Raw genomic sequence first — 56,931 nt, 5'->3', positions numbered from 1 at the left:
GATCAAATGCCACGCCGAATCTACCCTGGGCCACCCATGCGACATGTCCGGTGACCTGGCCGATATTGCGCAGGTCCAACTGTACCTTGTCGCCGCGCTTGGCGAGTACCGGTGCTTCGGCCATCAGGCCGCCTGCCGAAAGATTGCGAATCCGCACCTCGCCGCAGTCATCACCATCCACGAAGCTCAATGCCGCCTTCAGAAACAGGCTGTCACGATCGAGCTCCCGCTTCGAATGGCCAAGGGCCTGGCTGTTCATTTTCAGGCTATCGTCAAATGGTTCGTTCATGAGCTTCCTGTGGCCGGTAAATGTAAAAGCATGTGTCGCATAGGAAGTAGTACGGTAAAATTGGTGCAAATTTCGTTAATAGTTGGGATTGTTTCTCGTAGAAAGCTGGCTTGATTCAGCTGTCAGGTCACGTCGTTACCGACGGCGTGACGCCCGGATTGTCCCGTTTGCCGCTGTTGCAGAAAATTACATCACTGATCGCGCGAGATTTTCTCGTTCCGTTCGTGCGCTTCCTGCGCTTCGACGGTCATCGTTGCTATCGGCCTGGCCTTCAGCCGGTCGAGCGAAATCGGCTCGCCGGTCACCTGGCAATAACCATATTCACCTTCTTCAATCCGCCGCAGTGCCGAATCGATTTTGGATGTCAGTTTGCGCTGACGATCACGGGTCCGCAACTCCAGACCCCAGTCGGTTTCGCTCGATGCCCGGTCATTGAGATCGGCTTCCTGAATCGGACCATCCTGCAAATGCGCCAGAGTTTCCTTGGATTCGTCGATGATTTCCTGCTTCCATTTTTTCAGGGCCTGCCTGAAAAAAGCGAGCTGGCGCTCGTTCATGAACTCTTCGTCTTCGCTCGGTTCATAACCGTTGGGGAGGACTAGATCTTCTCCATTTGCGCCATTTTTTGCGGATGCTTTTTTTACCGAGGATGCCAACATACTCTCCAAACATCATGCCCTACCCGAATTTCGGAAGGCCGGACCATATATAGCGCGGGCCTATACCCAGCGTAGTTATTGGAAACAAGGCGCAAAATCGCTGTTCACCCAATAATCCGGAAATTGGGAAATTTTGGACATGAACAAGATTGCCGGGAGCATATTTTCATGCGGCTGAATGGGATCGAGTTCTCCGACGCTCCCTCCAAAAAAGGCCGTATTTTTCATAATATTGCAAGAAAGCCTCCCGCAAGAGTTCCATTTCGGGACATTAACCGTGGATGGATACAAACTGTTAACTTATTTTGCCGTTTGGCACTCGGAAACAGCGTTAATGCGATTGTTATTTACCATTTATTCTGTCTTTCTGATGCATGTCGAGACTGCGGACAGGGGCATTGGCTTTGAGAAGCTGGCTTTCTGATCGAGTCTACAGCGGAAGAGAGATGATATTATGTCGGTACGTATGGCTTTGGCAAAATTATGCGCCTGCACCTGCGGGGGAGCCCTGATCGGTGGTGGTGCAGTCCATGTTTCAGAGGCGCCGGCAGCCCCTTACGTTAAAAAGATGTCAAAAAAGAAACCGGTTCGGGCCCGTACGATCAAGAAGGGCGAGCCTGCCCGCAAGATAAAGCGTACGCGCCGCACGGTGACCCAGACGACGACGGCCTGCCAGCCGTCAGTGGTCACGATTGCCCAGACCCCGGCACCACAGGCCATTCCTCTGCCTCCCTATATTCCACCCGCTCCACCAATCAGTAGTAGTGGTGGCTCGATCCCGGTTGTTATCGGTGGTAGCAGCGGTGGCGGAAGCGGCGGCTTCTTCGGCGGTTTCTTCGGCGGCGGCAGCTCCGGTGGCGGCACAGTCGTGATTTCCTCAACCAGCAGCGGTGGCTCGACCAGCACCTCCTCGGGCGGTAGCTCAACCAGCGGTGGCTCCACCAGCACGTCTACGGGTGGTGTTACCAGCACGGGTGGCTCCACCAGTACGTCTACGGGTGGCGTTACCAGCACGGGCGGGTCGACCAGCACGTCGACCGGTGGCAGCAGTTCTTCATCCTCGAGTTCATCCAGCAGTTCATCGAGCAGTTCATCCAGTTCCAGCGGGGGTGATGAACATGCATCTTCAGGCAGCTCAGGGTCTTCCGGCAGTTCAAGCTCAACTTCTTCAAGTTCGGGCGCTACAGGCGGCTCTTCAAGCTTCGGTGGCAACAGCACATCCTCCAGTTCCAGCTCCTCGAGCAGCAGTTCCAGCTCCTCTTCCGGCGGTAGCACCGGCGGATCGACCGGTGGGACGGATGTTCCGGCACCGCCAGTTGTGCTGCTTTTTGGCGCAGCGGCAGCGGCATTGTTTGCCCGCCGGCGCAAAGCGAAACATGCAGTTACCGCCTAAGCGGCTTACATCAGGATCAATAAAAAGCGGCTGGAGCAATCTGGCCGCTTTTTTCTTTGCAGTCTTGCAAGTGAAACAGACGCTCGGCATAGGCATTCACCATGCATGATATAAAATATATTCGCGAAAATCCGGAAGATTTTGACGCTGCACTGGCAAAACGTGGAGTCGAGGCCGTGGCGCAGAATATCCTCGCCCTGGACGAGCAAAGCCGCGCGCTGAAAACCCAGATGCAGGACGGGCAGGCGCGCCGTAACGAAGCGTCGAAAGCGATTGGCAAAGCCAAGGGGCAGGGCGACGAGGCCGCAGCGCAGGCGTTGATGGCGGAAGTTGCCGAACTGAAAAGCAAAATGCCCGAGATCGAGGAAAAAGAACGAGAAGCTTCCGTGCGCTTGCAGGAATTGTTGGCCGCGCTGCCAAACTTACCGGCGGACGGCGTCCCGCCCGGAGCGGATGAAGACGACAATGTCGAGGTCGAGCGCTGGGGCGAGCTACGCAAATTTGATTTTGATCCGAAAGAGCATAGCGATATCGGTCCGGCTTTGGGCCTCGATTTTGAAACGGCTGCAGCAATGTCCGGTTCGCGTTTTGCCTTCTTGCGCGGCCAGATGGCACGTCTGCAGCGCGCAATCGGACAATTCATGCTCGATCAGCAGACCATGGAAAACGGCTTTCAGGAATGCGCGCCACCGGTGCTGGTTCGCGACCAGGCCATGTACGGTACGGGGCAACTTCCCAAATTTTCCGAGGATTCGTTTCAGACTACCAATGGTCACTGGCTGATCCCGACCGCAGAGGTCAGCCTGACCAACAGCGTAAGCGGACAGATATTGGATGAAGCGCAACTGCCAATTCGGTTGACCGCGCTTACCCTCTGTTTCCGCAGCGAAGCCGGGTCGGCCGGCAAGGATACGAAAGGTCTGATTCGTCAACACCAGTTCGAGAAAGTCGAGATGGTTGCCATCGTCCATCCAGACACAAGCGACACAGAACATCAGCGGATGACCGAAGCGGCAGAATCGATCCTGAAGGCGCTCGAACTGCCCTATCGCAAAATGCTGCTCTGCGCCGGAGACATGGGCGCGACAGCCCGCAAGACATATGATCTCGAAGTCTGGCTGCCAGGGCAGGACACCTACCGCGAAATTTCGAGCGTATCGACTTGTGGTGACTATCAGGCACGGCGCATGAATGCCCGTTTCCGGCCCGATGGGGAAGAAAAGGGCACAAGATTTGTCCACACTCTCAACGGTTCAGGTCTTGCTGTCGGCCGGACATTGGTCGCAATTCTTGAAAATTATCAGCAGGCCGATGGTTCTGTGACAATCCCTTCGGCACTACTCCCATATATGGGTGGGATCGACAAACTGGAGCCAGCGTGATGCGTATATTGTTGACGAACGATGACGGTTTCGATGCACCGGGGATGAAGATCCTGCTCGATATCGCCTCGCATTTTTCCAACGATATCTGGATCGTCGCGCCTTCCGACGAAAATTCCGGCGCCGGTCACTCGCTCACGATTACTCGACCACTGCGCATACGGAAGCGCGGTGACCAGCAATATTCTGTCGACGGGACACCAACCGACAGCGTGATGATGGCTGTTGCCAAGATCATGAAAGACGGGCCGCCCGATCTCATTCTGTCCGGTGTCAATCGCGGCGCCAATTTGGGCGAGGATGTCACTTATTCGGGTACTGTGTCGGCCGCGATGGAGGGTGCTCTGGCGGGTATCCCGTCGATCGCGCTCAGTCAGGCTTATGCACGGGGAGATCTGGGCGCTGATGTGCCGTTTGATGCGGCCGTGCAATGGGGCGAGCGCGTGCTGCGTCCCCTGATCAAGCAACGTATGGATCACCGGACGCTGGTCAATATCAATTTCCCGGCCGTCCCGGCGAGCGATGTCAAGGGCGTGCAGGTCGTGTCGCAGGGAATCCGAGACTACGGCCGGTTGCAGATCGTCAGCAACCGCGACCCGCGCGGTTTCGAATATCACTGGTTCGGTCTCGGGCCGATGGTGGAGACGCCTGCCCACAGTACCGACCTGGAAGCGATCGCCGATGGCTATATCTCGATCACACCTCTACACTTGGATCTTACCCATTATGATTCAATGGATGGTTTGAAAAAACTATACCCCTGATAGGGTTCTAGTATCCTGAGAATTTACTAGGCTTTGGCCTGCGGGGCTGGCAAGCTGCGCTTTTGCTGCTAACAGCATTTCCGCAAGGGAGGAGTTAGTTAATGGGAGCCTATATGCGTCATATTGCGATCCTGATATTGCTCCTGGGGGTCACCGCCTGCATCCCTCCGGGCCATGACGATTATGCTCCACCGCCGCCCCAGCCGCAATTGGTTGCGGATCCTGCCGTTTTCGGCACGCCGCCGGAGCAGGCGCCGCTTTCCACCTGGCAAGCGAGTCCAGTAACAGCGAACGCGCAACGGGTGGAATCGGGGACTTATATAGTGCAGCCGGGCGACACGTTGCGCGGGATTGCCAACAAGACTGGAGCGGGATCGCAGATCCTTGCGTCTGCCAATGGATTGGCTGAGCCTTATGTCATCCATCCCGGTCAGCGACTGAAGATCACTGGCGGGCGATATCACGCGGTCAATTCGGGCGAGACCGGTATCGCTATTGCCCGAGCCTATGGCGCGCCATGGCGAGACGTGGTGGCCTTGAACGCGCTGGAAGAGCCCTACATTCTGCGTGTGGGGCAGAAGCTGCTGCTGCCTGCAACCGCACCGAGCGATCCCGCCAATTTGAGTATAGAACAGCGCGCGGCTGCTTTCGATCTGGAAATTGACGATATTGTTACGGGCAGCCAGCCAGCGCTGGCCAATGGCGCCGCAGCCGGAGAGGCTTCCGATTGGCGGAAAGCCATAACAGCCAATACCACCATTGCTACACCGGCCAACTTCTCCGGACGGTTCCAGTGGCCGGTCGATGGCAGGGTGATCTCCAGTTTCGGTAGCAAAGGCGGCGGTAAAGTAAATGATGGCCTCAACATCGGCGTCCCTCGCGGCACGCCAATCCGGGCCTCTGCCGACGGCGTGATCGCCTATAGCGGTGACGAAATCGGGGTATTCGGCGGGTTGATTCTGATCAATCACGGATCTGGCTGGGTTACCGCTTATGGCCATGCCGACCAGCTCAACGTAACGCGCGGCCAGAACGTCAAAGCGGGTGAGACTATCGGTCTCGCCGGCGAAAGTGGATATGTTCAGGAGCCGCAGCTGCATTTCGAAATCCGCAAGGATCGCAAGCCGGTAGATCCGAACATCCATCTGCCGAAACGCGGCTGAACCGGCCATGGCAAGCAGCAACCGCAAAATTTCCGACTATTTTACCCTGCGGCGGCGCTCGAGCCTGCCGGTCTGGGCCGATATTGCGTGGCGTGTCACCTTTGTTCTCGCCCTGATCGGTATGGCTGTGGCGGTGCATTATTTCGACCGTAATGGCCTGCAGGACAGCTATGACGGCGATGTTAGTTTTCTGGACGTTATCTATTTCACGATGATCTCGATCACCACTACCGGCTATGGAGATATCGCACCGGTAACCGAACGGGCGCGAATGTTTGATGCGCTGGTTGTGACTCCTATTCGCATCTTCGTCGTGCTAATCTTTGTCGGCACGGCCTATAATTTTGTTTTCAAACGAACCTGGGACAATTGGCGCATGAAACTGATTCAAAGCAATTTGCACGACCATATCGTGATCGCCGGCTTTGGCACAAGCGGCAGTGAAGCCGTGCAGGAACTGCTCGCGCGCGGCACCAATCCGGAAGAAATTGTCGTAATTGATTCCTCCGACGACGCCTTGTCGCAAGCCGAAAAGCTTGGCTGCGCCGTGATCAATGGTGATGCAACCCGGGATAATGCGCTGATGAATGTCAAAATCTCGCGGGCCCGTTCGATGATTGTCTCGGCTGGACGCGATGACACCAGTATTTTGATCGTCCTCACCGCCCGGCATCTCGCCTATCATTTGCCGATCAGCGTTTCGATCAAGGCGGCGGACAACGAGCTGTTGGCGCGTCAAGCCGGAGCGACGACTGTTATCAACCCAGTTAGTTTTGCAGGCCTGCTGCTCGCTGGCAGTTGCGAAGGCGCCAAGATTTCCGACTATCTCAGCGATCTTGCTTCCGCCACCGGCCGGGTCAAACTGGTCCAGCGGTCGGTTACCGAAAGTGAGGTCGGCATGGCGATGAGCGAGGTGGTCGGCACCGGTCTTGGCGTGCGTATCTATCGGGGTGACGCGGTGTTCGGTTTCTGGGAGCCGGAAGCGAGTCTGCTGGAGGCCGGCGATATCATCGTCGAGATCATTCCCGGCAATGGCGCTGAGGCGCGGGGCAAGGAAGACGCCTGAACAAGCCTGTTCGTTGGTTCATGTTGCACCTGCGAGATAAACGACTATCTTGGCTGCTCATTCATGGAGCTTGCTGATGGCCGACACGATATCAATGCCCACCGGACTTCGTCCGCCGCACCGACTGGCGCAGCTGGGTGAACTGGCGCTGCCGCTCGATCTGATGCGCTTCGGCCTGCAATGGCCGCGTCTCGTGACGGCACCGCGCGGCGATGGCCGGCCAGTCTATCTGATACCCGGATATGGGGGGAGCGAATTGTCGATGCGGCCGCTGGAAAGCTTTCTGGGGCGGATCAACTATGACGTTGCCGACTGGTCGCTTGGCCGCAACAAGGGTTCTGTGGACCGCGATGTTGCGCGATTTACTGCGGTCGCCGAGGAGCGGTTCGCTGCCAATGGCGAGCAGGCTTTCACCCTGATCGGCTGGTCGCTGGGTGGTATCATTGCCCGGGAAACCGCTCGCCTGTCGCCGCATCTGGTGCGCGAGATTATCACCATGGGCACGCCGATCATCGGCGGTCCCAAATATACCACGCCCGGGCAGCGCTACGCCAAGTCCGTCAATATCAAGCTCGACCAGTTCGAGCGCGAGGTCCACGAGCGCAACAGCATCGGCTTCAACCAGCCGCTGACCGTGCTCTATTCCAACCGCGACGGCATCGTCGGACCCGAAATCGCCAAGGACATCTACAATCCGCAGGCCCGCAATATCCGCGTCGATGGCGGGCATATGGGGCTCGGCTTCAACCCCAGGGTCTGGCGGATCATTGCTGATACGCTCGCCGGACGGGCCTGAGCTGCGTTCGACGTTCAATCCGCCGCTTTTTCCTTCGGCTTGCGCCACAGATAGCGGTAGACACCGAACAGGTTGATCCCGAGCAATACGATATTCTGCACCGCCAGCGGGTTATTGCCGTCGAGCAGCGAGCTGGTCACCCAGACCACGGATGATCCGCAGAACAGCACGAATCCCCATCCGCTGATTTTGACCCCGGCGTTGAGCGAGACCATGGCGGCGGCGATCATGCCGCTAATGCTCGCGGTCCATCGCAATATGTCGACCAGTTCCATCGTGTTGCTCCAGCTGTTGCATCGGGTTTTGATGCAAATGCTACGCATGGACATGGCATATCGTTCAATATTCCAACATTTTTTGGCCTGCGTGGAACGGTTTTCCAGCTCGATCATTGTTAAGATGAGCCGGGCGTTGCCTCTCCCTCCCATTTGTTGGTGACCCCGGCGACTTTCTCTCCAGCCTGACCTTCCGATATAGTCGTTAACTGCTTTTATTCATTGGCCAAACCACGCGTGCACCACGCCCATGGCGGTGTAGAAGAGCAGCCAGTATCCGGCATCGATGAAGAACAGGGTCTTGTTTTTTTGCGAGAAGAGATAGTTGGTGCCGATCGCCGGAACGATGAAGCCGAGCGCGATCCCGAAGGCGGTCAGCACTTTCACGCCAAAGTCCAGATTCATCGCATAGGTCGCGAAGGTGTGGGCTAGCGTCCACGACGCGACCAGGCTGAATGCGAAGGCGCCGCCATAGATCATGCCCATGCTGCCCTCTTTGATCTTTTCCTCGGTCAATCCGACCGCGCCCATCCATTTCTTGCCCATGACCGGGCCGTACCAGATACCGCCGACCAGAAAGCCCGCCAGCGCGGCTACAACCACCGCGATCCAGTTTACATCGAATATGTTCATGTGATCCTCCTCCTGTTTCCCGGCCCAGGCCGAGCGCTTGTCTTATAGCCGAATCCGGATGTTTCGACAATTGGTGCGCGCTTGGGTCGCGCTGGGCCCCGGCTTGCGCCGGGCCGCGGTCCCGCCGCATATTGATCGTGACTCGAGGGCAAAACAGGCCTAAAGGCCGCGCCCTATGGCAACCCAAATTCCTTCTCCGCCCAAAGTGGGCATGGTATCGCTCGGCTGTCCCAAGGCATTGGTCGACAGCGAGCGCATTCTCACCCAGTTGCGGTCCGACGGCTATGACCTGTCCGCCGACTATGCCGGCGCCGATGTTGTGCTGGTCAACACCTGCGGTTTTCTCGACAGCGCCAAGGAGGAGAGCCTCGAGGCGATTGGCGAGGCGATGGCCGAGAACGGTCGCGTCATCGTCACCGGCTGCATGGGCAATGAAGCCGACATGATCATGAAGCGCTTCCCCGATGTGCTCGCCGTTACCGGCGCGCATCAGTACGAGGATGTGGTCACTGCGGTCCATGCTGCGGCTCCGGCAGCCCGCGGCGCGTTCGTCGATCTCGTCCCCGAAGCCGGGCTCAAGCTGACCCCGCGCCATTACAGCTATCTCAAGATCTCCGAAGGCTGCAACCACCGCTGTTCCTTCTGCATCATCCCGAGCCTGCGCGGTGACCTTGTCAGCCGCCGTCCCGACGCGATCCTGCGCGAAGCGGAGAAGCTGGTTGAAGCCGGCACCAAGGAATTGCTGGTGATCAGCCAGGACACCTCGGCTTACGGCGTCGATATCCGGCACCAGTCCCGCCAGTGGAATGGACCGACCGGGCAGGGCCGCGAAGTGCGCGCCCATATGACCGATCTCGCCGCTGCACTCGGCGAGCTGCGGACGCCGGAAGGCAAGGGCGTGTGGACCCGGCTCCACTATGTCTATCCCTATCCGCATGTCGACAAGGTCATCCCGTTGATGGCCGAGCGCAAGATCACGCCCTATCTCGACATCCCGTTCCAGCACGCCGCGCCGAACGTTTTGAAACGCATGAAGCGCCCGGCCAACGAGGCCAAGGTGCTGCAGCGGGTCAAGAGCTGGCGCGACATCTGCCCCGATCTCACTATCCGCTCGACCTTTGTCGTCGGTTTTCCCGGCGAGACCGAAGACGACTTCAGATATCTGCTCGACTGGCTCGAGGAAGCCCAGCTCGACCGGGTCGGCGCGTTCCGCTTTGAACCGGTCGAAGGCGCTGCTGCTAACCTCCTCGACGGCGCATTGCCCGAGGAGGTCAAGGAAGAGCGCTACCAGCGGATCATGGAAGTCACCGCCCGGATCAGCGCCGCCAAGCTGCAGGCCAAGGTTGGCCGGACACTGCCGGTGATCATCGACGACATCGGCGAGCCTGACGAGGATGGCGATGTCGGCGCGACCGCGCGGAGTGAGGCGGATGCGCCGGAGATTGATGGCAATGTGTTTTTGCGCAATGTGAGCGCTGACCTTGCGGTTGGCGACATCATCGACGCGGTGATTGAAGATGCCGACGAGCATGATCTGTTCGGGGTTGCTGCTGGGAAATAGTTCGTCATCCTGAACTCGTTTCAGGACCTCGTACCGCTTGCCACCAACTTCCGATTTGGAATCCCGGGGTCCTGAAACGAGTTCAGGATGACGAGTTTGTTCTTCCTTCTTAAGCCCCTCCTTTTCAAAGGAGGGGTTGGGGTGGTTTCTTTCGGCCAAGCGCTGACCTTGCGTTTCCATTCCATCATCTCCACTCCACCGTAATTCGCTCGCGCGAGCGATGCAGGCGCATCGCCACCACCCCAACCCCTCCTCTGAAGATGAGGGGCTTATGATCGGGCTCAGGACGAACGGTGTTATAATCACCTTCACCCCCATATGAACTTTACAAACTTTACACTGTTATAGATTTTTTCCCTTCTCTCCCTCGTCCCGCCGGAACGCGTGCATTGCGTCCGCGTGGCAGGGCAGGGCGTTGATCACCGCTTCGTCGCGCGTGCCGGTGGGTGTTGTGGTCAGGCCGGGGACCTCGCGTTGCATTTCGGCGGCTTCCTCGGGGGTCATGCGGTAATAGTCGGGCGGGCCGTCCTGGTAGGGGAAGCTGACCGCGTAAAATTCCTCGCCCTCTTCTTCTTCCTCCGGCACCGGCCGCCCGCGCGCTTCGGCCTCGGCGGCCCGTATCGCCAGCTCCTCCTCGGTCGGGGTGGCGATCAGCGGGGCGGTGTCCTCGCCCTTGCCGATCGCGTCGAGCATGTCGCCAAAGCGCGCCGCGCCGCGTTGCGCCGGGATCTGCGCGGCGATCTTGTCGAGCCGCGCCAGATGCGCGAGCAGCAGCCGGCTGTCATAGCGCCGCCGCGTCGCCACCACCTCGCCATGATAGAAAACCTCCTCCTCGACGCCCTCGATCGCCCGCTCCTGCAACTTGTCCTGCGCCTCCTCCCGCGCCAGCACCAATGCCGCTAGCCACGCCCGCGCAAAATCCGGGTCGCGCCGTTTCAGGTCATAGGCCGACTGGCGGGTGCGCTGGACAAAATAGGCCGACGCCTGGACATTGCCGGTCTGGGCGAGGGCTTCGAGGAATTTCACGCGCAGCTCGCGGTGCCAGCCGTCGTGGCGGGTGGTGGGGGAGGGGGTGTTGGCATCATCACCGTCAGACCCATCCGTTCGTGTCGAGCGAAGTCGAGACACGTCTCCGCCATCACCAGTCTCTCGACTACGCTCGAGACGAACGGATTTGTCCGGAGTGTGTTCACCACCCGGCAACCGCACATCTTCGTCATCCTGAACTCGTTTATCTTCGATGGCCTGACGGCTCAGGACCCCGTCCCCCACACCCCAATCTTCCGGTTCAGCCTCCAGAGGTCCTGAAATAAATTCAGGATGACGAGTATCTTCTCCGCCATCACCTTCACTCTCAAGCCCCTCCTTTTCAAAGGAGGGGTTGGGGTGGTTTCTCTCGTCTGAGCGGCCTTCTTGAGGCTCCGATCCACTTACACCGTCGCCCGTTGCCTCACCCCGCACCACCCGCAGGCGGTGAATAAATTCGTCCTGAAATGTCATAAGTTATACTCCTTGCAAGAAACCATCCCGATTGCAGCACAGGGGTGCCGCGGGTTAGCTATGGTTTGTCAAATGAAGTGAATATAACCCATTTGGTGGGTTGTAGGAAAGGTATCTGTCTATAGTTGTTTGTGTAGATTTGCGAGAAATCCCGTCGAATTTACATATAAGAAAAATTGGAGTAGTCTTTGGAAGAAGATTGGAAACTATAGATATGTCGATAGAACTAATTCACCTAAGAAAAATTCTAAAAATTCTTTACAGTGAACCCAATCAACGAACATCCTTACTTAGGGCTGATATTCGTGAGGAAATCGCCCGTGAGTTAGGAGAAAACGGGGGAGGTGGCGACTTTTACGCACCTTTTTGGAGTGACGCGAAGAGTCATGCCTTTAACAGATTGGATCTGCACGCTGCGACGGAAGGTAGAATCGAAGGTAACCCTCGACGTGCCCGATTGTCCGTCGTCAGATAATTTGAGACATATGGCGGTTTAAAATAGGCGAGTATTTGGTTCCATCTGGTTGGTTGATATTAGGCGGCGATCTTGCGGTATTGCAATCGCCTTTGTTCGATGGTTTTTCGTTTGATCCTTTCTCGTTGTTTGATGATAGATTCTGCCCTGCCGAAGTAGGCATCGGCGGGTGTGACGTTTTTCAGGCTCTCGTGATAACGTTGGTGATTATAGTGCTCGACGAACGCCTCGACCTGCGCTTCGAGATCGCCGGGCAGATAATAATTTTCGAGCAGGATGCGGTTTTTGAGGGTCTGGTGCCAGCGTTCGATCTTGCCCTGGGTTTGCGGATGGAACGGTGCACCGCGAACGTGGCGCATCTTCTTGTCGGCCAGATAATCCGCAAGTTCACCCGCAACGTAGCTTGGCCCGTTGTCCGATAGCAGGCGCGGTTTGTGCAGCACATGCGCCTGCCCGCAGCCTGATGCCTCAAGAGCCAGCTCCAGCGTATCGGTGACATCTTCTGCGCGCATGGTCGTGCACAGTTTCCAGCTGATTATATAGCGGCTGTAGTCATCGAGGATCGTCGACAGGTAATACCAGCCCCAGCCAATGATCTTGAGGTAGGTAAAATCAGTCTGCCACAGCTGGTTGGGCGCCGTTGTCTTGTCCTTGAACTCGCTGGCGGCCTTCATCACGATGAAGTTCGGGCTGGTGATCAGGTCGTGGGCCTTGAGCAGGCGGTAAACGCTGGCCTCCGACACGAAGTAGCGCTGTTCATCGGTAAACGTCACCGCCAGCTCGCGGGGCGATAGCTCGCAGCGTTCCAGCGCCATATCCAGGATCTTGTCCTGCACCTCCTCCGGGATCCGGTTCCATGCCCGGCGCGGACCGGGACGCCGATCTTCTAGCGCCTCTTCGCCGAACCGCTGGTACAGATCATACCAGCGGTAGAAGGTAGGCCGGGCGATGCCCAGCCTGTCGAGCGTCTGCTTGGCAGGCAGATGGCTTTTCTCGACCAGCCTGATGATCTCGAGCTTTTCTGATGCAGGATATCTCATTCTTCGCCTTCCCCATCCCCGATCATGCTTTTTTTAAGCAGACGCATCTCAAGCATCTGTTCAGCGACAACCTCCTTCAGATCTCGGGCTTCCTTACGAAGGTCGCGCACCTCATCAGTATTGGCAGCGCGGGCAGTATCGCCAGCCAGCCTGCGCTTGCCAGCCTCCATGAAGTCCTTCGACCATTTGTAATACACGCCCTGCGCGATACCCTCACGGCGGCATAGCTCGGCAATGCTATCTTCGCCGCGCAGACCCTCCAGCACGATCCGGATCTTCTCTTCCGCGCTATACTGTTTGCGGGTCGCTCTGCGGATATCTTTGACCACCCGCTCCGCGGGGGCTTTCGAGTGTTTTGGTTTCATTTCCGTTCCTTACAGTCACTGCAATGAAACCAAAACACTCGCTTATTTTATGCAGCCAGTCTGTCTATTGAATGCTGACGGGGGACAATATTGATTTGACCACCGCTAATTTTCAAACTTTTTCCCACAGTATTTCTCCCTTAAGTACAACCAATTAGAGCCTATTGAATTGCCTTCAGCAAGATAAATTTTGAAAGAAAATGAGCATACCTGAATTCTAAGTTTAATTTGGAAATTTCCAATCGTCTGGAGGCGCAAGGAAAATAACCGAATGTCCCTAGCCTTCTCCCTCAAGGCCGAACAGAATCACTCACCCCAACCCCGTAACCCCCAACAAACAAACCACAAACCCATAGCCCAGCACCCCGTACACCCCCGCCCGGAACCACGGATAGGGGATGCGCGCTTTGCCGGGGTGGCCGGTCGGGTGGACGACGGTGAGCCGCTCGCCGATCACCGGGGTCGGGAAGGGCGTGGTCACCGGGTCGCGGACCTCGACAAAGCCGCCGCGCTCGTCGGGCACCAGCAGCACCGCGCTATACATCGTCGCGCCGCCGCGCTTCTTGAGCTGGTGGCGGACGATCTGCGCCGGCACGCGGCGGGTGCCGTTGCGGATGAACAGCAGATCGCTGCGTATCATCAGCACCAGTCCTGCTACCGCGAGGGCGAGGCCGATCAAGAGGAAGAGCGTTTCGATGGTGGGGCGCTATCATGGATTTGTTGGGGTGTTAAGTACCCTCTCCCGTGCTTCTCCCCTCTCCCGTGAGGGAGAGGGTTGAGGAGACTTGGCAGCTTGCTGCCTAGGCGTAGCTGGGTGAGGGTGTACCGGACCATGGTGGCAGAGCAGCCCACCTGCGGAACACCCTCATCCAACTCCATCTAGCCGCCTTCGCTGCGCTCCGGTGGCAAGATTGCGTATCCTTCTCCCTCACGGGAGAAGGTGTTTTTCCTGCCACTGTGCTCGCGAAATTTCCCAGACCAGGGAGGGTCTTGTGGTGCCGTCGGCGCGGTTGCTTGTTATTTCGCCCATGCGGTGGAAGCCTAGCCCGTCGAGCAGATGCGCGGTGCGGTGGTTGTCGGGGGCGGCGGTTTCGCAGATCAGGTCTAGGCCGAGCGTCTCGAACATCCAGGCGAAGCTCTGCCGCGCGCCGTCGACGCCGCGGCGCTGGCCCTGGCGGTCGGGGTGGATCGCTCCGCCGAGCTCGCCGGCCGCCCATTCCGGCCAGACGCAGATATCGCTAAAGCCGCCGATCCGGCCCTGCTCGTCGAAATTGAGGAATAATAGCCCGCGACCCTGTTCGCGCTGCGCTTCGTGGTCGGCGATGAAGGCGCGCACCGATGCCACGGTCAGCGGGCGGGGCAATGTGTAGATCGGCGCGTGGATCTGCGGGTCGCCGAGAAATTCGTGCAGGATCGCGGCGTCGTCGACCTGCGCAAGGCGGGACGAGGCGTTCTCGGTGGCGATCGATGTCGCGCTGGCGACCGCGGCTTTGATCGCGGCGGCCTGGTCCTGCGGGACGGGGGTGCGGGTGATCGGGATGCTGCTCATCGGGCGTGATTACAATGTTTTTGCCAAGGTTGCCATGGTCCGCGACCGGTCGCTGGCGGGGCAGGCGCGCAATCCGGTCGGACCGGGCCGGTGGCGATGTCCTGAGGGCGCGGCCCTTAAATATATTTGCCGGTAACCGTTAGTAGCCGGGTTCGCATCGTGAGAATATTGCGGTTGATGGACGGCAATCCGGCCGGAATTCTGGGGAAACAAGGTGAAGCTATGGTCGCAAATATGATGCTACAGCGTCTGTTCGACATTCACAAAGAATTCTGGACGTTCAAATCCGAGCGCGATCCCAGCACGCGAGAGCTGATCGCCCGGCAGCAGATCAAGCTTATTGTCGACGTGTCCCGGATCATCGCCATCGCCATGATCCCGATCGCAATCTACATGATGGCCAATCTCTTCATCCATGCCAGCGTCCCGTTCATAACGGCCGGCGTCATCGGAATGGCGGTTATCATATGGCTCTCCATGAGAAATTTCCGCCGTAAAAGTATGCGCGATTTCGATATCAAATCTTTCTATGTGCTGCGGCGCAAATTCTGCTTCGATAGCATCATCGTCGCTCTGTCCCTCAACCTGAGCCTCGCCTTTCCTCTGGGCTTCGGGCAGATTCCGCTGAACGAGAATAGCGTGATCCTGATCCTCGGCAGCATCGTGATCGGCGGCTTTACCTATGGCAGCATCCCGCGGGCGCAGACATTTGCGATTGCGATACCGACGACATTATTGGCGATCGCCTTCTTCTCCGTCAAAGGCATTGCGGCGGTGGAATCGGTGTTGCTGCTGCTCTTTTTCGCTATCTGTGTCGATTCGATCTATCGTCTGTTCTTCTTCAATTTCGCCAAACGCCATATTTATGCAGCCCAGCAGAAGGACGCGGCGGAAAACGTCAAGCTTCTGCTCAACGACTATGCCGAGCAAAGTTCGGACTGGCTGTGGGAAACCGATGAAGCCCTGCGGGTTGTCCGGGCGTCGGACCGTTTTGCAGCGGCCGCCGGCCTGACCGTGCAGAAATTGAACGGCATGCATATTGCCGACCTGTTCGCCGATGGCGATGAACGGCATGCGCTGCTGCAGCGGCTGGGGCAGGGACAGCCGATCCGGGGTCTGCTGCTGCCGATATCGGTCGATGGCGAAAACCACTGGTGGCGGATCTCCTGCCGGCCGATGGACGCGGCGGCGGGACGATCGAAAGCGCTGCGCGGTGCGGCGACCGATGTCACCAACGAAAAACAGACGAAGGATCAGGTCGCCCGTCTCGCCCATTATGACGGTCTGACCGACTTGCCCAACCGGGCCCTGTTCAAGCAATCGCTGGAGAATGCGCTGGCGCGACTGGAAGGCGACCAGCATATCGCCGTGCTCTATGTCGATATCGACCGGTTCAAGGCGATCAACGACACGATGGGCCACAATGCCGGAGACCGGGTCTTGCAGGTGGTCGGCAACCGGCTGGCCACGGCCACCGGCGAAGACGATATCGTCTCCCGGCTGAGCGGCGACGAATTTGCGATCTGCCTGAGCAACGCCGGTAATAGCGATGATGTCGCCGATATCGCATCGAACATCGTCGACAGGGTGTCCCAGCCATATATGATTGACGGCCACAAGATTACCACCGGAATAAGCCTCGGCATTGTCGTCTCCAATGACAAGTCGGAAACCGCCGAGGGCCTGCTGCACAATGCCGATATCGCGCTGTACAGGTCGAAGGAGAACGGACGGGGCCGGGTGACGCTGTTCGAACCGCAGATGCTGCAGGCGCAGCTGGACCGGCGCGAGATGGAACTGGACCTGCAGGCCGCATTGAAGCGGGACGAATTGGAACTCCACTATCAGCCGGTATATGATATCGAGACCGAAAAGCGGCTGGGCTATGAAGCGCTGATCCGCTGGAATCATCCGACCAAGGGCATGGTCATGCCGAACGAGTTCATCCCGATTGCCGAAGCGACCGGCCTGATAATCCAGCTGGGCGAATGGGTTCTCCGCACGGCCCTGCTCGAAATGAGGAACTGGCCGGAGCATCTCGGCGTCTCGGTCAACCTGTCCCCGGCGCAAATGCGCAGCCCCAATCTGTTGTCGACCATCATCAATGGTCTGGCATCGGCGGGCGTCGATTCCAACCGGTTGGAACTGGAAATCACCGAGACGGTGATCATGAGCCACAACCAGGCCAATTTCGACCTGTTGAACAAGATCCATTCGCTCGGGGTCAAGATCGCGCTGGATGATTTCGGTACCGGCTATAGCTCGCTCAACTATCTGCGCAGCTTTCCGTTCAACAAGATCAAGATCGATCGCTGCTTTGTCGAGGATGTCGATGGGCGGGAAGATTGTCAGGCGATTATCCGTGCGGTGACCGGTCTCGCGTCCAGCCTCGGCATGGTAACGACGGCCGAAGGCATCGAACGCGAGGGGCAGTTGCTGCAGGTCAAACTGGCGGGCTGCAAGCAGGTGCAAGGCTATCTGTTCAGCAAGGCAATCCCCGCAAGCCAGATCCCCGGACGGGTGCTGGAAGAGCAACCCGAATTCGTCGCTCTGGACAATATTCAAGAACCGGAAGCCAATTTCGAACTTGCAAAACGCAAGATCGGATAAGCGGAAGCCACCGAGGCGCCGCGTCGAATTTACCGGATAATCGGCCCGGAACAGCGTTTCCGGGATCAAGGCCGGTTCTCTGGCCGCGTTGCAGCCAGAGAAAATGCCGCAATTTCCGGCCGCCCTTAACCGGCCAATTAAATCTCCAATTGCAACTCTTCCCCGGCAATGGCATAACATGTCAAAAGCTGGGAGAGACGGCATGGCGACTCAGATCGTGAATGAAAAAAGTGCAGCAGTAGAATCGGTTGACGTGTTGATCGTCGGTGCGGGTATTTCCGGCATCGGAATGGCGGTGCATTTGCGCAACAAATGTCCGGGCAAGAGCTTTGCTATTGTCGAGCGCCGCGATGACATCGGCGGGACCTGGAACCTGTTCCAATATCCCGGCATCCGCAGCGACAGCGATATGCATACATTGGGTTTCAGCTTCGAACCCTGGACCGAGCAGAAGTCGATTGCCGACGGTCCCTCGATCATCAAATATCTCCACCGGATCAAGGCCAAGCATGATCTGGAGAAGCATATCCATTTCGGTCACAAGGTACTGTCCGCCAGCTGGTCGAGTGATGATGCGCGCTGGACCGTGACCGCCGAGAAGTCGGATGGCAGCCAGGCCACATTATACGCCAATTTCGTCTATATGGGGGCCGGCTATTATGATTATGACAATCCCTATGACGCGCAGATAGAGGGCTTGCAGAATTTCAAGGGCGACGTCGTCCATCCGCAATTCTGGCGCAAGGATCTGGACTATACAGGCAAGAAGGTGGTGATCATCGGCAGCGGCGCGACCGCAGTGACGATGGTGCCGGTACTGGCGGAAAAAGCGAGCCATGTAACGATGCTGCAGAGGACACCGACCTGGTATGCTTCGGCGCCGTCGAAAGACTGGCTCGCCAACAGCCTGCGCAAGATATTGCCAAATAAATGGGCGTACAAGCTTACCCGCTGGAAGAATGTGAAGATGCAGGATCTCACCTTCCGCACCGCGCGCGACAATCCGCAGAAGGTCATCGACAAGCTTGAAAAGCCGATGAAGGAAGTGCTCGGCGACAAATATGTGAAGGAAGATTATACGCCGCCCTATGGTCCGTGGGAGCAACGCCTGTGTCTGGTTCCCGACGGCGATATGTTCAAGGCGATTGCTGCCGGCACGGCCGATCTGAAGACCGGCCATATCGACACCGTAACCGAGAGCGGCATCAAGCTGAAATCCGGCGAGACGCTCGATGCGGATATCATTGTCACCGCGACGGGTCTGAAGCTGGCGGTCGCCGGCAAGGTCGCTTTCGAGGTCGATGGCAAACCGGTGCACTGGCCCGACCATTATTATTACAAGGGCTGCATGTTCTCCGACATTCCCAATCTGGCAGTCGTGTTCGGCTATCTCAACGCGTCGTGGACGCTCAAGGCGGATATCGTGTCGGAATTTACCTGCCGGTTGCTCAACCACATGGACGCGACATCGACGCGGATCGCCAATCCGGTGCTGGACAAGGAACTGGAGCAGGAGCAATTGTTCGATTTCTCGTCCGGCTATATCCAGCGGTCGATCAGCGAATTGCCGCGCAACAGCAACGCGATGCCGTGGAAGCTCAACCAGAATTATCTGTTCGACAAGCCTGTGCTGCTCGAGGATCCGGTCGATGACGGGGTCCTGCGCTTTTACGGGCCCAATTCGCAGCAGGGGGTTGGCAACAGCGAGCAGGAGCTCGAAGCCGCAGAATGATTCCGGCGCTTCTTTGTGCGAGGCTGGCCCTGCGTTCCGTTGCTTAACGTTTTGTTGAGCAGATTTCGGTAATCCCCTCTGCAAGGGGTGGTCCATGGGATATATGAATTCGCAATTTCGCAGGGTGGAACCGGCGCTGATCGAACAGCGCAAGGCGTTTCGCCATCCGGTACAGATTCAGCGCACCGCTATCAGGCAGCATGGTAAAAACGCCAGGAAAGGCGAGCTGGTCGATGTCTCGATCTATGGTTGCCGGGTTGCCAGCGACAGCATGATTGCCGAGGGCAGCCGCGTCTGGCTGCGCTTCGAAGGCAGCAGCCCGATCACGGCGACCGCGATCTGGTGCAGGGATGGTCAGGTCGGCTGCCGTTTCGACGAAACGCTAGATCAGAAGCTGTTTCGCAGCCTCGCCCTGATCAACGAATAACCTAGGATTAGACCCTGGCAAAACCACTCACTTGCCAACTGACAATCGTGTCAGTAAAGTGGTGGAATGGAAAACAAGATTCTTGACGTTTTGATTGTCGGTGCCGGTCTGTCCGGTATCGGCGCGGCGGTTCACCTGACCAAAAAATGCCCGGGCAAAAGCTTTGCCATCGTCGAGGCGCGGGAGCGGCTTGGCGGGACCTGGGACCTGTTCCGCTATCCTGGTATCCGGTCGGACAGCGACATGTATACTTTGGGTTATAATTTCAAACCCTGGACCGCGCGCAGGGCGATTGCCGACGCTCCGTCGATCCTCGAATATCTCAATGAAACCGTCGACGAATACGGCTTGCAGGACAAGATCCTGTTCAACCACAAGGTGATTGACGCAAACTGGTCGAGTGAAGAGGCCTTGTGGACGGTAAGCCTCCAGTGCGGTGATGGTTCGATCGACACCGTCAAATGCAATTTCCTTCATATGTGCTCGGGCTATTATAGCTATGAGGAAGGCCACAATCCGGATTTTCCCGGCAAAGCCGATTTCGCCGGACCGATTGTCCATCCGCAATTCTGGCCCGAAGATCTGGATTATTCCGGCAAGAAAGTGGTGGTCATTGGCAGCGGCGCAACCGCGGTAACGCTGATTCCCTCGATGGCGGAAACAGCAGAACATGTTACGATGTTGCAGCGTTCTCCGACCTATATTGTATCGCGGCCGGGTGAGGACAAATGGGCCTTGCGGTTCCGCAAATTCTTGCCAGCCAAGCTGGCCTATCTGCTGACGCGCTGGAAAAATGTGCTGATGGGCATTTTCATGTTTAATCTGGCGCGCAAGAAACCGGCGGCGTTCAAGGGGCGGCTGCTGGAAATGGTCCGCGAGGAAATGGGCCCGGACGTCGATATGACGAATTTCACGCCCAGCTATAATCCGTGGGACCAGCGTCTGTGTCTTGTGCCGGACAGCGATCTGTTCGATTCGATCAAATCGGGCAAGGCATCGATCGTTACCGATCATGTCGAAACATTTACCAAAAACGGCATCAAGCTGAAATCCGGCAAGACACTCGAGGCGGATGTCATCGTCACCGCGACCGGCCTGAAAATGCTCACCGGCGGCAGCGCGACCATTTCGGTTGACGGTAAACTGGTCAAATTTGGCGACAAGATCAATTACAAGGGCGTCATGTTCTCCGGTATTCCCAATTTCGGGATGACCATGGGCTACACCAATGCCAGCTGGACGCTGAAAGCCGATCTGACCAGCGAATATGTCTGTCGCCTGATCAACTATATGGACAAGAACGGCACGCCGATTGCGACACCAACCTTGCCGGCTGACGGCTTGATCGGGACGGAGCCGATGCTCGATTTCAGTTCGGGCTATGTCCAGCGCGCGATCAAGAATCTGCCGAAACAGGGCGACCGCAAACCGTGGCGGCTCAACCAGAATTTTCCCAAGGACATCATCAATCTGCGGCACAAGGCCGTGGATGATGGCGTGATGGTCTTTTCCAAACCGGGTGCCGTCATCGCCAGTTTGCCGAAAAAGCAGCTCGAGGCAGAAACGATTGCCGCCGAATAGACTCTCGCGCTTGGCCTGAACTGTGGCTATAGCGGTCAAATGACTGATTTTAAGGCATTGATCGAGGCCGACACCGGCCAGACCGCACGCAACATCCAGCTAGTGGATGTGGGCAATTTCGAAGGCTGGCTGAAGGGGCAACCGGAGAATATCCGGGCGCTGGCCGCCGCCTATCAATTTGCCGGCAAGCCCGACAGCTATCTGCTGCTGCCTCCGGTCGGCGGCAAGAGCGATGACAAATCGGTCGCGACCGACTTTTCGGTGGTTGCCGGTGTGCCGGATCAAGCCAGGCTCGACGCCTGGTCGCTGGCCAGGCTCGGCAGCAGCCTGCCCGAGGGCAATTATCGTCTGCAGGATATCAGCGCCAAGGGCGCGCTGTTTGGCTGGCTGATCTCGCAGCATGAATTTGACCGTTACAAGGAACTGCCCGACCGGCAGGGACCGAGCGTGTTGCTGGTCAACGACGCCATCGGTCAGCGCGATGAAGCCGTGCGCCAGGCCGAAGCGACCGCGATGGTCCGGGACCTGGTCAATACACCGGCGGCGGATATGGGGCCGGACAAGCTGGAAGATATTGTCGACAAGCTGGCCGCTCAGCACGGCGGAGAGCTGAAAGTGACGCGCGGCGATACGCTGGAAGAGCATTTCCCGATGATCCACGGCGTTGGTAAGGCGGCGATGCGCGCCCATGCGCCGCGCCTGCTCGAACTGAAATGGGGCAAGGCCGGTCATCCGAAAATCGCGATTGTCGGCAAGGGCGTGACCTTTGACACGGGCGGCCTTTCGATGAAATCCGGCGCCGGCATGCTGTTGATGAAAAAGGATATGGGCGGCGCGGCGCATGCGATTGCTCTGGCCCGTATGGTGATGGAAGCGAAGCTTCCGGTGCGCCTGCACCTGCTGGTTCCCGCGGTTGAAAATTCCGTCGACGGCAATGCCGTGCGCCCCGGCGACATCTTGAACAGCCGCAAGGGGCTGACCATCGAGATTACCAATACCGATGCCGAAGGACGGTTGGTGCTGGGCGATGCGCTGACTCTGGCCGGCGAGGAAGAGCCGGAAATGATCATCGATTTCGCGACCCTGACCGGCGCGGCGCGCGTTGCTCTGGGTCCCGACATGCCGGCGATGTTCTGCGATGACAAAGAGATGGCGGACGGGCTGCTGAAGGCTGGTGAGGGTGAAAGCGATCCGCTTTGGCAAATGCCGCTCTGGTCCGGCTATGATGCGATGCTGAGCAGCAATATCGCCGATTGCGTGAACAGCGCGTCCGGCGGCTTTGCCGGGTGCATTACTGCGGCCCTGTTCCTGAAGAAATTCGCGCCGGAATCCGTGCCCTGGGCGCATTTCGATACTTTTGCCTGGCGGCCAGTGGCTAAGCCGGGCCGGCCGATAGGCGGCGAAGCGCTGGGCCTGCGGGCGAGCTGGCGCTATTTGCAGGGGCGTTACGGGCAGTAGGTAAGGCGAGATAAGATTTTCGCATGGAATTTCTGCTATCGCCCCGATTGTGTTGAAAAACTCACCCTTGCCAGCGTTATAGAGATGTGATTCAGTATTTCTGTGGAAGCGGGAGATACTGCGATGATGGGCGAGCGGACGGTTATGCAGGAGGCGCTGTTTTACGGGTTCAGTCTGGAAGATCATGTGCCGGGCGATCACTTGCTGCGGTCGATTGATAGGTTCGTTGATCTGTCGAGCATCCGCGATCATTTAAAGCCGTTCTATAGTTCAACGGGAAGACCCTCAATCGATCCTGAGCTGATGATCCGGATGTTGATCATCGGTTATTGCATGGGCATCCGTTCCGAACGGCGCTTATGCGAAGAGGTGCATCTCAACCTGGCTTATCGCTGGTTCTGCAGGCTGGGTCTCGATGGCGCGGTGCCGGCTCATTCCACTTTCTCAAAAAATCGGCATGGCCGTTTCCGCGATAGTAATCTGCTGCGCGAGTTGTTCGAGGCGACCGTGCGGTGGTGCATTGAGGAAGGTCTGGTTGGCGGCGAAGGCTTCGCCATTGATGCCAGCCTGATCCGAGCCGATGTTGACCGGCAGCGTGCGGTTCCCGGTAGCGAGGGACTTCCGCCCGAAGCTGCGGGACGCGCCGTCACCGAGTATCTCGCCGTGCTCGACGATGCGGCCTTCGGCGGCGCGACGCCGGTTGTGCCCAAGCAGCTGGCCCCCACAGACCCAGCGGCGCGATGGACCGCAGCTAGCCGCGAACGGGCCTTCTTCGCTTACTCGACCAACTATCTGATCGATCTGGATCATGCCGTCATTATGGATGTAGAGGCGACGACCTCGATCCGTCAGGCCGAGGTAACCGCACAGCGAACTATGATCGAGCGGACGCAAAAACGCTTTGGCCTGTGGCCTGACCGGCTTGTGGCCGATGCCGGTTATGGCGATGCGCCCAATCTCGCCTGGCTGGTCGAGGATAAAGGCATTGAGCCGCATATCCCGGTGTTCGATAAATCTGCGCGGAGGGATGGAAGCTTTGAACGTGCTGACTTCACCTTCGATCATGAAGAAGACCGATATACCTGTCCGGGCGGCAAGGAACTGAGACGGCGCAACCGCAACTTTGCCATACCGCGAAAAGATGCCGACAAGGACGACTTCATCCGCTATCGCGCCCGCAAGGCAGATTGTGATGCCTGCGCGCTCAAACCGCAATGCTGTCCCAATGCCCCGGTTCGCAAGATCATGCGTTCCATCCATGAAAGCGCGCGCGATGTGGCACGCAATATTGCCACCAGCGATGCCTATGTTACCTCGCGAAGGCAGCGCAAGAAGGTGGAAATGCTGTTCGCGCATCTCAAACGAATATTAAAGCTCGACCGGTTGCGCCTCCGGGGACCAAATGGCGCAAAAGACGAGTTCCTCCTCGCCGCCACAGCACAAAACCTGCGTAAACTCGCAAAAACAATCCCAATGCCGGTCTGATAAGAGATCAGGCTCCGCTCGTCTCGTCGCCGGAAGCTATGTCAAACGGAAAATCGAGCCAGTTTTTCAACACAATCGCCCCAGTAGCGGTCGTTCGCGTTGGTCTTATCTAATGTCCGCTTTGGGCGCAAAAGCAGACACTAGGAAGGCGTTGGTTGCCGTTCAGCTAACGCCCCAGTCGCAGTCATAGGCGATAATCAGTCGCGTCTCTATTCGCTTTCAGGTCAAAGCCTTGGTGCACGAAAAGCCAAATGACGTTCAAGGTCGATCTTGCTGCTATCGTCATGGTCATTGGTGGTACAAGGCCGCACTGCTAGGACATAAGCCAATTCTAACGCTGTTTGTCATTTGCGTGAAAACATTTCAGAGCTTACTGCATCAACCTAATTCCAAATGTAGGATGTGTTTTTGCCATGCAAATTTTGTCTCGTTTAGTGAAGAGCATTTGCTTTGTAGCAATCGTCTCATTTTTCGCATCCGTGCCTGCCTCTGCGAACTGCGACGATGAAACGTGCAGAGACTACCAAGTGACATTTGAAACAATTACATATGCTCTTGAGAGCTGTACAAAATCCTTAACGGATAATGGTATGACGGAGACAACGAGAAGGAAGTGTCTATTTTCAATACCGACATCAGCTGTTAATTATAAACAAATGCTGAAAAAACATGGGCCGGATAGTAAGTTAACCCAATTTGCAGCTTTCGCGGAATTTCAAGCCTCATATTATGTGACTGCCAGCTATCTTGAGCTGGCGCCAGAGAGACCGTCTCTCCCTTGGATTCAAGGTACCTGTAAATATAACGATAGAGCCAAGCAATTGAGCGGAATTTCATTTAGCAAACTGCAATCATACAGACAGGCTTGGGTTAAACAGGTTGTACCTAATATCGATGGACTCGAAAAAACGTGTGCGACAGTTCCAAAATAGGGCGTGCAATTACAATTGGGTGATACTTGTCATTACAGAAGCTGGATATTTGTTGTCAGCTAACTGGATCGAAGGCGCTTAAGCAAACATTCCGCGAACGGCCCAAGAACCGCCGTTCAATTTCCATATATCAAATGTTCGTTTTCCACCCAACACCGGAAATTCCACCCAGGGCTCAGCCCAAAAGCGACACCGCTTGATTAAACGCCCCCGGGTCGTCTAAAGGCGGTCGATTGTCATCGCTTTGTCACATGGCGCACAAGCCGCAGAGTCACGGACATTTTTTATCGCTATTGGGAATTCGAAACGCATGGACATGGAAACTGCAGATACAGGCGCGCACGCGAAATTCGTGCTTAATGGTCCGGAAGGGGGTTTCGATCCCCGGATCACCGCGTATCGCGGCGACCTGGCGGATATCGCGCTGGCCGGCAAATTGTTCGCGCCGCATTATGCCGCGGCGATGCCGATGCGCTGCTCCGCGCCAAAGGCGATGCTCCGCAAACAGCCCGGCAAGGATCATGAGGCGATTTCCGAATTGCTCCACGGCGAGGATTTCCATGTGCTGGATATCGCCGGTGACTGGGCATGGGGCTATTGCGGCAATGACAATTATGTCGGCTATGTGCCGGTCCATGCGCTGCAGCATCAGAAGAAGACCCCCGAGCCGACCCATCTGATCTTTGCCCGCGCGGCGCTGATCTTCATCGAACCGGATTATAAATCGGGTGTGATGAAGCGGCTGCCGATGGGCGCGCGGATCGCCTGTGGCGAAGCCAGCGAATGCGGCAATTTCCTGAAGACCGGCAAGGGCTTTGTCCATGTTCGCCATGTCCAGGCGATCGGCACCAAGGTCGTGTTCGACGGCAGCAACGGCACGGCCGCGCTCGCCGAACAGCTTATCGGAGCCCCCTATCTCTGGGGCGGCCGGAGCGGTGACGGTCTCGATTGTTCGGGGCTGATCCAGATGATATTGATGCTGACCGGCGTTGCCGCACCGCGCGACACCGATCAGCAGCTGGCGGCACTGGGCGAGGATATTGCTGAAGACGAAGAATTGCGACGCGGCGATCTGATATTCTTTCCCGACCATGTCGGGCTGATGGTCGACAAGGACCGGATGATCCACGCCACTTCACACGCGATGCAGGTCGTGATCGAACCGCTGAAAGACGCGGTTGCCCGCTTCGCCAAAATTTCGGACAAGCCGGTACTGGCGCGCAAAAGACTTTCCTGAGGCTGACGATGACGAAGACTGTGTTTATTGACGGAGCGGTGGGCACCACCGGACTAGAGATTGCTGACCGGCTTGCCGGGCGGGAAGAATTTGCCATGGTCCGGCTGCCGGACGAGAAGCGCAAGGATCTTGCGGCGCGGCGCGAAGCGATCAACGACAGTGATTTTGTCATCCTCTGCCTGCCGGACGATGCGGCGCGGGAAGCGGTTGCGCTGGTCGACAATGATCGCACGCGGATCATCGACGCCTCGACCGCGCACAGGACTGCCGAGGGCTGGGCTTACGGCTTTGCCGAATTCCGTGACGGGCAACGGGATGCTATCGCCAATGCGCGCTTTATTTCCAATCCTGGCTGCTATCCGACCGGCTTTCTGGCGCTGATCGCGCCGCTGATTGCCAAGGGGCTGCTGCCGGCAGACTGGCCCTATGTGATGAACGCGGTGTCCGGCTATTCGGGCGGCGGCAAGGCGCTGATCGAGCGCTTTGCAGAGGAACCCGATCTGGGTTTCCGCAGCTACGGCCTCAACTTTGACCACAAGCATCTGCCGGAAATGAAGACTTATGCCGGCCTGACCCATGATGTTATTTTTGCGCCTGCAGTGATCCGCGCCTTTCGCGGGATGCTGGTCGACATACCGCTCCATCTCGGAGCCATGGGACCGGTGCGCGCGGAACAATTATTGGAAGAGCTTGGCGCCTTTTATGCTGACTCGAAGATTGTGTCGGTTCAGGGCAGGGGCGACTTGTCGGAACTGCTGATCAGCGAGAATGATGCCCCGACCGACCGGCTCGAGCTGTTTGTCTGCGGCAATGCCGAAGGCTATCACGCTCGCCTGATCGCAAGACTGGACAATCTCGGCAAGGGCGCTTCGGGCGCAGCGGTGCAGAATCTCAATATCATGGCCGGCCTCGACGAGACCGCAGGCTTGCAGCTCTAGACTTTTACTTATTCTGACGCCTATTTGACGGTTGTTACCGCCTTGTCGGGACGCAGGCTGGTGCCGGCGCGTCCACTGCGGAAGGCGCCCCACCAGGTCAGCGGATTGAGCGTCGTGGTGCCATCCAGCGAGAAGGTGATGAATTCGGCCCGCCCGCCGATATTTTCCCACGGAATGGGACCACCCAGACCAAGCGGACTTGCGACCCGGCTGTCGGCGCTGAGATCACGATTGTCGCCCAGCAGATAGACTTCTCCTGCGGGAATTTCGACCGGTGCCACGTCATCGGTATATTGCGGCCCCAGATCGATAATGTTGTAGCTGACGCCATTGGGCAGGGTTTCGCGCAGAATCGGCAGGTTGCAGACCGGATTTCCGGCGGCGTCGGTGCCGCGTGCGCCGGGAAATTCATGGGTGCCGCACGGCGAATTGGCATCGATCGGCAGTTGCAGGTCGGGCTGGACCTCCTGTTGCACACCAATGCCATTGAGAAATACCTGACCGCCGCGCAATTCGATCGTATCGCCGGGCAGGCCGATCACTCGTTTGATATAATCGCTGCTCTGTTCTCTCGGAGTCAGGATCACGACATCACCGCGTTCGGGCAAGCTTCCGAACAAGCGTCCCGACACGCGCGGAACAACATGAAAAGTCGGCGATACCCAGGACCAGCCATAGGCATATTTGCTGACGATCAGCCGGTCCCCGACGAGCAGGCCGGGCATCATCGATACCGATGGAATATAGAAGGGCTTGGCAACGAGGCTGTGAAACGCGAGCACGGCGAGTAACAGCAGGCCGATGCTTTTGATTTCGCCGAACCAGTCGGTTTTTTCTTTTTCCGGTTTCTCTGCGGAGCCGCTGCCGGCGGTATTATCTATAGCCATATTATTGTCTTTGGTTTCCTGGTCGATGAAAAGCGTGTTTTCTACAGCGGATGGGCCTCGATGATCACGAATGCCTGCGCCCATGGATGATCGTCGGTGAGTGTGAGATGAACAATTGCCTCATATCCCGCCGGTGTGAGGGCGTCGAGCCGTTTTTTGGCGCCGCCGGTGAGGGCGAGTGTCGGCGCGCCGCTTTTGGCATTGATAACGCCGATATCCCGCATGAAGACGCCAGCGCGAAAGCCGGTGCCGACCGCCTTGGAATAAGCCTCCTTGGCAGCGAAGCGTTTGGCGTAGGTTCCGGCAATCGTATGCGGCCGCCGTGCCGCCTTGGCCCGTTCCAGTTCGGTGAACACGCGATTTTCGAACCGCTCGCCAAAACGGTCGAGCGAATTCTGGATCCGTTCGATATTGCAGAGGTCGGAGCCGAGGCCTATGATCATGTTATTTCCTCCCTGCAGCAAAGCTGCGGGGAGGTGGCGCCGAAGGCGAAGGAGGGGTGCCCCTCCACCACCCTTCGGGCGGTCCCCCTCCCCGTCTTCGACAGGGAGGAAAAAGGTTCCGTATCGCTCATCGTGCCTCGTCCATCAGTTCGCGCATCTGTCTTATACTGCCGTCGAGCCCGCTGAAGATCGCCTCGCCGATCAGGAAGTGACCGATGTTCAGTTCCACAAGCTGCGGGATCGCTGCAATTGGAATCACATTGTCGAACGTGAGGCCGTGACCAGCGTGGGGCTCTATGCCGTTCTTAGCCGCCAAGGCGGCGGCATCGGCAATCCGGCGGAGTTCGGTTTCGCGCTCCGGACCGGCAAGTTCGGCATATCGGCCGGTATGAAATTCGACGACCGGCGCACCGAGGCGGATGGCGGCTTCGATCTGCCGCGGGTCGGGTTCGATGAACAGGCTGACGCGAATATTTGCTTCTTTCAGCTGTCCGACAAAATCGGCCAGCTTGTTGTGCATACCGGCGGCGTCCAGTCCGCCTTCGGTCGTTCGTTCCTCGCGGTTTTCCGGAACGATACAGGCGGCGTGTGGCTTGTGACGCAGCGCAATCGCCAGCATTTCATCGGTCGCCGCCATTTCCAGGTTGAGTGGAATGGTCAGACTGTCCATTAATATTGTCAGATCATCATCACGGATATGGCGCCGGTCTTCGCGCAAATGGGCGGTTATCCCGTCCGCGCCCGCTTCGGCTGCGACCAGAGCCGCGCGCACCGGTTCCGGGTGATCACCACCGCGGGCGTTGCGGATCGTCGCGACATGGTCGATATTTACGCCGAGTCTGAGTGGCTGCGAGACGTTCACGTGGCCGGTGTCTCGGCGCGACTGCCGGGCTTGATCGCCGGAATGGCAGCCAGTTCGGGCGGCAGCTCGTCGGCAGCATAAGATGGCACGTCCAGCGTCACCAGCGGGAAGAAGGGTACATCAAATTGCGCCGCGCCATTGGACCGGTCGATCAGCGCGCCGGCGGCAATCACATCGCCGCCCGCGTCGCGGATTGCCTGAATGGCTTCGCGCGATGACAGGCCGGTGGTCACGACATCTTCCATCATCAAGACCTTCTGCCCCGGGTCCAGCCGGAAACCCCGGCGCAGTTCAAACGTGCCGTCGGGCCGTTCGAGAAACAGCGCCTCAAGACCGAGTGCTCGCCCCATTTCATGACCAATAATCACGCCGCCCATTGCCGGCGAGACGACGATATCGATCGAACGCCTGATATTCTGCGGAATCTTGGCGACCAGCGCTTCAGCCATTCGGGTGGCGCGTGCCGGGTCCATCAACAGGCGCGCGCACTGTAAATATTGTGCGCCATGACGACCGGACGAGAGGATGAAATGGCCTTCCAGCAAGGCGTCGCAGCTTCGGAATTCGGCTAAAATCTCGTCTTCTGTCAATGTTTCATCCCGCTCTGTTTTGCTTCCTTCTGCCCAAATGGGCATATTGCTGCTGCATTGCCAGAAAAATTAAAGGCAAAAAACTGAAAAAATATCTATTCGGTAGCTTGAGGCTTGCGGCAACCATGCCTATAAGCCGCCCCAATCGGACTATTTCAGGCCGGGCTCGCGGATTTCAAATGTCGGGCCATTGGCGGAAAACTACCGAAACTTGGGGTAAGATAGGGTTGAGCGATATATGACTCATTTTGTGAAAGCTTGGATTCTGGCCATCGGCCTGATTCTCACGCCAACAGCATTGTCGGCGCAGGACGCGTTGCCGGCAGCGCCGTCCGTAGAACCGGCGGCGGCCAGCGAACTTGAAGCGGCGGATGCACCGGCAGCGGCGGAAGCGCCCGCATCCGGGCTTGATCCAGCCCTTTATACCCCGATGAAGCCTACGCCAGGCATTGGAATGCCGGTCGATGGTGCCATTGATTTCCAGGAGCAGTTTAGCGAAACCGGGCAAACCGCACATTGGATCAATAGCGCTATCCTGGTGCCGATGATGTTTGGCGTTAGCATCCTCGTCCTCTTCCTTTTATTCTGGGTCGTCTTCCGCTTTCGTCGCGGTGCCAATCCCGAGCCTTCGAAAACAACGCATAATACGTTCATTGAAATTATCTGGACGGTGATTCCGGTTCTGATCCTCGTGGTCATCGCCGTTCCGTCGATCAGCTTGCTGGCCCGTCAGTTCGAACCGGCGCCAGAAGATGCGCTGACCGTAAAAGTAACCGGATATCAGTGGTATTGGGGTTACAGCTATCCCGACAATGGCGATTTCGAAGTCATTTCCAATATGATGTCGGAAGAAGATGCAGCCGCACGCGGCGAGCCGCACCAGCTTGCAGCCGACAACCGTATGGTCATTCCGGTGGGCAAGCCGGTCAAGCTGCTGATCACTGCAGCGGACGTTATCCATAGCTTCGCCATTCCTTCGGCCTGGTTCAAGCTGGATGCGGTACCGGGACGGATTAATGAAAAGGTTCTGCAGATCGACCGCGAGGGCGTATATTACGGCCAGTGTTCTGAGCTTTGCGGAGCGCGGCACAGTTTCATGCCGATCACGGTTGAGGTTCTCTCGCAAGAAAAATTCGACAACTGGGTTCTCGCCAATGGCGGTACGGTGAAGGGTGCGGCGGCTGAGCCTGTTGCAACCGATGCTGTCGCCGATGAAGCGACTACCGAAATTGCGGCTGCTGATGCAGCTGCTGCGACCAACTGAGGGTTAGAGCAATGACAACAATCACAGCAGATGGCCATATCGACGATCACGCACATGATGCGGATCACAAGCCGGCCTTTTTCCAGCGCTGGTTCATGTCGACCAACCACAAGGACATCGGCACTCTCTATCTGATCTTCGCGATTGTCGCGGGTATCATCGGTGGTGCGATTTCCGGTCTGATGCGTCTGGAGCTGGCTGAGCCCGGCATTCAGTATCTGCAGGCCTGGGCAAGCATTTCCAACGGCAGCGAAGCGTCGCTGGATCAGGCCTATCACCTCTGGAACGTGCTGATTACCGCGCATGGTCTGATCATGGTCTTCTTCATGGTCATGCCGGCGATGATCGGCGGCTTTGGTAACTGGTTCGTGCCGCTGATGATCGGCGCGCCGGACATGGCCTTCCCGCGGATGAACAATGTCAGCTTCTGGCTGCTTGTCCCTGCGTTTCTCCTGCTTCTGGGTTCATCCTTCGTCCCCGGCGGCACCGGCAATGGTGCGGGTACCGGCTGGACGGTCTATGCGCCGCTCTCGACCAGCGGATCGGTTGGTCCGGCTGTGGATATGGCGATCCTCTCGCTTCACCTCGCGGGTGCTTCGTCCATTCTTGGCGCGATCAACTTCATCACCACCATCTTCAATATGCGCGCGCCGGGTATGACCCTGCACAAAATGCCGCTGTTTGTCTGGTCGGTTCTGGTTACCGCATTCCTGCTGCTTCTCGCGCTTCCTGTGCTGGCTGCAGCGATTACCATGCTGCTCACCGATCGTAACTTCGGCACGACTTTCTATGATGCTGCCGGTGGCGGTGATCCGGTATTGTACCAGCATCTGTTCTGGTTCTTCGGTCACCCTGAAGTCTACATCATGATCTTGCCCGGTTTCGGCATGATCAGCCATATCGTTGCAACCTTCAGCCGCAAGCCGGTGTTCGGCTATCTCGGCATGGCCTATGCGATGGTTGCCATCGGCGTCGTCGGCTTTGTGGTCTGGGCGCACCATATGTTCACCACCGGCATGTCGGTTAACGTGAAAATGTATTTCACCGCAGCCACCATGGTGATCGCGGTGCCGACCGGCATCAAGATTTTCTCGTGGATTGCAACCATGTGGGGCGGTTCAATGACCTTCAAAACCCCGATGATGTGGGCGCTTGGCTTCATCTTCATGTTCACCGTTGGTGGCGTGACCGGTGTTGTGCTGGCCAATGGCGGTATCGATGACAACCTTCACGACACCTATTATGTGGTTGCCCACTTCCACTATGTGCTGTCGCTGGGTGCGGTCTTCTCGATCTTCGCCGGTTTCTACTACTGGTTCCCGAAAATGTCGGGCCGGATGTACAGCGAATTGCTGGGGCAGCTCCACTTCTGGATCTTCTTCATCGGCGTGAACATCCTGTTCTTCCCGCAGCACTTCCTCGGACAGCAGGGCATGCCACGTCGCTATGCCGACTATCCGGAGCAGTTTGCTTACTGGAACCAGATCAGCTCGATCGGCTATGCCGTGATGCTGGTCGGCGTGCTGATCTTCTTCGTGAACATCGGCTGGTCGTTGCTGGCAGGCCGCAAGGCGGAAGGCAATTACTGGGGCGAAGGCGCAACGACGCTGGAATGGACTTTGACCAGCCCGCCGCCGTTCCACCAGTTCGAAACCCTTCCCCAGATCAAGTGATCTGAGGGCCATTCGGGAATTTGGATAAAAATATGACCACCGCGTCACACAGTATACAGGGCTTGGCCAGTGCAAAGGATCTCTTTGCGCTGACCAAACCGCGCGTGATGTCGCTGGTCATATTTACCGCTTTGTGCGGGTTGCTGGCTGCGCCGGGAACTATCCACCCGGTGATCGGCTTCACGGCGATCCTCGCGATCAGCCTCGGGGCAGGGGCCTCGGCCGCACTCAACCAATGGTATGAATCCGATATCGACGCAGTGATGAAGCGGACACAGAGCCGTCCGTTGCCGGCAGGCCGGATGGACCGCGAAACCGCGCTGCATTTCGGCATCGGATTGTCGGTCTTCTCGGTGCTGCTGATGGGCGTCGCAGTGAACTGGTTCAGCGCGATATTTCTCGCTTTTTCCATCTTCTTCTACGCCGTGGTTTACACCATCTGGCTGAAGCGCAGCACACCGCAGAATATCGTGATCGGCGGTGCCGCCGGCGCTTTCCCGCCGGCAATCGGCTGGGCCGCGGTGACCGGTGACATGACGCTGATGCCGTTCCTGCTGTTCGCGATCATCTTCTTCTGGACGCCGCCGCATTTCTGGGCACTCGCGCTGTTCGTCAACAGCGACTATTCCAAGGCCGGCGTGCCGATGATGCCGGTGGTCGCCGGTCGCCAGTCGACCCGCAAACAGATTTTCGGTTATAGTCTGGTGCTTGCCGCCGTTGCCATCGCGCCATTCGCTCTCGGTCTGGCCGGAGCGGTATATGGCGGCGCGTCGATAGTGCTGAGCGTGGTATTCTGCGCACTTTCCTGGCAGGTTGCCCGCAGCAAAACCACCCAGCCGGAAGATATGGCGGCTGAAAAGCGCCTGTTCAAATTCTCGATCCTCTATCTGTTCGCGCTGTTCGCAGCCGTCGTCGCTGACCGGATGATATTCGCATGAGCGAGCAAGACACCGACAGAGCGCCGATGAGCCCGGAAGAACAGAAAGTCTATCAGGCACGGCAGAAGCACCGGGCGATCATCCTGGCTGGCCTGCTGTTTTTCATGGTCATATTATTCTATTTCATTACCATCGTTAAAATCAGCGGCGGTTCCTGATGTCGACCGCGCAAACCTCTCTTTCTAACAAGAATCTGCGCAGCGGCATGATGGCTGCGCTGATGGGGCTTGGCATGCTCGGTCTGGGCTTTGCAGCCGTGCCGCTATATGAGGTTTTTTGTCGGGTGACCGGCTATGCCGGCACGACCCAGAGGGTTGGTGCGGCTGAGGCTGCAACGGTTCAGGCCACCAGCAAAGTGATATCGATCCGGTTCGATTCCAATGTTAATTCGGCGCTGCCCTGGTCATTCAAGCCGGAGCAGGCGGTTGATCATGTCACCGTCGGTGCCCGCGACATGGCGATTTTCATAGCGACCAACAATAGCGACCAGCCGGTTGTCGGTACCGCCACTTTCAATGTGACACCGCTTCTGGCCGGCCAATATTTCAACAAGGTCCAGTGCTTCTGCTTTAGCGAGCAAGTGCTGAAACCGGGGCAGACGGTGCGGATGCCGGTGCTTTATTATGTTGATCCGGCGATCATGGACGATCCGGAAACAAAAGATATCAAGGAAATTACACTTAGCTATACTTTTTATCGTTCGCTCGATCAGCAGGCGCTAGACGCCGGTGCAGGCGATAGCTAAGAGAAATTCGAGAGTAAGGTTAGGGAAATATTATGGCCGGTGCCAAAAATCATGATTATCACATTCTGCCGCCAGACATCTGGCCGCTAGTCGGTTCATTTTCCGCCTTTGTCATGGCCATTGGCGGTGTCCGCTGGATGCACAGCGATATCTATTCGTTCGGTCCGTTGCTCTTTGCTATAGGCACGTCCGCTGTCGCGCTGACATTTTTCTCCTGGTGGTCCAATGTGATCAAGGAAGCCCATGCGGGCGACCACACACCGGTGGTTCAGCTGCACCTGCGCTACGGCATGATCCTGTTCATCGCTTCGGAAGTCATGTTCTTCGTCGGCTGGTTCTGGGCCTGGTTCGATTTCGCTCTTTTCCCCCAGCCGCTCGAATTTATTGACGGCATCACCACCAATTATATTGGTCAGGAGGGTGCTGCGGCGCTGCTGCAATGGCCGCCAAAGGGTATTGAAGTCCTCAACGCCTTTGAACTGCCGCTGCTGAACACGATGATTCTGCTGTGCTCCGGCACCACCATCACCTGGGCGCACCATTCGCTGATCCACGGTGATCGCAAGAGCATGATCACCGGTCTTTGGCTGACGATCATCCTGGGCGTTTTGTTCTCCTTCATTCAGGCCTATGAATATAGCGTTGCGCCATTCCCGTTTGCCGGCATCAACTATAGCTCGGCATTCTACATGGCGACCGGCTTCCACGGCTTCCACGTTCTGGTCGGCACGATCTTCCTGATTGTCTGTCTGGCGCGGGCCTATAAGGGCCACTTCACGCCGAAACAGCATTTCGGTTTTGAAGCAGCGGCCTGGTATTGGCATTTTGTCGATGTCGTCTGGCTGTTCCTGTTCATCGTCGTCTATGTCTGGGGCGGCTGGGGCGCACCGGTCCACTAGGCCAGGGCGTTGAACGATACCGAAAATACCAAAGGGCAGCCGGATGTTCTTCCAGCTGCCCTTTTTGGGCTCTGTCCCAATTGCGGCCAGAAGACGCTTTTCGCCAATCTGACGAAATTCTCGGACAAGTGCCGCGCCTGCGGCCTTGACTATAGCCAGTATAACGTCGGGGACGGACCAGCGGCTTTTCTGACATTGATCGTCGGCGCGATAGTCCTGGGACTGGCCCTCGCGATCGAGGCAAATTTCCATCCGCCTTTCTGGGTGCATATCCTGCTCTGGGTGCCGCTGACCGTCGCCGCGGTTATCGGATCGTTGCGAGTATCGAAAGCATTATTGCTGATCCTCGAGCATCGCAATCAGGCCCGTGAAGGCAGTATCGACGACAGCGACGGTCCATGATCAGGCGCCTGCCGATAGTCGGGACGATTTTTGTGCTGGCCGCCGTGGCGCTCATGGTCGGTCTCGGCATATGGCAATTGCAGCGGGCCGACTGGAAGAATGGACTGCTGGCGAGCTATGCCACGGCATCGGCTATGCCCGCCATAGCCTATCCTGCCGTCCCGAATGAGGAAGATGCCCCCTATTTTCGCAAATCGACCGTCAATTGTCTCGAAGTGATTGGCTGGCGATCGACCAGCGGGCGTAGCGCCAACGGGCAATCGGGCTGGGCCCATATAGCCCAGTGCCGCACCGCAGGCGCGGAAGGACCGGGCGCGCAAGTCGTCGCTGGCTGGTCCACCCGGCCCGATGACCCGGAATGGGCCGGCGGCATTGTCGATGGCATCATTGCCCCGGACAGCCAGTATATCATCCGTCTGGTAGCCAGTGAACCGGTCGCCGGGCTACAGAAAAGCCAGCCGCCAGCGCTGGAAGATGTCCCCAACAACCATCTATCCTATGCAGTGCAATGGTTCCTTTTTGCCGGGATAGCGCTGGTCATTTTCCTGATCGCGTTGCGAGGCCGCAACAAGGGCGTTGCCCAATCCGGCAACTTGTCCTAACCCGCTCGCCATCATGGACTATATCTCTACCAGAGGCGCTGCGCCCGCACTGAATTTCGAACAAGTAACCCTGGCCGGACTGGCTGGCGATGGCGGCCTTTATGTGCCCGAATCATGGCCGTCTTTCAGTCATGACGAGATTGCGGCGATGGCGGGCCTTTCCTACGTGGAGATTGCCGTCCGGGTGATGCAGCCGTTTGTCGGCGATGCTCTGGACGAAGCGGAACTGCGCGATCTTTGCGAGCAGGCGTACGGGCGTTTCTCCCATGCTGCTGTAACGCCTTTGGTCCAACTGGACGGGCGGCAATGGCTGCTCGAACTTTTCCACGGACCGACTCTGGCGTTCAAGGATGTGGCGCTGCAGATACTCGGCCTGTTCTTCGAGAAGTTTCTGGCCCGGCAGGACAAGCATCTGACTGTTGTGGGTGCAACTTCGGGCGATACCGGTTCCGCGGCGATTGATGCGCTGGCTGGCCGTGACAAGGTCGATATTTTCATGATCCATCCGGATGGCCGGATATCCGATGTCCAACGCCGGCAGATGACCACTGTGCTGGCGCCCAACGTCCACAATATCGCGATCGACGGCAGCTTTGATGATGCGCAGGCGATGGTTAAACGGATGTTCGCCGATCAGGAAGTGACCAACCGTTTCTCGATCTCGGCGGTCAACTCGATCAACTGGGCGCGGCTGATGGCGCAGGTCGTCTATTATTTTTACGCTGCCAGCCAATTGGGCGCGCCGCATCGCAAGATTGCCTTTTCCGTACCGACCGGTAATTTCGGCGATGTCTTTGCCGGCTATGTTGCCTCGAAAATGGGGCTGCCAATCGAGCGGCTGATCGTGGCGACCAACGTCAATGACATCCTCCACCGGGCGCTGAGTGCGGGGGATTATTCCACCGGAACCGTGACCCCGACGGCTGCGCCTTCTATGGATATTCAGGTCAGCAGCAATTTCGAACGGCTGTTGTTCGATCTCGAGGGACGCGATGGTATCAAAACCGCGGCGCGCATGACGGACTTCGAAACGAACCATAATATGCAACTGGAGCCGGGCATGCGGGAAACGGCGGCTTCGCTGTTTACCAGCCACCGCGTCGATCCGGATGACATGTCGCTGGCGATGCGCTGGGCCCAGGACAAGGCCGGACAGATCATTGACCCGCATAGCGCCATCGGCCTGTCTGCGGCGCAGAATGTCGATCTCGATCCGTCGGTTCCGGTGGTGACACTGGCAACTGCTCATCCAGCGAAATTTCCCGATGCGGTTGAACGGGCAACCGGCATTCGTCCGGCCTTGCCGCGCCGCGTCGGTGATCTGTTTGACCGGGAGGAAAAATATACAAAGCTGCCGGGTGATTATAACGCGGTGAAAGAATTTATCATGTCCAACGCCACGCCGACCGATGGCTGAAACCAGCCCCGCTCCGATATTGATGATCAGCGACCCGCGCAGCGACTATGCGCTGGTCGATTCCGGCCATGGCCGGAAGCTCGAGCGTTACGGGAAATATCATTTTATTCGCCCGGAACCGCAAGCGATGTGGGCCCCGGCCAGTGATGACTGGCAAGCCGATGGTGAATTTATTCCCGCATCCGACGAGGATGGCGGTGGCCGCTGGCATCTGAACGCCAATGTCCCGGAAGAGGGTTGGCAGATGGAGTGGGAGGAAGTCAGCTTCACCGCCCAGTGCACGCCGTTCCGCCATCTCGCTTATTTTCCGGACATGGATCCGGTCTGGCGCTGGTTCCGCGGCAATTTGCAGACGCTCGAATCGCCGCAGATGATGAATCTCTTCGGCTATACCGGTGTCGGAACTCTGGCACTATCGGCAGCCGGGGCCAATCTGGTGCATGTCGATGCGTCGAAGAAATCGGTGACCGCAGCACGCGACAATGCCGCTTTGTCGGGGATGACCGATCGTCCGATCCGCTGGATCATTGACGATGCCGCCAAATTTGCCGCTCGCGAAGTGCGGCGCGAACGGCGTTATGACGCGATCCTGATGGATCCGCCGAAATATGGTCGCGGTCCGGATGGCGAAATCTGGCGGCTCGAAGAGCATCTGGCCGGGCTGGTGGAGAATTGCGGACAATTGCTCGATGGCGACAGCCGCTGCCTGTTCCTCACTGTCTATGCCGTGCGGATGTCGGCGCTGGCGCTGGGCTCGCTGCTCAACGAGAAGCTGGCCCATCTTGGCGGAACGATAGAGGTTGGTGAACTGGCGGTACGCGAAGAGGCGCGGGGACTGCTGTTGCCGACCGCGATTTTCGCTCGCTGGTCCGCCTGACTTGCCATTTAACCGGAACAAGATCAGAGATTATCTATGACAGACACATTGCTTTTGGAAGTCAACGATCTCGACGTTGACGTGCTGACCGGGATCTATTCCGAGGAAACCCATTTGCCGCAGCCGCTGCGCATTTCGATCGCCGCGGAACTGAAGATACAGGAGCGCTATGAAGCGGACACCCCGCTCGAACGGTCCAAAAATTACATGGACCTCAAACATGCCGCGACCGAAGCGCTGCCGGAGGGCGTTCATTTCAAGCTGATCGAGGCGGTTGCGGATCATATCGTCGAGACGCTGTTCCTGCAGGACCAGAATATATTGCGGGTCACCGTCAAGATTGTCAAATTGCTGATCTCCGAAAAGGGAGAGCAGATCGGCATTACGCTTAGCCGGGGCCGGAAATGACCAGACCGCTAGCGCTGGTCACCGGCGGCGTGAAGCGGGTTGGTGCGGCAATTGCCGCGCGACTGGCCGATGCCGGCTATGCGCTGGCGCTGCACGGCAATAGCGATGCGACGCCCGAAGAGGGACTGGCAAAGAAGCTCGCGGAAGCGGACTGTAAATGGTCCGGTTTCCAGCAGGATTTTCTCGAAGAGGGCGCCGCTGAAGCGCTGATGGACCAGATTGTCGATCATTTTGGCCGGACGCCGGATTTGATCGTCAACAGCGCCTCGATATTCGGACAGGATAATGTCGGCGAGATTCTGGAAAAGGATCTGCAGGATCATTTGCGGGTCAACAGCCTGGTTCCGGTGCTGCTGACGACTGCTCTCCATCACCGTCGGCCCGAAGACAGCGACCGCGCCTGTGTGGTCCAAATATTGGACCAGCGCATCCGCAACCCCAATCGGGACCAGCTGAGCTACACGCTTTCCAAACAGGCGCTTGCCGGATCCGTCCGTTCGCTGGCAGTCGCCTGCGCCGACAAGCTCCGCGTCAATGGTGTCGCACCGGGACTGACGCTGACGGCGGGGGAATATGGCGAAGAGCAACTGGCCAATATCACCGCGATGATGCCGCTCGACCGGCTTCCCGTGCCTGATGATATAGCCGATGCCGTCCTCTATCTGGCGGGTGCTAAAAGCGTCACCGGACAGATAGTCTATGTCGACGGCGGCGCCAGTCTGAAGAGCTTTGACCGCGACTTTGTCCATCTCGGCAAGGACTGAACCTTCCGATACGCCTCAAAGGACAGGTTTTAACCTAACCCGAAATAGCCCATCTCGTAATCATCCAGCGTCGGCCGCCTTTGCGGCAGGCGGGATGCATTTGCAATTTTGAAAGGCTTATCATGCGTATTTCCCCCAAAATGATATTGACGACCACCGCTGTCATCGCGCTTGCGGCTTGCTCGACCGAAGCCCCTCAGGCTGCCGTTGATGAAGGTTCCGCCGATGCGATGATGGATTCGGCCACGACTGCCGAAACCGGAACGATTGTCGATGTTGCCGTTGGCAATCCAGATTTTTCGACACTTGTCACCGCCGTAACGGCGGCTGATCTTGCGGCGACGCTGAGCAGCGACGGACCCTTTACGGTTTTTGCGCCGACCAATGATGCCTTTGCCAAGGTCGATCCGGACACGTTGAGCGCGTTGCTGACCCCGGAAAAGAAAGCCGATCTGGCGGCTTTGCTGACCTATCATGTGGTCGCCGGTGAACTGAAAGCAGCTGATGTGGTCAAGGCGATCACCGATGGCGGCGGCACAACGGTGCTGACCACCGTGCAAGGCGGCATGCTGAAAGCCACGCTGGATGGCGATTCCGTCATTCTCGAAGACGAGGCTGGCGGCAAGTCCACCGTTATATTGACCGATGTCGAGGCATCCAATGGTGTGATCCACGCGATCGATACTGTTGTCATGCCGGGATAGTTTTCATCCCCCTGAACTAGGATGAAACGAAAAGGGCTTCACCGGCTGGTGGAGCCCTTTTCTACTGGGGTTTTTGTGGGTTTCTTTCTGCTGCAGGCAAGAGTAACCCGCGCCTACGAATTTCATCACCGTTCGAGCGCAAGGTGCGGCGAACGGTTTGATCACAGGAAAGGAAATTCATGTTCAACGCCCCCAAAATTATTCTGGCATCTACCCTGTTGGCAATGGTACCGGCCTGTTCTTCGGAACTGAGCAAAGAGGAACAGGAAATCCTCGACGCGCGCATCGCTGACGAGACGAAACCGACCAATCTGATCGCCGTTCTGCAGGCCAATCCCGACCTCAGCACCGCAAGCACAATGCTTGGTCTTTCCGGCGTCGGCGCGGAACTGGACAGCAGTGGTTCCTACACCGCATTTGCAGCGACCAACGAAGTCTATAATAAAATGGAAGCGGAAAAGCTGAGCGAGCTGATGCATTCGGACAACAAGGATGATCTGGCCGGCATCACGAAATACAGCCTGGTCGAAGGCAAAATGACCTCGGCCGACATTGCCAAGGCTATCACAGATGGCGGCGGAACCGCGAGCATCACGACGTTGCAGGGCGGCGCGATCAAGGCGACCATGGACGGCGACAAAATCGTCCTCGAAGACGGCGCTGGCAACAAGGCCAATGTGACCCAGGCCGATGTTGAATCGAGCAATGGCACGCTTCACATCATTGATGCTGTCCTGATGCCGAAATAGGTCCGGATATCCAACGACAGACAAGGCCTCGCATGATTGCGGGGCCTTTTTTGTTGGCACCGGGTCGGCTAACATCCTGTTTGCACAGAAGGAGCGAGATATGCCGCAATATTGGCTGATGAAATCGGAGCCGGATGAATATGGCTGGGATGATCTGGTCGCCGAGGGCGAAGGCACCTGGGACGGCGTGAAAAACGCGCAGGCGTCGAACAATATGAAAGCGATGGAAAAGGGCGATCAGGTTTTCTTCTATCACTCGCGCCAGGGGCTGGAAGTGGTTGGCATCATGGAGGTCAGTGAAGAGGCCACGCCCGATGTAACCACCGATCCGGATCGGTGGGTGGTGGTCAAGGTGAAGCCGGTGCGGAAGCTGGCCAACCCGGTGTCACTGAAGGCGATGAAGCAGAATCCAGAGTTGAAGGATCTGGCGATTATAAGGCAGTCGCGGCTGTCTGTGGCGCCGGTTACGGAGAGCGAGTGGACGGCGATTTTGGAGATGGCGGGTGAGTGAAGGCAATCCGGTCTGGCCCGAAATTCTAACGGCGATAGAGCGAGCCGTCGCCCCCGAGATCGGAACGGGCAAGGTCGCCGATTATATCCCGGCCTTGGCCAATGTCGATCCTCGCAAATTCGGGCTTGCCGTTGCGCTGTCCGATGGACGGATGGAAATTCTCGGCGACGCAGATGAACCGTTTTCGATGCAGAGCATATCCAAGATATTCACCCTTTCGCTGGCTCTCAAAGCGGTCGGCGACCGATTATGGGAGCGGGTCGGGCGGGAGCCGTCGGGGTCGCCGTTCAATTCGATCGTCCAGCTCGAAAATGAACAGGGCATACCGCGCAATCCGCTGATCAATGCCGGGGCTATTGTAACCACCGATCATCTGGTCGAACATTATTGCGCCGACAGCGCTGGCGCGGAGCCGGCGATTGTCGAGCTGCTGACGATGCTCCGCCGGCTGGCGCAGGACGACACGATTCAGATCGATAGCGCCGTCGCCCTGTCGGAAGCGGAATCCGGATCTCGCAACCGGGCGCTGGCGCATTTCATGGCGGCGTTCGGCAATATGGCCAATCCGGTGGAAAAAGCGCTGGCCGCTTATTTCCGCCATTGTGCGATCGCAATCACTTGTCGACAACTGGCCCGGTCGGCGCTGTTTCTGGCCCATGAAGGCCGCGATCCGGTGACCGGCGAGCAGGTTGTGACCCGCCAACGCTGCCGCCGGATATTGGCGGTGATGATGTTGAGCGGCCATTATGACAATAGCGGAGACTTTGCGTATCGCATTGGCTTGCCCGGAAAAAGCGGGGTCGGCGGCGGAATTTTGGCGGTTGCTCCAGGCTATGGGACGATCGCGGTCTGGTCACCGGGGTTGAACCGTGCAGGGACATCGCGAGTCGGCAGCATTGCGCTGGAAGAACTGGTGCGACAGACGGGATGGTCGGTGTTTGGCTAGCGTGCGGATGGTCGGCCATCGGGCCTATCCGCTGATATCTGGTGAGCCTAGCCGGCCAATATGATCGCGGCCGTTTCCTCAATGGTTCCGGCCACCAGCAGCGGGGACCCTCCGACCATACCAACTTTGGTCTGACCGTCAGCGTCGGTGCGCAGCCACGCGATATTCTCGACAACTACCATGTAATTGCCGCCGTGCGATTTGAGTAAAACGAATTTCATGAGGATGTCTCCAGACAGCTGTGGCTATGCGCTGCAAACCTCTTTTATGCATTAACGACGGGTGCGAAATGCAGTCCTGTCTGATCTGCCCGGCGAACTTTGAGTTTATGAACTGATTGAATTTGCGCAGCAATGCATTCAATGCGCCCGGATGACCATGATCACCCTTCTTTTGCTGTCGCTGGGCCTGGCCATGGATGCCTTTGCTGCGGCGGTTGCGCAGGGCGCGGCCAGTCGCCCGAACCGTAAAACCGCGTTGCGGATGAGCTTGGCCTTTGGCCTGGCTCAAGCAATTATGCCTTTGCTGGGCTGGGCGCTGGGAATCGCTTTTGCTGCTATTATGGCGTCGGCGGCCCACTGGATCGCTCTCGCTTTGTTGACTATTCTCGGCCTCCGGATGATCAAGGAAGGTCTGGATCGCAACCCCGAAGAGCCAATGAAAGAATTGTCATTATGGCCGCTGCTGGTGGTTGCCATTGCCACCAGCATCGATGCCGCCGTTGCCGGTATTACCTTGCCGACGATTGGCGCGCCGATTGTCCTGGCCTGCGTGGTGATCGGACTGACGACCTCGCTGCTAACCTATCCCGGCGTGTATCTGGGGGCGCTGGTCGGAGCAAGAATCGGCAAATGGGCCGAGGTTCTGGGCGGGCTGATCCTGATTGGTATCGGGATCAAAATCTTTGTGGCGCAGCAATATTTTGGTGGCTGACTGAGCCTATTTTCCCCGTAATCCGCTTACCGTCGCGCCAGCCGCTGTCAAAAACTCGACATCGGTTTTCAGGTGCAGGAGCCGCAAGCCCTTACGCTTCATCGCCTCTGCCAGAGCGGGCGCAAATTCATCGGTGGTTTCCACCGTTGTGCTCCATCCGCCATAGGCCTTGGCCAGCGCCGCGAAATCCGGGTTCTTCAACGACGTCGCTGACAGTCTTGCCGGATATTCGCGTTCCTGATGCAGGCGGATGGTGCCGAAGCTGCCATTGTCGATCACCAGCACCAGCAGGTTCGCGTCATACTGGATCGCGGTGGCCAGTTCCTGGCCGTTCATCATGAAGTCGCCGTCGCCTGCGATCACCACCGAGACGCGGTCGGGAAAGCGCAGGGCGGCGGCAACCGATGCGGGGACGCCATAGCCCATGGCACCGGATGTCGGGGCTAGCTGGCTGGGGTAGGCGCCATATTTCCAGTAACGGTGCCACCAGCCGGAGAAATTACCGGCGCCGTTGCAGATAATCGCATCGGCGGGAAGCTGCTCCTGCATCGTGGCAACGCATAGGCCGAGGTCGAGTTTGGCCGCCGTGGGTTGCGGGGTAGACCATTGCAGATAGTCCTGATGCGCCGATTTGCCCGCGTCGAAGGTGAGGAGATCGTCGTCCCACAACGCCACCTGTTCGGCAAATTCGTCCATCTCGGCGCAGATTGGCAGGTCGACGCAATAGACATGGTTGAGTTCGTCAGGATCGGGATGGACATGGACGAGAATCTGGTCGGGATGGTCGGGGGTGATCAGCGTGTAGCCATCGGTGGTCGCCTCACCGAGCCGTGCGCCGACCGCGAGCACCAGATCGGCATCCTTGATCCGCTGGGTGAGCTTGGGATTGGGGCCGTAGCCGAGATTGCCGGCATATACAGGACTCTCGTTGGGGAAATTGTCCTGCCGCCGGAACGCCACCGCTACCGGCAGGCCGATGCGTTCGGCATATTGGGCGAAATAATGTTTGGCCTTGTCGCTCCAGCCGGCGCCGCCGACGATCGCAATCGGGTCGGTGGCATCGCGTAGCATATCGGTGAGCGTTGTCATTGCGTCGGGGCAAAGTGGCTGGGCCGGGGCAATCACCTTGGGCCGGTCGAGCGCCTCGACCTCGTCGCGCAGCATATCCTCGGGCAGGGCAAGTACCACCGGGCCGGGACGTCCCGAACTGGCGGTATCAAAGGCGCGTGCGATATATTCCGGGATCCGCGCCGCATTGTCGATCCGCGCCGCCCATTTGGCGAGCGGTGTGAACATCGCGGTGAAATCGACTTCCTGAAAACCTTCGCGGTCACGGTCATCGCGCGAAACATCGCCGATAAACAGGATCATCGGGGTGCTGTCCTGCATCGCGGTGTGGACACCGATGCTGGCGTTGGTTGCGCCGGGGCCGCGGGTGACAAAGGCGATGCCGGGCGCGCCGGTCATCTTGCCATCGGCCTCGGCCATGAAGGCGGCGCTACCGTCCTGACGGGTGGAGACGGTCTGGATGGTGCCGCAGTCGTGGAGCGCATCGAGGACAGAGAGAAAGCTCTCGCCGGGGACGGTGAAAATCCGGTCGGTCCCCTGAATGACCAGCTGATCGACCAAAATCTGCGCGCCGGTGCGTTTCATCATGTTTCTCTCTCCTTGCTCACCCGCAGTTTTAGCTGCGCTATTGGTTTATAGGACTCACGCGATGACGCAAAGCCGCGAAGAAGATTTGGGAACGTCTTCTCTTTGCGGCTTCGCGTCTTCGCGTGAATCCATCATAATGCTGTCGCGGTCTCCAAAATTCAGGCTGGAGCCCGGCAATCGATGTGCAGCAGATGGCATAAAGTTCACTGCCTAGGCCTGATGGATTGCTTTGGTCACCATATAGGCTTTCAGTCCGTCCGGTCCGTCTTCCGATCCGTGGCCGCTTTCCTTGACGCCGCCGAAAGGCGCATCGCCGGGGCTGACCGTCAGATTGTTGATCGCCACCATCCCGGCCTCGATCTTGTCGCCGACCATATTGGCGGTATGCAGATTATTGGTGAAGGCATAAGCGGCGAGGCCCAGCGGCAGGCGGTTGGCCTGTTCGATGGCTTCGTCGAGCGTGTCAAAGGGCCGCATCACCGCCACCGGCCCGAATGGTTCGTCGTTCATGATATTGGCGTCGAGCGGGACGTGGGACAGAACCGTGGGGTCAAAGAAAAAACCTTTGTCGCCGCGCCGCTCGCCGCCGAGCCGGACGTCGGCACCCTTGGTCCGTGCATCCTCGATCATCGCGCCCATGGCGCTTGGCCGACGCGGATTGGCAAGTGGGCCCATGTCGACAGAGTCAAAGCCGTCACCGACACTGATCTTTTGCGCGCGTTCTGTGAAAGCCTTTTCAAAGCGATCATAGATGCCGGACTGGACATAGAAGCGTGTCGGCGAGACGCAAACCTGACCAGCGTTGCGGAATTTTCCGGTGACGACCAGATCGAGCGTCTTTTCCAGATCGCAATCATCGAAGACCAGTACCGGTGCGTGACCGCCGAGTTCCATGGTGGTGCGCTTCATGCCTTCGGCAGCGAGCTTCATCAGATGCTTGCCGACCGGAACCGATCCGGTGAAGCTGATTTTGCGGATCACTGGTGAAGCGATGAGATGGCTGGAGACCTCCGCCGGATCGCCAAAAACGACTTGCGCCACGCCGGAGGGCAGTCCCGCATCGACGAGACAACGGATCATTTCGATCGGGCTGGCCGGGGTTTCTTCGGCCGGCTTGAGGATGATCGAGCAGCCGGCGGCTATCGCCGGGGCGAGCTTGCGCACGGGTGTGAAAACCGGGAAGTTCCAGGGACTGAACGCCGCAACCGGTCCGACCGGCTGATATTTGACGAAACTATTCTGGCCGGCCGGGCGCACAAGAACGCGGCCATAGCAACGCTTGGCTTCCTCGGCCATGATGTCGAAATGGCTGGCGGAAGCAGTGACTTCGCCAATCGCCTGAGCCAGCGGCTTGCCCTGTTCGTAGGTCATCAGGCGTCCGATTTCCGGTGCCCGTTCGCGCATCAGGTCGGCGGCCTTGTGCAATATCACGGCGCGCTCGGCTACCGATGTATCGCGCCAGATCGGAAAGGCGCGGTCGGCTGCGTCCAGCGCCCGGTCGAGATCGGCCTTGGTCGCCTTGGGCAGATCGGAAATGGCCTCGCCGGTCGCTGGATTGACGACCTGATGGACCTCGCGATCCTCGCCATCGATCCATTCGCCATCAATGTGGAGTTGCAATTTTTTGGGATATGCGTTGGACATAGTTGCTCCTGAAACCGTTTGTCTAAGCACTAGACTTGTCGCCGGATTCCCGCAATGACTGTGAAAAATATTGAGAGGGAATAGTCATGGAGATAGTCACCGAGGGCCTGCGCTTTCCAGAAGGGCCAATCGCGATGCCGGACGGCAGTGTCATATTGGTCGAAATCGAGGCGCAGCAGCTCACCCGCGTCTTGCCGGACGGCACCAAACAACTGGTCGCGAAAACCGGCGGCGGCCCCAATGGCGCGGCGATGGGACCCGATGGCAAAATCTATGTCTGCAACAATGGCGGCTTTGAATATCATGACGAAAATGGTTTCCTGACCCCCGCCGGGATTGCCAAGGACTATGTCGGCGGCAGCATCCAGCGAGTTGATCCCGAAACCGGCGAATTCGAAACTCTCTATAATGACGGCGACTTTGGCTGCATCCTGCGCGGTCCCAACGATATACAGTTCGACGCGCATGGCGGCTTCTGGTTCACCGACCATGGCAAGACCGATTACGCCAAGCGCTGCCACGACATTGTCGGGATTTTTTATGCCAAGGCCGATGGCAGTCATCTGGAAGAAGTGATTTTTCCTTCGAACAATCCGAACGGCATCGGCATCTCACCGGACGGGAACACGCTCTACGCTGCGGAGACCTTCACTTGCCGGCTGATGAAATTCAACATCACAGCACCCGGTAAGGTTGCAGCTGATGCCGGACCCGGCGGTCCGGGTATTCCGCTCTATCGTCCTTCGGGCTATAAATTTTTCGACAGCCTTGCGATGGAAGAATGCGGCAATATTTGCGTCGCCACGATCGGCGAGTGCGGGATCAGCGTAATTTCACCGGAAGGTGAACTGGTCGAATTTGTCGAGACGCCGGATATCTTCACCACCAATATCTGTTTTGGCGGCGAGGATATGATGGATGCCTGGATATGCCTGTCGGCAACCGGAAAACTGGTCAAGACCCGCTGGAAACGGCCGGGGCTGAAACTGGAATATCTCAACAAATAGGAATCAGCTTTGGCTAGAATACATCAGGAACCACATAAGCTCGACCGGGTAGGCTGGCTGCGTGCCGCCGTTCTCGGGGCCAATGACGGGATTGTCTCGACCGCCAGTCTTGTTGTCGGAGTCGCGGCTGCCGCTACGACACAGGACACAATAATGCTCACCGCTTTTGCCGGGCTGGTGGCGGGTGCGATGTCGATGGCGGCGGGTGAATATGTATCGGTCAGTTCGCAAGCCGACAGCGAGAAGGCGGAGCGGGCCAAGGAAGCCTGGGAATTGGAGCATCAGCCCAAGGCCGAGCGGATCGAGTTGATATCGATCTACAAGAATCGTGGATTGACCGCCGATCTTGCCGAACGGGTCGCCGATCAGCTGACTGCTCATGATGCTCTGGGCACGCATTTGCGCGACGAGCTCGGCCTGACCAAGCATTTTTCTGCCAAGCCGTTGCAGGCGGCGGCTGCTTCTGCTCTGGCATTTGCAGCTGGTGCGATCTTGCCGGTGATCCTCGCGGCGCTATTGAGTGGCCAGATGCTGATCTGGGTCGTGTCCGGTGCAGCATTATTGTTGCTTGCCGCGCTGGGGGCGGTTGGAGCGATACTCGGCGGGGCGCCGATTTTCAGACCGGTTGTTCGGGTGACTTTCTGGGGTGCCGCGGCGATGGCCGCGACCGCCGTTATTGGATCGATTTTTGGAGCTGTTGTTGCATGAAATATGAGACTGTAATTTTCGACTTTGGCGGCGTGATCACATCCTCGCCTTTTGAAGCATTCAACCGGCTGGAGGCCGAAAAAGGTGTTCCGCATGATAGCGTCCGCCGGATCAACAGTGCCAATCCCGACGACAATGCCTGGGCACGGTTCGAACGTGCGGAACTGGATGGAGCGGGTTTTGACGAAGCTTTCGCTGCAGAGGCGCGCGCTATCGGTATCGAGTTGCGCGGCGCCGATGTGCTGGCGCGGCTGGCCGGCGATGTGCGGCCCAAGATGGTGGCAACGCTTGACCGGTTGAAGGCCGAGGGCTTCACGATATCGTGCATCACCAACAATGTGCCGGCTGGCAAAGGCGCGGGCATGGCGATGGATGACGAGAAGGCAGCGGCGGTGAAGGACGTCATGCTGCGCTTCGACCATATTATCGAGAGCAGCAAGGCGGGCGTGCGCAAGCCCGACCCGCGGATTTACCAGATGATGTGCGAGACGCTGGACGTCGAACCGGCGCAATGCATCTATCTTGACGATCTCGGGATCAACTGCAAACCGGCAGCGGCGCTTGGCATGGCGGCCATCAAGGTGTCGGCGGAGCAGCAGGCGCTCGACGATCTTGGCGCGCTGTTGAACATGCAATTGCCGTGAAACATTGGGCGAATCCGATTTAACCTGTAATATATTCGTCATCAATGAGTCGTCGAATGGTCGTGAAATCGCTATAGCGCGACGGGGATTGCAAGGTTGCAAGGTTGCGGGGATTCGTGAGTAATAGCTTTTCGGACAGATTTGGCACCATGACCCGCTGGTATAACCAGAAGGGGCCTTATCCTGTTCTGTTCGCCATATTGGCTGTTTTGCTGCTGGTCCAGACGGTTCGCCTGATCTGGCTGGTGCTGACCCCGCTGGGCCCTGTTGGCGATTATCGCGCCGATGACGTGGAAATCCTGTCACCGCAATCGCGCCTGACCCTGTTCAGCAGCTTCGATCCGTTTTTCCGCAGCGATGCAGCGCAAAGCGCCAATGTGGTGACATCGCTGCAACTAACCCTCTTCGGTATTCGCATGAACGAGGCCTCGGGACTGGGTTCGGCGATTCTGGCCGGGGCCGACGGGGTGCAGACAAATTATGTCGTGGGCGAAGAAATCATGTCCGGTGTCACGCTGAGCAGCGTTGAGTTCGACCATGTGATCATCGATCGCGGCGGGGTTCGCGAAAGCCTGTATCTCGACCAGTCGATACCGGCGCAAACGGTAGGCACGGACGATCCGGTTGCGCCTGCGTCCCTGACCACAGGCGGCAATGAAATTCCCGGTGTCGCATCGCTGGCGCCGCGCAACGATCAGGGCCGGGTGACCGGTATCGTGATTTCTCCTCTCGGAGATGGCGCGATGTTCAACAACGCCGGTTTTCGTAATGGCGATATCATCGTGTCGATCAACGGCAATCCGGTCGGTTCGACCAGCGATATCGAAGCATTGAAAAGTCAAATCCGGCCGGGCACACGTCTGTCGGTCGAAGTAGAGCGCGGAGCCGATACAGTTCCGATAGCAGTCAATCTGGGAGCCCCTTAATGCGTAGCTTATTCACCCGGATTATGGCGGTCCTTGCGCTTTGTGCGAGCCTGTCGGCTGCGCCAGCGTCGGCCCAGCACACGCTCAATGTCCGCGATGCCGATATTCGTGCGTTCGTTCAGGACGCGGCGAAGGTCACCGGCCGTACCTTCATTCTCGACAGCCGGGTGCAGGGCAAGGTTTCGGTGGTTACCGACCGTCCGCTCAGCCGTTCGGAATATTTCGAGATATTCCTGTCGACCCTGCGCGCCAATAATCTGGTTGCAATCCCCACGACCCGTGGCGCTTATCGCATCCAGCCCGCCGATGGCGCGGCTTCGCAGCCCAGCCGGATCGGTTCGCGCGGCGCGGAGGGTAATCAGCTGGTGACCGAGGTGGTACGGCTCAAATCGATTGTCGCGACCGAAGCGCTGGAAACCCTGCGTCCGCTGGTCAGCAAGCAGGGGTCTATCACCTCGAACCGCAACGCGAACAGCCTTGTGATCGTCGACTATGCCGACAATATCCGCCGCATCCGCAGTCTGGTCGGAGAGATCGACCGCGACAGCGCCGCCAGCACCATCATCGCGTTGAAAAATGCCGGTGCCCGGGAAATCGCAACCTCGCTGCAGGCCTTAGCCGCGCAGGGCGGCGGTGAAGGCCTGCGCGCGCCGGTGACCGTGGTGCCGATCGACAGCAGCAATAGCATCGCCCTGCGCGGTGATCCCGGTGCGGTGACGCGCTTTGCGCAAATGGCACGCGAGCTGGACAAAGGCGCGGAATCGGGCACCGAGATACGGGTCCACCGGCTGGACTATGCCAATGCCGAGCATCTCTTGCCGGTGATCGAGAATTTGCTGGGCAGCAAAGGGACGGGCGGCGGCTCTGCGACGGTTACACCGGCTGGCGGCGGTGAAGGCGCGGCGGTATCGGCTGCCAGTGGCGGCGGCAATGGCATTGCCAGCCGTGGTCCGTCGATCGTGACCCGTCTGGAAGGAACCAACGCGATCATTGTCGCTGCCAATCCCGACGTCCAGCGGATGATCGGTGAAGTGATCCGGCAGCTGGATACGCGTCAGGAACAAGTAGTTGTCGAAGCTATCATCGTCGAAATTTCGGAGTCTCTGGCTCGCGAACTGGGCGTGCAATGGCTGGTCGGCGGCGAGAATGTACCCTTTGCCGTGACCAATTTCTCCAATGCCTCGCCCAATATTGTCGACGTTGCCGGCGGATTGTTAGCCAACCAGTTTGACACGACCACGACCACCACAACCGATACCGCGACAACGGTGACGACAAACAGCTCGGTCGGTGACGTATTGCTCGAAAATGCCGCCGATTCGGTGCTCAGCGCGCGCGGCGGCTTTGGCGGCTTTGCAACCAGCCTGGGGGGTAGCGCCATATTGGGTGCGATCATCAACGCGATCCAGTCGGACACCGACAGCAACGTGCTGTCGACGCCGTCGCTGACGGTGAACAACAATCTCAAGGGCAGCATATTGTTCGGGCAGGAAATTCCGGTGTCGACCGGTGAAGCGCTGTCCGGCAATTTCGACAATGCGTTTCGCACGATCCAGCGGCAGAATGTCGGGATCGAGCTGGAAGTGACCCCGCAGATCAATGCCGGTAACGAGGTGCGGATGGAATTGCGCCAGCAGGTCAGCTCGATCGCCGGTCCGGTTTCCGATGATTTCAACGAGCTGATCATCAACAAGCGGGAAATCAACACAACGGTCACGGTTGGCAATGGCGAGATTATCGCGCTCGGCGGCCTGCTCGACGACAATGAACGGCGCACGATCCAGAAAATCCCGTTTCTCGGTGATATTCCGCTGATCGGAGAATTGTTCAAATCGCGCGGCCGATCACGGGTTAAAACCAACTTGATGGTCTTCATTCGCCCAACGATCCTGAAAGATCCGAACGATGCACGGCGTTTCTCGAGTGCGCGCTATGGGTATATCCGTGATCGCCAGCTTGCCCGCACTCCGGACGAGGAGCCGTCGATTGACGCTCTGGTCCGCGATTATCTCGGGACTGTACCGCCATCGGTCGACGCGCGTCCGGATGACCAGATCATCTATGCCCCGGGTGAAATGCCTGCGGTCAGGGACAGCGGCATGATCGAGCAGGCTCCTCTGCCGGCGAGCGAGACCAGCGGGAATCCATGATGGAAATCGCCCGGGGAACAGAAGCACTTGTCTCCGAAGCGGATGGCGGGCTGGTGATGCCAACAGTCGCCAAAGACCTGCCTTATTCCTATGCTCGTGATCATGGTCTGCTGATACAGGATCGCAGCAGTGAACGACTGTCGCTGGCGATGCGGGAAGGCTCCGATCCGTCGGCCTTGCTCGAGGTGCGCCGCTATGTGGGGCAGTCATTTGATGTGGAACTGGTCGAAGGTCCGGCGTTCGAGAAGCTGCTCAGTGCCCATTATGCGATGGACGGCTCAGCCGCCGCCATGGCTGGCGATATGGCGCTGGCCGGCGAGGGGCTGGACGATATTGCGGGAGACATCCCCAGCGCCGAGGATCTGCTCGACAGCGCCGATGATGCGCCGACGATAAGGCTGATCAACGGAATTATTGCCGAGGCAGCGCGGCAGGGTGCTTCAGATATCCATATCGAACCTTATGAAACGGGACTGGTTGTGCGGATGCGGGTCGACGGCGTGCTGACCGAGAAGCTCCGTATGCCGCCGCATGTCGCGGGCGTGATCGTCAACCGGATCAAGGTGATGGCGCGGCTTGATATCGCCGAGCGGCGGATACCGCAGGATGGCCGGATCAGTCTGACACTGGGCGGGAAATTGCTAGACGTGCGCGTGTCCACTCTGCCTAACCGGGCAAGCGAGCGTGTGGTGATGCGGATTCTCGACAAGGAAAGCGCCGGTATCTCGCTCGATCTGCTTGGCATGTCGCCAAGCACCCACGCGATCCTGACCGATGCGCTCTCGGAACCCAATGGTATCATCCTTGTCACCGGACCCACGGGCTCGGGCAAGACCACCACGCTTTACGCCGGTCTCAAGCAGCTCAACGATGGTAGCCGGAATATCCTGACCGTCGAAGACCCGGTCGAATATGCGATCGAGGGGATTGGCCAGACGCAGGTCAATGCGAAAGTGGGCCTGACTTTTGCCGCCGGACTGCGCGCGATCCTGCGGCAAGACCCCGACGTCGTGATGATCGGCGAGATACGCGACCGGGAGACAGCCGAGATTGCGGTGCAGGCTAGCCTGACTGGTCATCTTGTACTGTCTACCGTACACACCAATGATGCAGTCGGCGCGATCACGCGGATGCGCGATATGAAGGTGGAGCCGTTTTTGCTCGCCTCGACCCTGCGCGCGGTGATTGCCCAGCGGCTGGTGCGCAAATTGTGCGAACATTGCCGCACGCCGATAGAGGTTGATGGCTCGCTGGCCTCGCTACTGGGATTCGACAATGGAACGGTGGTCTACCGCGAGACTGGGTGCGAACATTGCAACCAGACCGGCTTTCAGGGCCGCATCGGCGTGTTCGAGGCGATTCGTATTGATGACACGTTGCGCAAGCTGATCAATGATGGTGGCGATGAGGCCGCTATCTCCGCCCATGCGTTCCGCAACCAGCCCCATCTCGGCGTCGCCGCGAGAGCGCTTGTCCGCGAAGGCTTGACCACGCCCGAGGAAGCGATCCGCATCTCCCGGCGCGAAAGCGAAGCGGTCGATGCCTGAATTTGCCTATACCGCGATCGATCCCAAGGGTCGGGAGAAGACCGGGCGGCTGGCGGCGGCCAGCGATGATGCGGCCCGGGCCAAGCTGACCGAGCGGAATTTCTATGTCGTCAAAATGGAGGCCGCGCAGGGCAAGTCAGGCAAGCGGGGCAAGGAATCCGCCGGTTTGTTCGGTCCGAAAAAGCTGACATCCAAAGAACTCACTTTGTTCACGCGGCAATTATCGTCACTGGCGCAGGTCAGCCCACTGGAAGAAGCGCTGCGCCTGATCGGCAACCAGAATGAAAAACCGCATGTGCAGCAGCGGATCGCGACGGTGCACGGCGGGGTGATCGAGGGACAGCGGTTGTCGGAGGCGATGCGGCGCGAACCGAAAAGCTTTCCGCCGCTCTATCGGGCGATGATTGCCGCCGGGGAAAGTTCTGGCACGCTGCCCGATATCACCGAAAGACTGGCGGACTTGCTCGAAAGACAGGCGGAATTGCGTGGGAAGTTGATCGGCACATTGGCTTATCCGGCAGTGCTGGCGCTGGTTTCGATCATCGTCGTTGCACTTCTGATGATCGCGGTTGTGCCCAAGGTTGTCGAACAGTTTGACGATGTGAACCAGCAACTGCCGATGATCACGCGGATTGTCATCGGAATATCCAGCTTTCTCGCAGACTGGTGGTGGGCGATTGCGATCCTGATCGGACTGACGCTGCTGTTTGGCTGGCGCGCGCTCAAGGAGCCCAAACTCAAATATCGTTTCGACGGCTTTCTGCTCCGTCTGCCGTTTTTCGGGCGGTTGCTGCGCGATCTGCACGCGGCGCGTCTGGCGCGGACACTGTCGACCATGGTGGCCAGCCGCCTGCCGATTATCGAGGGGCTGCGGCTGACCACCGAAACGATCCACAACAGCGTATTGCGCAAGGCTTCGGAAGATATGGTGGAAGCGATAAGAGGCGGCGGCAGCCTGTCCACGGCGCTCAAGAATACAGGCGTTTTCCCGCCGATGCTGGTCTATATGACCTCCAGCGGCGAAGCATCGGGACAGCTTGATGACATGCTGGCCCGGGCGGCGGGTTATCTGGAACGGGAATTTGACAATTTCAGCTCGACCGCCTTGTCCTTGCTCGAACCAATCATCATTGTGGCGCTTGGCGGGCTGGTCGCGCTGGTGATATTGGCGATATTATTACCGATCCTGCAGCTTCAGAATCTTGCCGGACTATAGGGCCGGAAAAAGGAATGATCATGACGACAGAAATTGAAAACCCAGACGCGGCTCCGGCTCCGGAAGCCAAAAAGCAGCAAAAAAAGCCCAACGGCTTCACTCTGGTCGAGTTGATGGTGGTTATCTTCATCCTCGGCTTGCTGACCACCATTGTGGTTATCAATGTGCTGCCCAGTCAGGACCGCGCGATGGTCCAGAAGGCGCGGGCGGATATTGCGACGCTTGGTCAGGCGCTCGAAATGTACCGGCTCGATAATCTCAGCTATCCCGGTTCGTCTGATGGGCTGCAGGCGCTGGTTACGGCGCCCCCGTCTCTGGCCACCACAGCACGCTACCGCCAGGGCGGCTATATCAAGAAACTGCCCGACGATCCGTGGGGACGGCCCTATCAATATGACAATCCCGGTCGTCAGGGCCCCGGTTTTGATCTCTATTCGCTGGGCGCCGATGGCGCGCCGGGCGGCGATGATGACAATGCCGATATTTACGCAGAATAAGACCAGCAACGCGTGAACCAGAATATCCTCCTGATTGCCTTTCCGGCCACCGCTGACGAGGCGCTCTATTGGTGGCATGCCGTCGATGGCGCGGTGCAGGCATGGGGTTGTGATCCGGATCCGCTCATGGCCTCACAAGCTTATGGGCCGGATGCGGCGCAGGTGGATGTGAGCGTGATCGCGCTGGTGCCGTCGCATCTGACCAGTATCATGGCACACGAGGCGATCAGCGGCGCAAATGAAAGCCAGACGCTTGCCGCAGCCACCATGGTCGCAAAAGCGCAAAGCCTGGAAGGCGAGAAGGTCCATATCGTCGCTACTGCTGATGGCGAGGGCGGGGTGATCACGGCTTCGGTGGGTCGGGATATATTGTCGGCCGGACTGGTTCATCTGCAGGCGTTGAATATCGAGCCCGATGCGATCATTCCTTCGGGCTGGTTGCTGCCGGTTTCCGGTGACGGCGCGCTGTCTGCGGATTTCGGATTTGATCAGGTCGTTCGTGCGGACAATATCATCGCCAGCGATGATCCGGCGCTGCGCGAGTTTCTATTTGCCGATCGTGTCGTCACGCCGATCACCGGCGATGCCTTTGACGCCATGCTGGTCGGTGCCTCCGAAAAAACCGATCTCAATTTTCGAAGCGGGCCGTTTGCGAAAAAGACGCAGCGGGCGATGGACGCGAAACAGAAGCGCCGGCTTGGCTGGATGGCGGCGGCGCTGGTCATCATCTCGCTTGCCATTCCGCTGGTGCAACTGGCCCAATATCATTGGGCGGCGGGTGCTGGGGACGAGGCGGCTCTGGCCAGTGCCGCTGCAGTCGTTGGCGAGCAGGAGAATCCAGATAGCGCCGAACGCGCGCTCGACCAGCGGCTGATTGCCGAAAATCGCGGTAATATAATGTTCCCGGTTCCGGCCTCGGCGCTTTATTCCGCGCTGCAACAGGTACCCAATGTGTCGATAACCCGCATGGTTTATGGCGAGAACGGGATCGTGTCGGCGACATTGTCCGCGG

General features: G+C 58.1%; 57 protein-coding genes (2 of these 57 only partly in view). 41 read left to right on the top strand and 16 right to left on the bottom strand.

The genetic code is table 11. The annotated features are described in order from the left end of the window. From ACWFTY_RS16095 to ACWFTY_RS16085, 3 genes are all read right to left on the bottom strand, one after another. A protein-coding gene (locus ACWFTY_RS16095) for a PilZ domain-containing protein (RefSeq protein ID WP_447525190.1) crosses the window boundary here: on the bottom strand, positions 1-289 show its 5' portion. It extends 122 nt beyond the left edge of the window; only the first 289 of its 411 coding nucleotides appear in the window; the start codon lies at positions 287-289; its stop codon lies beyond the left edge, outside the window. 191 nt (positions 290-480) lie between these two features. Further along, positions 481-948 carry an RNA polymerase-binding protein DksA gene (dksA, locus tag ACWFTY_RS16090; RefSeq protein ID WP_447525189.1) on the bottom strand — a complete coding sequence of 156 codons (468 nt, stop codon included), beginning with the start codon at positions 946-948 and terminating at the stop codon, positions 481-483. 732 nt (positions 949-1,680) lie between these two features. Next, positions 1,681-2,316 carry a hypothetical protein gene (locus ACWFTY_RS16085; RefSeq protein WP_447525188.1) on the bottom strand — a complete coding sequence of 212 codons (636 nt, stop codon included), beginning with the start codon at positions 2,314-2,316 and terminating at the stop codon, positions 1,681-1,683. 126 nt (positions 2,317-2,442) lie between these two features. On the opposite strand from ACWFTY_RS16085, the gene serS reads away from it, so the two are divergent. The 5 genes from serS (at position 2,443) to ACWFTY_RS16060 (ending at position 7,512) form a co-directional block, all read left to right on the top strand. Continuing rightward, entirely contained in the window at positions 2,443-3,723 is a 1,281-nt protein-coding gene (gene serS / locus ACWFTY_RS16080) for a serine--tRNA ligase (protein WP_447525187.1), read from the top strand. Beyond that, on the top strand, positions 3,723-4,487 hold the full coding sequence (gene surE, locus ACWFTY_RS16075) for a 5'/3'-nucleotidase SurE (protein WP_447525186.1): 765 nt from the start codon (positions 3,723-3,725) through the stop codon (positions 4,485-4,487). Before serS ends, surE begins: the two co-directional genes overlap by 1 nt. 113 nt (positions 4,488-4,600) lie before the next feature. Then, positions 4,601-5,650, top strand: a complete 1,050-nt coding sequence (locus ACWFTY_RS16070) for a peptidoglycan DD-metalloendopeptidase family protein (protein ID WP_447525185.1) — start codon at positions 4,601-4,603, stop codon at positions 5,648-5,650. Positions 5,651-5,657: 7 nt separating this feature from the next. After that, positions 5,658-6,716 (top strand): potassium channel family protein, encoded by a 1,059-nt coding sequence (locus tag ACWFTY_RS16065; RefSeq protein ID WP_447525184.1) that lies wholly within the window; start codon positions 5,658-5,660, stop codon positions 6,714-6,716. Between the two features lie 76 nt (positions 6,717-6,792). Next, positions 6,793-7,512, top strand: a complete 720-nt coding sequence (locus tag ACWFTY_RS16060; protein ID WP_447525183.1) for an esterase/lipase family protein — start codon at positions 6,793-6,795, stop codon at positions 7,510-7,512. A 14-nt stretch (positions 7,513-7,526) separates the two neighbouring features. On the opposite strand, the gene ACWFTY_RS16055 is transcribed toward ACWFTY_RS16060, so the two are convergent. Both ACWFTY_RS16055 and ACWFTY_RS16050 read right to left on the bottom strand, forming a co-directional pair. Next, complete coding sequence (locus tag ACWFTY_RS16055) at positions 7,527-7,835, bottom strand: hypothetical protein (RefSeq protein ID WP_447525182.1); 309 nt, start codon at positions 7,833-7,835, stop codon at positions 7,527-7,529. Positions 7,836-8,006: 171 nt separating this feature from the next. Further along, on the bottom strand, positions 8,007-8,420 hold the full coding sequence (locus ACWFTY_RS16050; protein WP_447525181.1) for a DUF1761 domain-containing protein: 414 nt from the start codon (positions 8,418-8,420) through the stop codon (positions 8,007-8,009). A 175-nt stretch (positions 8,421-8,595) separates the two neighbouring features. On the opposite strand from ACWFTY_RS16050, the gene rimO reads away from it, so the two are divergent. After that, positions 8,596-9,981 carry a 30S ribosomal protein S12 methylthiotransferase RimO gene (gene rimO / locus ACWFTY_RS16045; RefSeq protein ID WP_447525180.1) on the top strand — a complete coding sequence of 462 codons (1,386 nt, stop codon included), beginning with the start codon at positions 8,596-8,598 and terminating at the stop codon, positions 9,979-9,981. Between the two features lie 342 nt (positions 9,982-10,323). On the opposite strand, the gene ACWFTY_RS16040 is transcribed toward rimO, so the two are convergent. The 4 genes from ACWFTY_RS16040 to ACWFTY_RS16025 all read right to left on the bottom strand — a co-directional run bounded on the left by ACWFTY_RS16040 (position 10,324) and on the right by ACWFTY_RS16025 (position 14,910). Then, on the bottom strand, positions 10,324-11,481 hold the full coding sequence (locus ACWFTY_RS16040) for a hypothetical protein (RefSeq protein ID WP_447525179.1): 1,158 nt from the start codon (positions 11,479-11,481) through the stop codon (positions 10,324-10,326). A gap of 534 nt (positions 11,482-12,015) precedes the next feature. Beyond that, a protein-coding gene (locus ACWFTY_RS16035) for an IS3 family transposase (protein ID WP_447524529.1) occupies positions 12,016-13,361 on the bottom strand; the annotation gives its coding sequence in 2 pieces (ribosomal slippage) (positions 12,016-13,029 and positions 13,032-13,361; 1,344 coding nt in all). 310 nt (positions 13,362-13,671) lie between these two features. Further along, a complete protein-coding gene (locus ACWFTY_RS16030) occupies positions 13,672-14,001 on the bottom strand; it encodes a hypothetical protein (RefSeq protein WP_447525178.1) in 330 nt (109 codons plus the stop codon). Positions 14,002-14,289: 288 nt separating this feature from the next. Next, on the bottom strand, positions 14,290-14,910 hold the full coding sequence (locus tag ACWFTY_RS16025) for a GNAT family N-acetyltransferase (RefSeq protein WP_447525177.1): 621 nt from the start codon (positions 14,908-14,910) through the stop codon (positions 14,290-14,292). Positions 14,911-15,144: 234 nt separating this feature from the next. Between ACWFTY_RS16025 and ACWFTY_RS16020 the strand changes: the two genes are divergently transcribed. The 9 genes from ACWFTY_RS16020 to argC all read left to right on the top strand — a co-directional run bounded on the left by ACWFTY_RS16020 (position 15,145) and on the right by argC (position 27,310). Next, a complete protein-coding gene (locus tag ACWFTY_RS16020; protein ID WP_447525176.1) occupies positions 15,145-17,520 on the top strand; it encodes a putative bifunctional diguanylate cyclase/phosphodiesterase in 2,376 nt (791 codons plus the stop codon). Between the two features lie 202 nt (positions 17,521-17,722). Beyond that, positions 17,723-19,252 (top strand): flavin-containing monooxygenase, encoded by a 1,530-nt coding sequence (locus tag ACWFTY_RS16015; RefSeq protein ID WP_447525175.1) that lies wholly within the window; start codon positions 17,723-17,725, stop codon positions 19,250-19,252. A gap of 94 nt (positions 19,253-19,346) precedes the next feature. After that, on the top strand, positions 19,347-19,679 hold the full coding sequence (locus ACWFTY_RS16010) for a PilZ domain-containing protein (protein ID WP_447525174.1): 333 nt from the start codon (positions 19,347-19,349) through the stop codon (positions 19,677-19,679). Positions 19,680-19,745: 66 nt separating this feature from the next. Further along, positions 19,746-21,260 carry a flavin-containing monooxygenase gene (locus tag ACWFTY_RS16005; RefSeq protein ID WP_447525173.1) on the top strand — a complete coding sequence of 505 codons (1,515 nt, stop codon included), beginning with the start codon at positions 19,746-19,748 and terminating at the stop codon, positions 21,258-21,260. Positions 21,261-21,299: 39 nt separating this feature from the next. After that, complete coding sequence (locus tag ACWFTY_RS16000; RefSeq protein WP_447525172.1) at positions 21,300-22,718, top strand: leucyl aminopeptidase family protein; 1,419 nt, start codon at positions 21,300-21,302, stop codon at positions 22,716-22,718. A gap of 123 nt (positions 22,719-22,841) precedes the next feature. Next, positions 22,842-24,203, top strand: coding sequence for a transposase (locus ACWFTY_RS15995; RefSeq protein ID WP_447525171.1), 1,362 nt, complete (start codon positions 22,842-22,844; stop codon positions 24,201-24,203). Positions 24,204-24,730: 527 nt separating this feature from the next. Beyond that, complete coding sequence (locus ACWFTY_RS15990) at positions 24,731-25,135, top strand: hypothetical protein (RefSeq protein ID WP_447525170.1); 405 nt, start codon at positions 24,731-24,733, stop codon at positions 25,133-25,135. Positions 25,136-25,445: 310 nt separating this feature from the next. Next, positions 25,446-26,372, top strand: coding sequence for a C40 family peptidase (locus tag ACWFTY_RS15985; RefSeq protein WP_447525169.1), 927 nt, complete (start codon positions 25,446-25,448; stop codon positions 26,370-26,372). Positions 26,373-26,380: 8 nt separating this feature from the next. After that, on the top strand, positions 26,381-27,310 hold the full coding sequence (gene argC, locus ACWFTY_RS15980) for an N-acetyl-gamma-glutamyl-phosphate reductase (RefSeq protein ID WP_447525168.1): 930 nt from the start codon (positions 26,381-26,383) through the stop codon (positions 27,308-27,310). 20 nt (positions 27,311-27,330) lie between these two features. Here the strand turns inward: argC and lepB are convergent, their stop codons facing one another. The 4 genes from lepB to pyrE all read right to left on the bottom strand — a co-directional run bounded on the left by lepB (position 27,331) and on the right by pyrE (position 30,092). After that, a complete protein-coding gene (gene lepB, locus ACWFTY_RS15975; protein ID WP_447525167.1) occupies positions 27,331-28,197 on the bottom strand; it encodes a signal peptidase I in 867 nt (288 codons plus the stop codon). Positions 28,198-28,238: 41 nt separating this feature from the next. Further along, positions 28,239-28,640: a holo-ACP synthase gene (gene acpS, locus ACWFTY_RS15970; protein ID WP_447525166.1), complete on the bottom strand. Its 402-nt coding sequence runs from the start codon at positions 28,638-28,640 to the stop codon at positions 28,239-28,241. A 127-nt stretch (positions 28,641-28,767) separates the two neighbouring features. Beyond that, positions 28,768-29,502 (bottom strand): pyridoxine 5'-phosphate synthase, encoded by a 735-nt coding sequence (locus tag ACWFTY_RS15965; RefSeq protein ID WP_447525165.1) that lies wholly within the window; start codon positions 29,500-29,502, stop codon positions 28,768-28,770. Next, positions 29,499-30,092: an orotate phosphoribosyltransferase gene (pyrE, locus tag ACWFTY_RS15960; RefSeq protein WP_447526917.1), complete on the bottom strand. Its 594-nt coding sequence runs from the start codon at positions 30,090-30,092 to the stop codon at positions 29,499-29,501. The genes ACWFTY_RS15965 and pyrE overlap by 4 nt, the downstream gene beginning before the upstream one ends. Before the next feature lie 238 nt (positions 30,093-30,330). Between pyrE and coxB the strand changes: the two genes are divergently transcribed. The 16 genes from coxB (at position 30,331) to ACWFTY_RS15880 (ending at position 42,991) form a co-directional block, all read left to right on the top strand. After that, a complete protein-coding gene (gene coxB, locus ACWFTY_RS15955; protein ID WP_447525164.1) occupies positions 30,331-31,356 on the top strand; it encodes a cytochrome c oxidase subunit II in 1,026 nt (341 codons plus the stop codon). An 11-nt stretch (positions 31,357-31,367) separates the two neighbouring features. Then, positions 31,368-33,029: a cytochrome c oxidase subunit I gene (gene ctaD, locus ACWFTY_RS15950; RefSeq protein ID WP_447525163.1), complete on the top strand. Its 1,662-nt coding sequence runs from the start codon at positions 31,368-31,370 to the stop codon at positions 33,027-33,029. A 32-nt stretch (positions 33,030-33,061) separates the two neighbouring features. After that, on the top strand, positions 33,062-33,967 hold the full coding sequence (locus tag ACWFTY_RS15945) for a heme o synthase (RefSeq protein ID WP_447525162.1): 906 nt from the start codon (positions 33,062-33,064) through the stop codon (positions 33,965-33,967). Further along, the gene (locus ACWFTY_RS15940) at positions 33,964-34,125 is read left to right on the top strand and encodes a hypothetical protein (RefSeq protein WP_447525161.1); all 162 of its coding nucleotides are present in this window, start codon (positions 33,964-33,966) and stop codon (positions 34,123-34,125) included. Before ACWFTY_RS15945 ends, ACWFTY_RS15940 begins: the two co-directional genes overlap by 4 nt. Then, a complete protein-coding gene (locus ACWFTY_RS15935; protein WP_447525160.1) occupies positions 34,125-34,712 on the top strand; it encodes a cytochrome c oxidase assembly protein in 588 nt (195 codons plus the stop codon). The genes ACWFTY_RS15940 and ACWFTY_RS15935 overlap by 1 nt, the downstream gene beginning before the upstream one ends. 32 nt (positions 34,713-34,744) lie before the next feature. Continuing rightward, entirely contained in the window at positions 34,745-35,611 is an 867-nt protein-coding gene (locus ACWFTY_RS15930) for a cytochrome c oxidase subunit 3 (protein WP_447525159.1), read from the top strand. A 9-nt stretch (positions 35,612-35,620) separates the two neighbouring features. Continuing rightward, entirely contained in the window at positions 35,621-36,013 is a 393-nt protein-coding gene (locus ACWFTY_RS15925) for a DUF983 domain-containing protein (RefSeq protein ID WP_447525158.1), read from the top strand. Beyond that, positions 36,010-36,615 carry an SURF1 family protein gene (locus tag ACWFTY_RS15920; RefSeq protein WP_447525157.1) on the top strand — a complete coding sequence of 202 codons (606 nt, stop codon included), beginning with the start codon at positions 36,010-36,012 and terminating at the stop codon, positions 36,613-36,615. The genes ACWFTY_RS15925 and ACWFTY_RS15920 overlap by 4 nt, the downstream gene beginning before the upstream one ends. Before the next feature lie 13 nt (positions 36,616-36,628). Further along, entirely contained in the window at positions 36,629-38,032 is a 1,404-nt protein-coding gene (thrC, locus tag ACWFTY_RS15915; protein WP_447525156.1) for a threonine synthase, read from the top strand. Further along, the gene (locus tag ACWFTY_RS15910) at positions 38,025-38,909 is read left to right on the top strand and encodes a class I SAM-dependent methyltransferase (protein ID WP_447525155.1); all 885 of its coding nucleotides are present in this window, start codon (positions 38,025-38,027) and stop codon (positions 38,907-38,909) included. Before thrC ends, ACWFTY_RS15910 begins: the two co-directional genes overlap by 8 nt. Positions 38,910-38,945: 36 nt before the next feature. Next, positions 38,946-39,317, top strand: a complete 372-nt coding sequence (locus tag ACWFTY_RS15905; RefSeq protein WP_447525154.1) for a dihydroneopterin aldolase — start codon at positions 38,946-38,948, stop codon at positions 39,315-39,317. Further along, positions 39,314-40,081, top strand: coding sequence for an SDR family oxidoreductase (locus tag ACWFTY_RS15900; protein ID WP_447525153.1), 768 nt, complete (start codon positions 39,314-39,316; stop codon positions 40,079-40,081). The genes ACWFTY_RS15905 and ACWFTY_RS15900 overlap by 4 nt, the downstream gene beginning before the upstream one ends. 122 nt (positions 40,082-40,203) lie before the next feature. Continuing rightward, positions 40,204-40,785 carry a fasciclin domain-containing protein gene (locus ACWFTY_RS15895; protein WP_447525152.1) on the top strand — a complete coding sequence of 194 codons (582 nt, stop codon included), beginning with the start codon at positions 40,204-40,206 and terminating at the stop codon, positions 40,783-40,785. A gap of 179 nt (positions 40,786-40,964) precedes the next feature. Then, entirely contained in the window at positions 40,965-41,534 is a 570-nt protein-coding gene (locus tag ACWFTY_RS15890) for a fasciclin domain-containing protein (RefSeq protein ID WP_447525151.1), read from the top strand. A 100-nt stretch (positions 41,535-41,634) separates the two neighbouring features. Then, entirely contained in the window at positions 41,635-42,045 is a 411-nt protein-coding gene (locus ACWFTY_RS15885) for an EVE domain-containing protein (RefSeq protein ID WP_447525150.1), read from the top strand. Beyond that, positions 42,038-42,991 (top strand): glutaminase, encoded by a 954-nt coding sequence (locus ACWFTY_RS15880; protein ID WP_447525149.1) that lies wholly within the window; start codon positions 42,038-42,040, stop codon positions 42,989-42,991. Before ACWFTY_RS15885 ends, ACWFTY_RS15880 begins: the two co-directional genes overlap by 8 nt. 47 nt (positions 42,992-43,038) lie before the next feature. Here the strand turns inward: ACWFTY_RS15880 and ACWFTY_RS15875 are convergent, their stop codons facing one another. Further along, entirely contained in the window at positions 43,039-43,212 is a 174-nt protein-coding gene (locus tag ACWFTY_RS15875; RefSeq protein WP_447525148.1) for a hypothetical protein, read from the bottom strand. Positions 43,213-43,363: 151 nt separating this feature from the next. Here ACWFTY_RS15875 and ACWFTY_RS15870 point away from each other — a divergent pair, with 151 nt between their 5' ends. Further along, positions 43,364-43,924 carry a manganese efflux pump MntP gene (locus ACWFTY_RS15870; RefSeq protein ID WP_447525147.1) on the top strand — a complete coding sequence of 187 codons (561 nt, stop codon included), beginning with the start codon at positions 43,364-43,366 and terminating at the stop codon, positions 43,922-43,924. A 6-nt stretch (positions 43,925-43,930) separates the two neighbouring features. Here the strand turns inward: ACWFTY_RS15870 and ACWFTY_RS15865 are convergent, their stop codons facing one another. Then, positions 43,931-45,580: a thiamine pyrophosphate-binding protein gene (locus ACWFTY_RS15865; RefSeq protein WP_447525146.1), complete on the bottom strand. Its 1,650-nt coding sequence runs from the start codon at positions 45,578-45,580 to the stop codon at positions 43,931-43,933. Between the two features lie 210 nt (positions 45,581-45,790). After that, positions 45,791-47,224, bottom strand: coding sequence for an NAD-dependent succinate-semialdehyde dehydrogenase (locus ACWFTY_RS15860; protein ID WP_447525145.1), 1,434 nt, complete (start codon positions 47,222-47,224; stop codon positions 45,791-45,793). Between the two features lie 86 nt (positions 47,225-47,310). On the opposite strand from ACWFTY_RS15860, the gene ACWFTY_RS15855 reads away from it, so the two are divergent. From ACWFTY_RS15855 to ACWFTY_RS15815, 9 genes are all read left to right on the top strand, one after another. Continuing rightward, a complete protein-coding gene (locus ACWFTY_RS15855) occupies positions 47,311-48,231 on the top strand; it encodes an SMP-30/gluconolactonase/LRE family protein (protein ID WP_447525144.1) in 921 nt (306 codons plus the stop codon). Positions 48,232-48,240: 9 nt separating this feature from the next. Continuing rightward, the gene (locus ACWFTY_RS15850; protein ID WP_447525143.1) at positions 48,241-48,939 is read left to right on the top strand and encodes a VIT1/CCC1 transporter family protein; all 699 of its coding nucleotides are present in this window, start codon (positions 48,241-48,243) and stop codon (positions 48,937-48,939) included. Beyond that, the gene (locus ACWFTY_RS15845) at positions 48,936-49,583 is read left to right on the top strand and encodes an HAD-IA family hydrolase (RefSeq protein ID WP_447525142.1); all 648 of its coding nucleotides are present in this window, start codon (positions 48,936-48,938) and stop codon (positions 49,581-49,583) included. The genes ACWFTY_RS15850 and ACWFTY_RS15845 overlap by 4 nt, the downstream gene beginning before the upstream one ends. A 116-nt stretch (positions 49,584-49,699) precedes the next feature. Continuing rightward, positions 49,700-50,509, top strand: coding sequence for a type II secretion system protein N (locus ACWFTY_RS15840; RefSeq protein ID WP_447525141.1), 810 nt, complete (start codon positions 49,700-49,702; stop codon positions 50,507-50,509). After that, positions 50,509-52,659, top strand: a complete 2,151-nt coding sequence (gspD, locus tag ACWFTY_RS15835; RefSeq protein ID WP_447525140.1) for a type II secretion system secretin GspD — start codon at positions 50,509-50,511, stop codon at positions 52,657-52,659. The genes ACWFTY_RS15840 and gspD overlap by 1 nt, the downstream gene beginning before the upstream one ends. Further along, complete coding sequence (gene gspE, locus ACWFTY_RS15830) at positions 52,659-54,206, top strand: type II secretion system ATPase GspE (RefSeq protein WP_447526916.1); 1,548 nt, start codon at positions 52,659-52,661, stop codon at positions 54,204-54,206. Before gspD ends, gspE begins: the two co-directional genes overlap by 1 nt. Continuing rightward, positions 54,199-55,422 carry a type II secretion system inner membrane protein GspF gene (gene gspF / locus ACWFTY_RS15825; protein WP_447525139.1) on the top strand — a complete coding sequence of 408 codons (1,224 nt, stop codon included), beginning with the start codon at positions 54,199-54,201 and terminating at the stop codon, positions 55,420-55,422. Before gspE ends, gspF begins: the two co-directional genes overlap by 8 nt. A 20-nt stretch (positions 55,423-55,442) precedes the next feature. Beyond that, positions 55,443-55,919 (top strand): type II secretion system major pseudopilin GspG, encoded by a 477-nt coding sequence (gspG, locus tag ACWFTY_RS15820; RefSeq protein ID WP_447525138.1) that lies wholly within the window; start codon positions 55,443-55,445, stop codon positions 55,917-55,919. A 12-nt stretch (positions 55,920-55,931) separates the two neighbouring features. Then, a protein-coding gene (locus tag ACWFTY_RS15815) for a hypothetical protein (RefSeq protein WP_447525137.1) crosses the window boundary here: on the top strand, positions 55,932-56,931 show its 5' portion. Its footprint extends 125 nt past the window's final position; only the first 1,000 of its 1,125 coding nucleotides appear in the window; it begins with the start codon at positions 55,932-55,934; its stop codon lies beyond the right edge, outside the window.

The organism is Parasphingorhabdus sp. NYA22 (genome assembly GCF_976973735.1).
Note: the sequence above shows the minus strand (reverse complement) of the source record. Positions and strands in the feature narration are given on the sequence as shown.

Excerpts from the sequence above, each read along its gene's own strand:
- ctaD (WP_447525163.1), top strand. The coding sequence starts at position 31,368 with ATGACAACAATCACAGCAGATGGCCATATCGACGATCACGCACATGAT.
- ACWFTY_RS16040 (WP_447525179.1), bottom strand. The coding sequence starts at position 11,481 with ATGACATTTCAGGACGAATTTATTCACCGCCTGCGGGTGGTGCGGGGT.
- ACWFTY_RS15905 (WP_447525154.1), top strand. The coding sequence starts at position 38,946 with ATGACAGACACATTGCTTTTGGAAGTCAACGATCTCGACGTTGACGTG.
- ACWFTY_RS15890 (WP_447525151.1), top strand. The coding sequence starts at position 40,965 with ATGTTCAACGCCCCCAAAATTATTCTGGCATCTACCCTGTTGGCAATG.
- ACWFTY_RS15940 (WP_447525161.1), top strand. The coding sequence starts at position 33,964 with ATGAGCGAGCAAGACACCGACAGAGCGCCGATGAGCCCGGAAGAACAG.
- dksA (WP_447525189.1), bottom strand. The coding sequence starts at position 948 with ATGTTGGCATCCTCGGTAAAAAAAGCATCCGCAAAAAATGGCGCAAAT.
- ACWFTY_RS16025 (WP_447525177.1), bottom strand. The coding sequence starts at position 14,910 with ATGAGCAGCATCCCGATCACCCGCACCCCCGTCCCGCAGGACCAGGCC.
- lepB (WP_447525167.1), bottom strand. The coding sequence starts at position 28,197 with ATGGCTATAGATAATACCGCCGGCAGCGGCTCCGCAGAGAAACCGGAA.
- serS (WP_447525187.1), top strand. The coding sequence starts at position 2,443 with ATGCATGATATAAAATATATTCGCGAAAATCCGGAAGATTTTGACGCT.
- ACWFTY_RS16015 (WP_447525175.1), top strand. The coding sequence starts at position 17,723 with ATGGCGACTCAGATCGTGAATGAAAAAAGTGCAGCAGTAGAATCGGTT.
- gspF (WP_447525139.1), top strand. The coding sequence starts at position 54,199 with ATGCCTGAATTTGCCTATACCGCGATCGATCCCAAGGGTCGGGAGAAG.
- ACWFTY_RS16030 (WP_447525178.1), bottom strand. The coding sequence starts at position 14,001 with ATGATACGCAGCGATCTGCTGTTCATCCGCAACGGCACCCGCCGCGTG.
- surE (WP_447525186.1), top strand. The coding sequence starts at position 3,723 with ATGCGTATATTGTTGACGAACGATGACGGTTTCGATGCACCGGGGATG.
- ACWFTY_RS15855 (WP_447525144.1), top strand. The coding sequence starts at position 47,311 with ATGGAGATAGTCACCGAGGGCCTGCGCTTTCCAGAAGGGCCAATCGCG.
- ACWFTY_RS16050 (WP_447525181.1), bottom strand. The coding sequence starts at position 8,420 with ATGAACATATTCGATGTAAACTGGATCGCGGTGGTTGTAGCCGCGCTG.
- gspG (WP_447525138.1), top strand. The coding sequence starts at position 55,443 with ATGACGACAGAAATTGAAAACCCAGACGCGGCTCCGGCTCCGGAAGCC.
- ACWFTY_RS16060 (WP_447525183.1), top strand. The coding sequence starts at position 6,793 with ATGGCCGACACGATATCAATGCCCACCGGACTTCGTCCGCCGCACCGA.
- ACWFTY_RS15895 (WP_447525152.1), top strand. The coding sequence starts at position 40,204 with ATGCGTATTTCCCCCAAAATGATATTGACGACCACCGCTGTCATCGCG.
- ACWFTY_RS16005 (WP_447525173.1), top strand. The coding sequence starts at position 19,746 with ATGGAAAACAAGATTCTTGACGTTTTGATTGTCGGTGCCGGTCTGTCC.
- ACWFTY_RS16070 (WP_447525185.1), top strand. The coding sequence starts at position 4,601 with ATGCGTCATATTGCGATCCTGATATTGCTCCTGGGGGTCACCGCCTGC.
- ACWFTY_RS16065 (WP_447525184.1), top strand. The coding sequence starts at position 5,658 with ATGGCAAGCAGCAACCGCAAAATTTCCGACTATTTTACCCTGCGGCGG.
- ACWFTY_RS15935 (WP_447525160.1), top strand. The coding sequence starts at position 34,125 with ATGTCGACCGCGCAAACCTCTCTTTCTAACAAGAATCTGCGCAGCGGC.
- ACWFTY_RS15945 (WP_447525162.1), top strand. The coding sequence starts at position 33,062 with ATGACCACCGCGTCACACAGTATACAGGGCTTGGCCAGTGCAAAGGAT.
- ACWFTY_RS16055 (WP_447525182.1), bottom strand. The coding sequence starts at position 7,835 with ATGCGTAGCATTTGCATCAAAACCCGATGCAACAGCTGGAGCAACACG.
- ACWFTY_RS15900 (WP_447525153.1), top strand. The coding sequence starts at position 39,314 with ATGACCAGACCGCTAGCGCTGGTCACCGGCGGCGTGAAGCGGGTTGGT.
- gspE (WP_447526916.1), top strand. The coding sequence starts at position 52,659 with ATGGAAATCGCCCGGGGAACAGAAGCACTTGTCTCCGAAGCGGATGGC.
- thrC (WP_447525156.1), top strand. The coding sequence starts at position 36,629 with ATGGACTATATCTCTACCAGAGGCGCTGCGCCCGCACTGAATTTCGAA.
- coxB (WP_447525164.1), top strand. The coding sequence starts at position 30,331 with ATGACTCATTTTGTGAAAGCTTGGATTCTGGCCATCGGCCTGATTCTC.
- ACWFTY_RS16020 (WP_447525176.1), top strand. The coding sequence starts at position 15,145 with ATGATGCTACAGCGTCTGTTCGACATTCACAAAGAATTCTGGACGTTC.
- ACWFTY_RS15995 (WP_447525171.1), top strand. The coding sequence starts at position 22,842 with ATGATGGGCGAGCGGACGGTTATGCAGGAGGCGCTGTTTTACGGGTTC.
- rimO (WP_447525180.1), top strand. The coding sequence starts at position 8,596 with ATGGCAACCCAAATTCCTTCTCCGCCCAAAGTGGGCATGGTATCGCTC.
- ACWFTY_RS16000 (WP_447525172.1), top strand. The coding sequence starts at position 21,300 with ATGACTGATTTTAAGGCATTGATCGAGGCCGACACCGGCCAGACCGCA.
- ACWFTY_RS15845 (WP_447525142.1), top strand. The coding sequence starts at position 48,936 with ATGAAATATGAGACTGTAATTTTCGACTTTGGCGGCGTGATCACATCC.
- argC (WP_447525168.1), top strand. The coding sequence starts at position 26,381 with ATGACGAAGACTGTGTTTATTGACGGAGCGGTGGGCACCACCGGACTA.
- ACWFTY_RS16010 (WP_447525174.1), top strand. The coding sequence starts at position 19,347 with ATGGGATATATGAATTCGCAATTTCGCAGGGTGGAACCGGCGCTGATC.
- acpS (WP_447525166.1), bottom strand. The coding sequence starts at position 28,640 with ATGATCATAGGCCTCGGCTCCGACCTCTGCAATATCGAACGGATCCAG.
- ACWFTY_RS15875 (WP_447525148.1), bottom strand. The coding sequence starts at position 43,212 with ATGAAATTCGTTTTACTCAAATCGCACGGCGGCAATTACATGGTAGTT.
- ACWFTY_RS15860 (WP_447525145.1), bottom strand. The coding sequence starts at position 47,224 with ATGTCCAACGCATATCCCAAAAAATTGCAACTCCACATTGATGGCGAA.
- ACWFTY_RS15910 (WP_447525155.1), top strand. The coding sequence starts at position 38,025 with ATGGCTGAAACCAGCCCCGCTCCGATATTGATGATCAGCGACCCGCGC.
- ACWFTY_RS15870 (WP_447525147.1), top strand. The coding sequence starts at position 43,364 with ATGACCATGATCACCCTTCTTTTGCTGTCGCTGGGCCTGGCCATGGAT.
- ACWFTY_RS15930 (WP_447525159.1), top strand. The coding sequence starts at position 34,745 with ATGGCCGGTGCCAAAAATCATGATTATCACATTCTGCCGCCAGACATC.
- ACWFTY_RS15885 (WP_447525150.1), top strand. The coding sequence starts at position 41,635 with ATGCCGCAATATTGGCTGATGAAATCGGAGCCGGATGAATATGGCTGG.
- ACWFTY_RS15985 (WP_447525169.1), top strand. The coding sequence starts at position 25,446 with ATGGACATGGAAACTGCAGATACAGGCGCGCACGCGAAATTCGTGCTT.
- gspD (WP_447525140.1), top strand. The coding sequence starts at position 50,509 with ATGCGTAGCTTATTCACCCGGATTATGGCGGTCCTTGCGCTTTGTGCG.
- ACWFTY_RS15865 (WP_447525146.1), bottom strand. The coding sequence starts at position 45,580 with ATGATGAAACGCACCGGCGCGCAGATTTTGGTCGATCAGCTGGTCATT.
- ACWFTY_RS15920 (WP_447525157.1), top strand. The coding sequence starts at position 36,010 with ATGATCAGGCGCCTGCCGATAGTCGGGACGATTTTTGTGCTGGCCGCC.